We start from the raw sequence: 47806 nt of genomic DNA on the forward strand, positions 1-47806 counted from the left end.
AAGAATTTGATATCGAAGTGAAAAATCATATGAGCTCATTGACAGACGAGGAAGCAAGTATTATAACTGAATACTATGCTCCTAGTAATGATGAAAATAATGAAGAGGTAGTAGATACAAATGAGGAAACTAGGGAAATAGAAGATGATAATGAAGATTTAGATGTAATCTCAATACCAACTAATGTAACTGTAAAAGATTTGGCAGAGAGACTTGGTAAGCAATCATCTGATATTGTAAAATCTCTTATGTTAAAAGGGATTATGGCTACTGCTAATCAAGAAATTGATTATGAGACAGCAAGTTCAGTTGCACTAGAATTCGATTTCCTTACACAAGAAGAAGAAGAAAAAGATATAGTTGACGAATTTTTTGCTGAAGAACCAGACGATGAAGAGGATTTAGTTACTAGATCTCCTATTGTTGTAGTTATGGGTCATGTTGACCATGGTAAAACATCTCTATTGGATGCTATACGTGAAAGTAATGTTACATCCAGAGAAGCTGGAGGAATAACTCAACATATTGGTGCATCAGTAGTAACTATAAATGACAATGACATTACATTTTTGGATACACCTGGTCATGAAGCTTTTACAGCAATGCGTCTAAGAGGTGCTATGGCTACAGATATAGCAATACTAGTTGTTGCCGCTGATGATGGAGTTATGCCTCAGACAGTTGAGGCTATAAACCATGCAAAAGCTGCTAATGTACAAATAATTGTAGCTATCAATAAAATTGACAAACCAGGTGCTAATCAAGATAGAGTTAAACAAGAATTAGTAGAATATGGTTTAGTAGCAGAAGACTGGGGTGGAGATACTATTTGTGTACCAGTCTCAGCAATAGAAAAAACAGGTCTTGACCAATTACTTGAAATGATTCTTTTAGTGTCTGAAATGGAAGAATTAAAAGCTAATCCTAATAAAAAAGCTAGTGGTACAATTGTAGAAGCTCAGCTTGATAAAGGAAGAGGTCCAGTAGCAACTGTTCTTATTCAAAATGGTACCCTTAAAGTTGGAGATGCCATTATTGCAGGTACATCATATGGTAAGATAAGAGCCATGATTGATGACAAAGGACGTAGAGTTAAACAGGCAGGTCCTTCTACACCAGTAGAGATTTTGGGATTATCTGAAGTTCCTGTAGCTGGAGATGCATTCTATACTGCTAAGAATGAAAGAGAAGCTAGACATGTAGCTGATAAAGTAATTAGAAGAGATAGAGAGAAACTTATTCAGAATACACCTCAAAAAGTTACCCTTGATGACCTATTTAGTCAAATACAAGCTGGTAATATGAAAGAACTTAATATTGTTGTTAAGGCAGATGTACAAGGTTCTGTCGAAGCAGTAAAACAAAGTCTTGTAAAATTATCTAACGAAGAGGTTATGATTAAGGTTATACATGGTGGAGTAGGTGCAATTAATGAATCTGATGTAATGCTTGCATCTGCATCAAACGCTATTATTATAGGATTTAATGTTCGTCCTGAAACCAGTGCAAAAACTGTGGCTGAAAGTGAACAAATTGATATACGTTTGTATAGAGTAATATATAATGCCATTGAGGATATTGAAGCAGCTATGAAAGGTATGCTTGACCCAGAATACAGAGAAAAAGTTATAGGTCATGCAGAAGTTAGACAGACGTTCAAAGTTTCAAGTGTAGGAACGATTGCAGGTTCATATGTACAAGATGGTAAATTCACAAGAAATGCAAAAGTCAGACTTGTTCGTGACGGTATAGTTATATACGAAGGAGAACTTGAATCACTTAAGAGATTTAAGGATGACGTTAAAGAAGTTAACTCTGGATATGAATGTGGTATCATGCTTAGCAAATTCAATGACCTAAAAGAAGGAGATATTGTTGAAGCATATATCATGGAAGAGATACCAAGATAGTCAAGAAAAGAGACTACGGCTCGCTATAAGATAAAAACTTTATAACAACTATGATATAGTTATATATTAAAATATGTATTACTCATAATATAAGAAGGTGAGTAGAAATGAAAAAAAGAAGTAATAGAATTATAAAAATTAATGAAGAAATCAGAAGAGAAGTAAGTAGTATTTTAAACAGAGGGTTAAAAGATCCTAGAGTTAATCATATGACAAGTGTAGTAAGTGTTGATACTACTCCAGATTTAAAATATTGTAAGATATATGTTAGTGTACTTGGTGACGAGACATCTCAAAGCGATACTTTAGAAGGATTAAAACGTTCTACTGGATTTATTAGAAATGAACTAGCTAGAAGAATAAATCTAAGAAATACCCCAGAAATAACGTTTGTAGTAGATCAATCCATTGAATATGGGATAAATATGTCAAAATTAATTGATGAAGTTAACAAACCAAAAGGTGAATAATATGAATCTACAAGAAATAATTAATATATGTGAGGGCTACAAAAATATCATAATATCAGGACATATACATCCAGATGGAGATTGTGTTGGTGCTTGTTATGCATTAGCATTAATTCTCCATAAAAAAGGAATAAATGCCGCTATTGCTTTAGATGATGTACCTGATACATATGATTATCTAAAAGGTAGCAATTATTTACTAAAAGCAATCAAGAAGGATAACTACGTTTTTATCTCTCTTGATTGTGGTGATAAAGAAAGACTGGGAGCTAATTCAGAGATTTTTGACAAGGCTTCTGTAACTATTAATATTGATCATCATATCAGTAACACAAAATTTGCAGATTATAACTATGTTTCAGATGTTAGTTCTACTTGTGAAATAATATATGAGATTCTTGAACGTTCTAGTGAAACTAAGTTATTAGATAAAGATATATGCGAAGCACTGTATACAGGACTTATCTATGATACTGGAGCATTCAAACATAGTAATACTACAAAAAGGACTCATGAAATAGCTGGTGAGTTAATTAAGCATGGAATAGATTTTACTGATATTACTAACAGGCTTTTTTATTACAGATCCTACAAATCCTTAAAGATTCTAGGAACAGCTATTAAAAATGCTGGATTTAATACAGATAATAAAGTAATATTTACACATTTGACAATAGATGAACTTAAGGAATACGATTGTGATAAAAAGGATACAGAAAGTATAGTTCAAATATTAAACGAAGTCATAGAAAGTGAATGTGCTATATTCATTATACAAAATGGCTACAATACTTATAAAGTGAGCTTAAGATCACGTAATGATATAGATGTATGCAAAATAGCTAAGAAATTTGGTGGCGGTGGACATACAAAAGCTTCAGGTTGTACCATGTCTGGTAATATCACAGAAATAAAAGATAAATTATTTAGTGCAGTAGAAGAACAAATAAAGGATATCATATGAATGGAATAATTAATGTTTATAAAGAAAAAGGTTATACATCATTTGATGTAGTAGCAATACTTAGAAAAAAATTAAAAATAAAAAAAATAGGGCATACAGGTACACTGGATCCAGAAGCTGAAGGTGTACTTCCTGTATGTGTAGGAAAAGCTACAAAAGTAGCTGATTACATTACAGATACAACTAAGACATATCTTGCTACTATGACTCTAGGAATAGAAACAGATACAGAGGACCATACTGGCAATATTATTAGCGAAAAAGAAGTGACATGTTCTAAAGAACAAATAGAAGAAGCTGTTAATTCTTTTATTGGTGATTACAGTCAGATACCACCTATGTACTCTGCTCTTAAGGTAAATGGTAAAAGATTATACCAGCTAGCAAGAGAAGGAAAGACTATTGAACGTAAAGCTAGGAATATATATATTTATAATATAGATATCCTAAATATCTACGGTACCAATGTTGAAATGGAAGTAAAGTGTTCAAAAGGTACTTATATAAGAACATTGTGTGCCGATATAGGAACTAAACTTGGTTGTGGAGCTCACATGAGTAAACTCATAAGAACTCAGTCAAGTCTATTCAGTATTGACTCTAGTATAAAACTAGATGAAATTGATAATTATATCATGAATGATAGAGCAAGTGATATAGTTACTAGCATTGATAAAGTTTTTCTAGAGTTTAATAAATTGGTTGTTAGTTCAGAATATGATAAATTCCTTTATAATGGTAACAAATTAAAGGTAGAATTTACAAAAGACAGCGAAAAAGTAACAGAACATATGCAGTATAGAATATATGATGAAAAAAACAATTTTATCGGCATATACCAATCTATATTAAAAGATGAAAATATGATACTAAAGCCTATTAAATTGTTCTTGTAAGGAGATTGTTAGATGGAATACATTAAAGATACAAAAGAATTTACATCTCCTCCTTCTGTTGTAGTCCTAGGCAATTTTGATGGAATACATATCGGTCATAGAAAACTCATATGTAAGGCCTCTAAGCTATCTAGAGAACTTGGTCTGAAATCATTAGTTCTTACTTTTGATCCACATCCGAGTTTTGTATTAGCAAATAAAGAACCTGTTGACCTTATATATCTAAGCTGTGAAAAGGAACGACTTTTGAGTAATATAGATATATTTGTTGAATATCCTTATGACCTTGTTACAGCAAAGATGACCCCAGAGAATTTTATTAAAAAAGTTATCTGCAAACAACTAAATGCTAAATTTATTGTAGTTGGAAATGATTACAGATTTGGGCACGAGAGAAAAGGAGATATTAATTTATTAAAAAAATTATCTTCTAAATATGGATATGAACTAATTTCAATTCCCAAAATTGCATATAACAATAATATTGTAAGTAGTACTTGGATCAGGAAAGAAATAAAACAAGGTAACATTAAGCTTGCAAATAAATTATTGGGTGAGAATTTTAGCATAACAGGAAAGGTTGTAGAAGGTAAGAAAAATGGAAGAAAGTTCGGATTTCCTACAGCAAATATAATACCCCATAGATATAAAATATTACCACCTAATGGTGTTTATTATTCTAATATATCCGTAAATGGTAAAAAGTATGACAGTATTACCAATGTAGGGGTTAATCCAACATTAAATGGACAAAAAAAAGTTGTGGAAACACATATCTTAGGTTTTGACGAAGATATATATGGACAAGTTGTAGTTGTAGAGTTTATTCAATTTATTAGAAAAGAAAAAAAATTCAATTCTATTGAGGAATTAAAAAAAGAAGTTTCTAGCAATATAGAATATGTTACAAGTTTAATAAATGAATAATGCTTAAAAAATGTTGAAGAAATAATATAGAAATTGTATTTTTTATAATAAAAATGTTAAAAATATACTAAGTATAGAAGAAATAACATAAATTGATTTCGTAATATTAAATTATGCAAAATTAATAACTAGATATCATATAAAATAATTTGTTTACAAAAATATCTATTTATGATAAAATTTATTGATGGAAGCCATTGCTCAGAAACTTGGGAGACTCCGACCCTTTCTTAGCAATCGGTGATTATCTAAAATCATGGAGGTAAAGAAAAATGGAAAAAACTAAACAAGAAATAATTACAGAATTTGGAAGAAATGCTAATGACACTGGTTCACCAGAAGTTCAAATCGCATTACTTACTGCAAGAATCAATCACTTAACAGAGCATTTAAAGATGCACAAAAAAGACCATCACTCAAGAAGAGGATTACTTATGATGGTTGGTCAAAGAAGAGGTTTATTACAATATCTTAAAAATAAGGATATTGAAGGATATCGTAGCTTAATCAAAAAATTAGGATTAAGAAGATAGTTATAATCTTATTTGATTGAAACCTAAAAATTATATTTTTAGGTTATTGAAGAGCGGAGAAATCCGCTCTATAATTTTAAATTTAAAGAATTAATCAAGTTTTTATGTCTTTAGTACTAGCATAGTTAACCTTTAGTCATTAGTTTTTGTTTTTTAATATTTATAGAAATAGAAGATGAAAACTAACGACTAAGGATCTAGACTAAAGACAACCAAAATTTATTATTCGGAAGGAGATTGTTAAATGTCTAGAGTATATTCATTAGAATTAGCAGGTAGAACTCTATCTGTTGAAATTGGAAAAGTTGCAGAGCAAGCTAATGGAGCTGCATTAGTAAGATATGGAGATACAGTTGTATTATCTACTGCAACAGCATCAGAGAAACCACGTGAAGGAATTGATTTCTTCCCATTAAGCGTTGATTATGAGGAACGTTTATATTCAGTTGGAAAAATTCCAGGTGGATTTATAAAAAGAGAAGGAAAACCTACAGAAAATGCGGTACTTACTTCAAGGGTTATTGATAGACCTATCAGACCTTTGTTCCCAAAAGATTATAGAAATGACTGTGCAGTTGTAAATACAGTTCTTTCTGTAGATCAAGACTGTCAACCAGAACTAGTTGCTATGATTGGTTCATCTATAGCTTTATCAATATCTGATATTCCTTTCCAAGGTCCAACAAGTTCACTTATGTTAGGATATGTTGATGGAGAAATCGTTGTTAATCCTACAGCAGAACAAAGAGAGAAGACAAGAATGTCATTAACTGTTGCATCTACTAGTGAAAAAGTTGTTATGATTGAAGCTGGTGCAGATGAGATACCAGAGGAAACTATGGTACAAGCAATTTTTAAAGCACATGAAGAAAATCAGAAAATAGTAGAATGGATAAATGGTATTGTAGAAAAAGAAGGTAAAGAAAAGCATGGTTACGAAGAGTCAGTAGTGCCTAGTGAAGTATATGAAGCGGTAGTTAACTTCATTGGTGATGAAAGAATGGAAGCTGCAGTGTTTACTGATGTTAAACAAGTTAGACAGCAAAGAATCAGCGAGATCACTGAAGAACTCACTGCAAAATTTGAAGAAGAAAATGAAGATTGGGTTTCCCATATAGGTGAAGCCGTATATAAATATCAAAAACAAACTGTAAGAAGAATGATTTTAAGAGATCATAAAAGACCAGATGGACGTGCTCTTGATGAAATAAGAAAATTAAGTTCAGAGGTAGATATTTTACCTAACACTCATGGTTCAGCATTATTCAGCCGTGGACAAACACAAGTTCTTACAATTACAACATTAGGACCTCTAGGAGAAGTTCAGATGTTAGATGGATTAGATGAACTTGAAACATCTAAGAGATATATACATCATTATAATTTTCCATCATATTCAGTTGGGGAAACAAGACCATCTAGAGGACCTGGACGTAGAGAAATTGGACATGGTGCATTAGCTGAAAAAGCACTATTACCAGTTATTCCATCAGAAGAGGATTTCCCATATGCAATAAGACTTGTATCTGAGGTACTTAGTTCTAATGGTTCTACTTCTCAAGGAAGTATATGTGCAAGTACTTTATCACTTATGGCATCTGGAGTACCAATAAAAGCCCCAGTAGCAGGAATATCAGTTGGACTTGTTACAGGTGAAACTGATGATGATTATGTTATGCTTACTGATATCCAAGGTCTTGAAGATTTCTTTGGAGATATGGACTTCAAAGTAGCAGGTACTCATAAAGGTATCACAGCAATCCAAATGGATATTAAAATACATGGACTTACTAATGAAATTATTGAAAAAGCTATTTACCAAACTAGAAGAGCTAGATTATTCATACTAGATGAAGTTATGCTAAAAGCTATTGATGAACCAAGAACTGAATTATCCAAGATGGCTCCAAAAATTCTTCAAACTAAGATTGACCCAGAAAAAATCAGTGAGGTTATTGGACCACGTGGAAAAACTATTAACAAAATCATTGACGAAACTGGAGTTAAGATTGATATTGAAGATGATGGAAGAATCTTTATCTGTGGCGTAGAAAGTGAAGCTACTAATAAAGCCTTAAAGATAATTGAATCCATAGCAAAAGATATAGAGGTCGGCGCAATCTATACTGGAAAAGTAGCTAGAATAACTAAGTTTGGTGCATTCGTAGAAATAGCTCCAGGTAAAGACGGATTAGTGCATATATCAAAATTAGCTCATGAAAGAGTTGGAAAAGTTGAAGATGTAGTTAGTATCGGTGATGAAATCCTAGTTAAGGTTACAGAGATAGATAATCAAGGTAGAATCAATCTTTCAAGAAAAGATGCATTACCAAAAGAATAATAATTTATAATTAAGATATATGAATTAGGAAGAGGGATTCCCTCAAAGCGACTGTAACACTTTATTTTCAAGGAAGCGTCATAGTCGCTTTTCTTGATTTATTATTTAACTAAATGCACATACTGTATTTAGAATTAATTATTTATTTGATTTTCCCTTCCATTAATATGAGTGCATTAAAGGTGGGAAAGTTGAGTTATTTAATATACAATTGTAGATAAAGCAATTTTTGGAGGATAGAATATGGTTAAAATGAAGACTATGGATAATGGATTATGTGTAGTTGGTGAAGAAAATTCATTTGTAAGATCCGTTGCACTGGGTATATGGATTAAAAATGGGTCAATAGATGAAAATAAAAATAACAATGGTATATCCCATTTTATAGAACATATGATGTTTAAAGGAACCAAAAACAGAACAGCAAAAGATATTGCTGATGAAATGTCAGAGGTAGGAGGGAGAATTAATGCATTTACTGGTAAGGAGTATATGTGTTATTACGCTCATACTCTTGATAACCATATAGATGTAGCTCTTGATGTTTTATCTGATATGATACTTAATTCGGGTATGAAAGATGAAGACATGAAAAAAGAAAAAGGTGTCATAATAGAAGAAATTAATATGTATGAAGATTCACCAGAAGAGATTGTTCATGATCTAATTCAAGAAGAATCTTGGAGCGGTTCAACTCTTGGTTACAACATTCTTGGAACAAAGGAATTAGTTAACAATTTTACTAAAAAAGACATTGAAGAATATATGTCAAAACACTATATACCTGAAAATATTGTGATTTCAGTTGTTGGTAAATTTGATTTTGATGAGATGTTTGAGAAAATAAGTAAAAAGTTTTCTGTTCTCAAGAAAAAAAATAGAGTTGAAAGAGTTAAAAAATTAAACTACAAAAAGTGCTTTGTAACAAAAGATAAAGATATAGAACAAATTCATTTATGTATGTCTTTTCCAAGTATACCTTATAATTCAGATAAGATTTATATTTTATCCATATTGAATACTATTCTTGGTGGAGGTATTAATTCCAGATTATTCCAATCTATTAGAGAGGAAAAAGGATTAGCATATTCAATCTATTCTTATGTAGAAACATATAATATTGCAGGAATGATTAATATATATGCGGCTACCAATCCAACTCAAATAGAGCCAGTTATACTAGGTGTCATGGAAGAAATTAATCTATTGTTAGAAAAAGGAATAGATGAAAAACAACTGAATCAAACCAAAGAACAGTTAAAAAGCAATCTTATAATAGGTTTTGAAAATATGAACTCCAGAATGTCTAGTTATGGGAAAACAAAACTCATGATAGATAGAATAAAATCACAGGACGAAATGATAGAAGGTATCAATGCTGTTAACTTAAATAGTTTTATGAATTTTGCTAAAAAAACATTCAACTACAATGATATGAGTACAGCTTTAGTTGGAAGACATAAAGATATTGATATTGAAAGGATTAAGAATCTATGCACAAGGTAAAAGTCTATGTAGAGCAAACTGACAGTGGAAAGATATTACCTCTACCAAAGTATATGAGTAAAGATGCAGCGGGTATGGATCTATATGCTTGCTTAGAGGATGATGTAGTATTAGAAAAGGGTAAAATCAAATTAATACCTACTGGTCTTAAGATAGCGTTGCCTTCAGGATATGAAGCTCAGATTAGACCTAGAAGTGGTCTTGCGCTCAAACATGGTATTAGTTTAGTCAACACTCCAGGAACTATAGACGCAGACTATAGAGGAGAAATAAAAGTTATAATGATTAACTTTGGTGAAGAGGATTTTACTATTAAACATGGTGAAAGAATTGCTCAAATGGTTATTAATAAGATTGAGCAAGTAGAACTTGAAGTCACAGATGGCTTAGAGAATACTGAAAGAGGTTCTGGTGGCTTTGGTCATACAGGAAAATAGAATGTTAATAAATTTGCCTTATGAAAATTCATAAGGCTTTAATATTATATTGATTAATGCTATACTAAAACATAGTATGAAGGTTCTAGCAAGAGATTTATAGAACTTACATATTTAAAATATTTTTAACGAGGTGGTATAATGCAATATAAGTTATTTGGAAAGACTAATGAAAAGGTTTCAAGACTTGGTTTTGGCTGTATGAGATTTCACACTAACAATGACGATAATAAAGACATCAAGGAAGAATTGGCTATTAAACAAATTTGTCATGCAATTGATAATGGCGTCAACTATATTGATACAGCATATAATTATCATGGTGGAGAAAGTGAAAAGTTAGTAGCAAAAGCACTGAATGATGGATACAGAGAAAAAGTTAAGATAGCAACTAAATTACCATCTTGGTTAATAAAAACAAGACAAGATATGGACAAATATCTAAATGAACAGTTAGAAAAATTGCAGACTGATCATATTGATTTTTATCTTTTACATACATTAAAGAAAAAATTATGGAAGAACTTAGTAGAGAATGATGTATTTGAATTTTTAAATAGTATTGTTGCTGATGGAAGGGTTAAACATGTTGGTTTTTCTTTCCATGACGATATTGATTTGTTTAAAGAGATTGTAGATTCTTATGACTGGGACTTTTGTCAAATACAATATAATTTTTTAGATGAAAATTATCAAGCGGGCAAAGAAGGATTAAAATATGCTAAAGAGCGTGGACTTGGTGTAGTTATCATGGAACCACTAAGAGGTGGAAGTCTTGCAAATAGTATTCCAGATGATATAGCAGCCATTTGGAATAAGGCTGATAAAAAAAGGACTCCTGCTGAGTGGGCATTCAAATTTATACTTAATCATCCAGAAGTTGATGTGGTATTGAGTGGAATGAACGAGATGGAACACATCAATGAGAATATTAAAGTCGCTACAGAGACAACACCTGATTCATTGACAAATAAGGAAAAAGAATTGATTGATGAAGTCAAATCAGTATATGATAGTAAAATTAAAGTTAGATGTACTAATTGTGCGTATTGTATGCCGTGTCCAAAAGGTGTTGATATTCCAGCCTGTTTCGCATTGTATAATAAATCATCTATGTTTGATTTTAATACTGCTAAAAAAAAGTATACCGAGTATCTAAAGAACGAAAATAAAGCTAGTATGTGTATTGAATGCGGACAATGTGAAGAAAAATGTCCACAATACTTGGATATAAGAGAAAAATTAAAAGAAGTGGTAGAGACTTTTGAAAGTTAAGGATGCCTTAGGCATCTTTTTTTTATCCTAAAATCTAATTTTAGCTAGAAGAAGTATAGAAGTTCATATAGAATATTTAATTTTACTAATTAATAGTTGACATGTATTAATTTCCTGCTATAATAACTCAGCTTAGAGAAGCAATGATATTTGATTAACTGAATAGTTAATCGAAATAAAGAAGGAGGAAAGTTAATACAATGAATATCTATGTTTTTAAGGCTAATGTGTACAAATATTTTATTACATTGTATCGTGCCTATCCAAGAAGTTTTTTTATATCAAGCATATTAACTATAACCTATACTCTATTATACTCGTATATTCTGTATGAATATATCTTCGAGGGAGAAGTTAATAGCTCTTTTATAGGTGAAACAGGAACTAGTAATTATATGGGATATATTTTAGTGGGGGTATTGGTATATTCTTTTACAGTTAGCACTTTACTCAATGTCAGTAGGAGTCTTATTACTGAGAAAAGAATAGGTACATTGGAAAGCGTAATGTTGGCACCATATAATAGAGGTCTATATTTTTTGGCTTATATGGTAGCACAAACAATACATACTTTTGGAGAATTAGTTTTTGCCATACCAATATTGATAGTGTTTAAAGTGAAATTTGCGTATTTTGATTTGCTTTCATTCATATTAGTTTTATCAATATCTTTGCTAGCATTTCTTGGGCTTTCGCTATTATTGGCAAATCTTATGCTATATACAAGAGATACGTATATATCACAGAATACATTGTTTACAGTTATGTTTCTTATATGTGGAATCAATTTTCCTATTACTTATTTACCAAGTTTTGTATCAAAAATATCATATCTTATACCTTTAACACATTCTATAAAACTATTTAGAGGGATATTACTAAAAGGAGAAAGCCTAATGATACAAATGGATTCTGTTGTAGCTTTAATTCTTCAAGGTATTATTTATAGCATGATAGGATTTTTGACTCTTAAGAAAGTAGAAAAGATAGCTCTAGAAAAAATTGGTGGATGATTTATAGATAATTAACGAAAGGAATGAGATATATGATAGAAGTTAGAGGACTATGCAAGACATATGTAACAAAAGAAAGTAAAGGTTTTTTTAAGACCAATAAAAATTACTTGAAAGCAGTTGATAATCTAAGTATTAATATAAAAAAAGGTGAGATAACAGGTCTATTGGGTATTAATGGTGCTGGAAAAACTACAACGGTCAAGATGCTTTCTACACTACTTGAACCAACAAGAGGAGATATTATATATGATGGAATGGATATCAAGAAAAATGAAAAAATAATCAAAAGTAAAGTAAATATGATAGCAGGTGGAGAGAGGATGATATATTGGCGCCTTACTGCTAAAGAGAATCTTAAATATTTTGGCAGTATGTATGGGTTACATGGAAAATATCTAAATGAAAGAATAGATTATCTATTAGAACTTGTAGGATTACAAGATAAGAAAAATATACCAGTGGAGAAATTTTCAAAAGGTATGAAACAACGATTACAGATAGCAAGAGGACTGATTAATGATCCAGACTACATTTTCTTGGATGAGCCTACCTTAGGACTTGATATTCAAATAGCAAAAGAAATGAGAGAGTTCTTTCTAGAATTGGTTAAGAAACAGGACAAAGGAATATTATTAACAACTCATTACATGAAGGAAGTAGAAGAATTATGTAGATATATATACATATTAAATGAAGGAAAACTTCTCAAAGAAGGTTCAGTCGAGGATATAACTAAGATGTCAACAACTGAAGATGGTAACCTGGAGGATGTTCTACTTATGATGGCAAAAGAGGTTTCCATAGAAAATAAGGAAGTGATATGATGAATTTTGTTAGATTGGTATGGGCTAATATTATTGCTCAACATAAAAATTATTTTTTTAATAAAAGTATATACTTATCTTTGTTTATATGGCCGGTTATTGGATTTATTAATATCTATTATTCTTACAAACCATTTAATAATACTGTATTACTTAGGAAAATAGGTCTTCAACATGATGGAGAAATATATTTGTATCTATTGATTGGATTTGTTGCCATGAGGTTTTTTTATACTCTTATACAATCTGCGTGGCAATCCAGTTATCTGCTCAGAATGTCAGGTGCATTGGAATTAATATATATGTCTCCGTCTAATAGGATGGGAATGTTAATTGGTAATAGCATAGCTTCATTATTTGGAAGTGTGTGGATGTTTATTATTTTCTCGGTAGGTATGATTGCCTTTTACAGAGACTTTCTTGATGTAAATATAGTATCTGCTATTTTTAGTATCATATTACTATGTATACTAGCAGTAATATGGGGAGTATTTTTGAATAGTTTATTTTTATTATCCAGAGATAGCGGGTTTCTATTCACAATATTCCAGGAACCCACAGAGATGTTCACTGGAGCTAAGTTACCATTTATGCATATGCCCATGTGGGCAAAAGCTATTGGATATTTATTTCCATTGACATATGTAATTATAGTTTTAAGAAAATCATTTATGTATAATACTGGTATAAGTAACTTATTGCAAGAATATGTTATATGTATATTAATTGGAGTAATCTTAATGATAGTTTCTTATCTGATGATGAGGGCTGGAGAAAAGAATGCAATAAAAAATGGCACAGCTACGTTATTTTAAAAATATGAATGTAAAACCATGCTCCTTAGCTATATTGACATGGGTATATAAGAAAAGTATAATAAGTATGAATATAATGGACTCTAAATAGTAGCAAAGGAGCAAATAGATGTATGATATAGTCATAGTAGGAGCTGGACCGGCTGGGGCAACTCTAGCTAGAATGTTAGATAATAGATATAAGATTTTATTAATTGATAAGAGAAACCTTAATGAAGATATAGAATATAAGAGAGAAAAATGCTGCGGAGGTTTAATTGCTCCCGATGCACAGAAAATGTTAGCACATCTTGGACTAGGTATTCCCAAAGTTGTATTGACTGGAAGAATTTGAAAGCTTTTATAATGTATAATAAGTTTTTACGTAAAGTAATTATGAAATCGAGAGTATTGAGTATGGATATAAAAGATATTGATCAAGAAAATAAATAAGTACTAGGTGAGGTGTGAATATGAAGGGGTTCAATAAAATTTTTATATTAATAGGGATGACATTATTAGCATTTAGTTATAGCAATATGACTATTAATGCAATAAATGTTGAAGAAAAGAATGATTATGGACAATATATTGAAATAGCTATTAAAGAGTATTGTGATTTTGCTTTTACTTATAGCCATATTATTGTAATAAAGGATAACGAAAAATCTAAATCTTGGTTATATAGTCATGATCCAGTAACAGTAGAATGGGTTAATCCTGATGGAATAGTTGGTCCAGAAAGAGATTTTATAAAAATATACAGGGGTTGAAATTACTTGCCCTTGGTGCTGGTTCAGGGACCTTTGCAGAGTCTATGTTATTTTTAATTTTACAATAAATCAGAAGAACATAAATGAAAAGGAGGAATTATAATTTATGTACTTAACATATTTTGATAGAGAAAATGATATTAATATCTATTTTTTGTATTCTCCTTTTCATGAGTTATTAGGTAGCCTTCATGTTTTATCAAAACATGAGCATCATATGCCTAGACAAATTTGGGCAGAAGAAATGCTTAAAAAATTGCCTACAGACATAAAAGATAAAATATTGTTTTATGCTAATGTGACTAGTAATTTTTTAGGTGTCATCGGTTTTTTAGAGAATAAAAAATTATGGGATATTAGTATTTCTGAATGTATTGGTGAAATAGCTAATATTAGTGAAGTGGATTTCTTTTACACTATATTTAATGGTGAAATAGATAAACAATCAATTATTAATGGTATAAACAGTAATTATTATAATAGCAGTATTCCTAATAAATATGTAGAATGTCTAAAAGGACATAAGGAGTATAAAAAACAATTTATAATATTTCTAAAAGAATATTATTATAATTATTTTGTGAATGATTTAAGTTTCACTGAACCAATATTAATTAGGAAGCTAAAAAGAGAATTTGAAAGGTGTAAAGAAATATCAGTTTATGATTATATACATTCTCTTCACCCTAGAATAGAGGTAACAGATAATAAAATCAATTTCCATAAATATAAACTGTTTGAAGTAAATAAAGAAAATATAAATGAAGTTATATTCAAAGTAGACAGCTATATAATTCCTCATTTATTATTAGGTATGAATGAAGCCCAGAAACTAATAAGTTTAATAATACCAACTTATATTACTTCATATGATGATGATAAATTACCAAAAGATACATTGAATATTTTTAAGGCTATTGCTGATGAAACAAGAATGAAAATTATTCGCAATCTATATAGACAGCCTATGTCTACTCAAAAGTTAGCAGATAGATTGAATTTTACTGAAGCATGTATTTCCAAGCATTTAAAAATTCTATATAATACAGATATAGTGACTAAGACTAGAGATGGTAATTATATTAATTACTACCTTAATCAAAGAATTATTGATAGTTTGGTATTGTATATTTATGAATATATAAATCAGTAACTTATTGTTTTTTTTACAAACTAGCGTTGCTTTATCAAAGGAATACTTTAACTAAAGTTAGAATATATAGTAAATAGGAATATTAATTTACTTATAATAGAAAAAGATTAATGGGGGGCATAATTATTAGACCACAAAATTTGAAAATTGAAGATATGATTGGTGTTATTGCACCTGGCAGCCCTACTACATTAAATAACGTAAATATGGCAAAAAAACGTCTACAGGAACTTGGGTTTAGAGTGAAGATGGGTGATAGCTGTTATAGTAAGAATGGATATTTAGCGGGTGTAGATAAATTAAGAGCTGAAGATGTCAATAATATGTTTTTAGATGATAATATAAAAGGAATTATATGTTTGAGAGGTGGCTATGGGACTAATAGAATACTTAATTTAATCAATTACAAATGGGTAAAAGAACATCCTAAAGTATTTGTGGGTTATAGTGATATAACAGCTCTGCATATAGCGTTCAATCAATTATGCAATATGGTTACTTATCATGGTCCTATGGCAGGTGTGGAAATGTTGGATGGAATGGACGAATTCACTAAAAAAAGCTTTTTATCATGTATAGGAAGCAAGAATAAAATTAATATTGTGAATCCCCCTAAGATTGCTATGAAATGTATATGTTCTGGTACAGCAAAAGGTAAGCTTATAGGTGGTAATTTATCATTGATTGTGTCAACTCTAGGTACACCATACGAAATTGATACAAGAAGTAAGATACTATTTATTGAAGAAGTTGGAGAAAGACCTTATGCAATAGATCGTTCACTTACACAATTGAAAAATGCAGGAAAATTAAGAGATGCAGAGGGGATTGTATTGGGCGACTTCAAAGATTGTGTACCATTTAAAGATGAAGTGAGTCAGAGTCTGGAGGAAGTATTTAATGATATCATAAAACCTTTTAACAAACCTACCATCTACAACTTAAAAGCAGGACATTGTATTCCTATGATAACACTGCCCTTGGGATTAGATACATACTTGGATGCTGATAAGTGTCAACTGATTGTTGATAATAATTGATGTTAATATATAAAAGAAATAATTAATATGGGGGAATTAGTTGAAAATATTAGATATAAAAACTAATAGGGTCTCAATAGGCTTAAAAAAACCTTTTATAACTGCTCTTAGAACTTTATATAATATAGAAACTATTGTTGTAGAGATTATTACTGAACAGGCTAGAGGTTATGGTGCAGCATCACCCACTGCTGTAATAACAGGAGATACGAATAGTTCAATAATAGGTGCAATCCATTATATTAGACCACTAATTATAGGAAAAGAGGTAAGTAATTTTGAAGAAATAATAACAACACTTAATAAGTGTATAGTGGGTAATACCAGTGCAAAAGCTGCTATAGATATTGCATTATATGATTTGTATGGGAAACTATATAATGCACCAGTATACAGATTATTAGGTGGTTATAGAGATAAATTAAAAACTGATATTACTATTAGTCTGAATACACCTGATGAAATGGCAGCTGATAGTTTGAAAGCTGTCAATGAGGGATTTGATAATCTAAAGGTAAAAGTTGGTAAGGATTCTGACTTAGATATTAGAAGGATGCAAGCAATCAGAAAGGCTGTAGGAGATAAAGTTAATATTAAAGTTGATGCTAATCAAGGCTATGAGCCAAAGGAAGCAATTTACGTTATAAAAAGAATGGAACAAAAGGATATTAATATATATCTTATGGAACAGCCGGTTCATGGAAAAGATATAGATGGACTAAAGTTTGTCACTGATAAAGTGAATATACCTATATTAGCTGATGAAAGTGTATTTTCACCTACCGACGCTATAAATATAATTAATAAAAGAGCGGCAGATATAATTAATATTAAGCTAATGAAAACAGGGGGTATCTATAATGCTCAGAAGATTATATCATTAGCTGAAATAGCTGGAATGAAATGTATGATTGGTTCAATGATGGAAAGTAATATAGGAGTTACAGCTGCAGCTCATCTAGGAGCGGCTAAAAAAAATATAATAGAGGTAGATTTGGATGTACCACTTTTATGTAATGAAAGCCAGTTAGTAGGTGGTATATCATATCATAAAAATAACATATTATTTAACCAAGAATCTGGTTTCGGCTTTGGTAAGATAGACTTTATTGTATAGATAAATAAAGCCTATCTTTTTTTATAGGAAAGTCTATCCTAATATTATTGAGTACAAGTTCTGTTTACTGCTCTCATGATATACATATCTTGATTCTTCTTCTCTATAAAAGAATTTATCTTATATCCACATTTAATATATGTTTCAACAGCTGGTCTATTGCTACAATTAACTTTTAGATAAGAATATCTGCAACCTAGTTTACTAAATATGATTTTTTGTATAAGATTCATTACTTTTATACCATAGCCTTGTTTCTTAGCAGAGGATTCGCCAATAACATAACCACCTAGTTCTACAGTGTTTTCATCTATTACACGAAGTATCACAGTGCCAATAGGAATACAATAAATATTTTTCTCTTCTATAATATATATTAGTAGGTCGTAATCATTTTTGTAATATTTATACCATTTTCTTGGACTTATCCTTTTAATAGACTTATTGGATAATGATTCTGCTTCACTATTTTTATACCATTTCTTTATTAAATTGTAATCATTACGCTTTATCTCACGAAATTTAAATTGTTGGGTTTCTAATATTGGATATTTTTTCATGAAATTCACCTGACCAGTTGTTTTAGACATTATATAGGATTCCATTTTATAAAATACTTATTACAATATATGTGAATTAGGTTGGGTAGGTACATTGTCTAAGTAATGATTATATTTATGTAGTACATGCAAATTTAGTATTGAGGGGTCACATATAGCCTGTAAAAAACATATTTTGTTATTATAGTACTAAGTAAGTGATGATAATATATGAAAAACAAAATAGCAGTAATTGGTGGAGATTTAAGACAGATTTATCTAGCAAATATATTTTCTAATAATAATCAAGTTTTTATTTTTGGTAACGAGCATAAAGAGCTATTTAGTAATGTGAAGCAAGCAGCATCTATAGAAGAAGCAGTAAAAGATGCAAGTTTTATAATTTGTCCTATACCTTTTTCTAAGGATAATGAACATATCTTTGCTGCCAATTCTAAACAAAAAATAATATACAAAGACTTATTCAATCTAATTACATCAGAGCAATATATTTTTTCAGGTCCATATACTGAAGAGGTGTTTGAGTGTGCAAAAGAAAATAATATTCACTTATTTGATATTGTAGCTGAAGATGAGTTTGCAATACTTAATTCAATACCAACAGCAGAAGGTGTACTTAGTATGATGATAGAGAATGTAGGAATTACTCTTGCGAATAATAAATGTCTAATTTTAGGTTATGGAAGATGTGGTATGGCAATAGGGGATCTGGCAAAGAAACTGAATATGGATGTATATATAGCTTCTACTAATAATGAAGAATTAATAATGGCTACAATTAATAAATTAAAAACAGCTAAGATACAGGATAGCAAATTGTTAAGAGTAGACTATTTAACCAGAGATTTTTTGGATGACAGTAATTTCATTATTAATCTAGAGAAATTCAACTATATAATTAATACAATTCCTGTAGCACTTATTGATATTAATTTATCAAAAAAACTTGATGATTATATTTTTATAGATATAGCGAATGTCTATGAAGATAACACAAATAGATTTATAAATGCTCGTGGAATACCAGGAAAATATTCTCCCAAAACAGCAGCTGAAATTATTAGTGATGTTATCGAAAAAGAGATATATGGAAGGAACAATAAGTCAGGAAAGGAGTAGGTAATTTGAAAGAATTAGAAGGTAAAAAAATTGGTTTTGCTTTATGTGGCTCATTTTGTACGTTGGCAAGAGTTTTTGATCCTATAAAACAATTAATAGATAATGGTGCTGAGATTTTTCCAATAATGTCTAGTAATGCTTATTCTATTGATACTAGATTCGGTAATGCAAAAGATTTTGTAAAGAAACTAGAGGATTTAACTGGACATAAGGTTCAAACAAAGATAGAAGAAACTGAGCCAATAGGACCTAAGAAGCTTTATGATATGCTAGTTGTTGCACCTTGTACTGGTAATACATTAGGTAAACTGGCTAATGCCATTACTGATACAGGAGTATTGATGGCTATAAAAGCAACTCTAAGGAATTGCCAGCCTGTTGTTATTGCCATAGCTACCAATGATGGATTAGCTCTTAATTTTAAGAATTTTGGTACCCTTATGAATACAAGGAATGTTTATTTTGTTCCATTTGGCCAGGATAATCATGTAACTAAGAAAAATTCATTAGTGGCTAAGATGGATTTAATCTATGATACAGTTATTCAGGCATTTGAAGGAAGGCAAAAACAACCTGTACTTATACAGTATTAGTAGACAAAAACCTTTTCAAAATTGTGAGTATATGGTATATTTAGTTAAAGATAGAGAAGAAAAATAATTTCAAGGATACTTTATTCTATATAGGAGTCCTTGAAATATTAATGTAGGGGTGAGTATATGAATATATTAATTCAAAAATTTGGCGGTACATCTATGGCAACAGAAGAAACAAGGAAAAATGTTGCTAATAAGATAGTGGAAGCTAAAAAAAAATACGATAATGTTGTAGTAGTAGTTTCGGCTATTGGTAGATTAGGTGCACCATATGCTACTGATTCACTACTACATTTAGTTAATTATAAAGATACAAAATTATCTTCAAAAGAAATAGATTTACTTATGTCAGTAGGTGAAATAATATCTTCACTTGTATTAACTAATACTTTACTTGAAAGTGAGATAGATGCTTGTGCATTGACTGGTGGCGGTGCTGGAATAATTACTGATGATAATTATAATAGTGCTGATGTAATTAACATTAATACAGAACCTTTGATGAAACTACTCAATGAAGGTAAGATTCCTGTTGTAGCTGGATTTCAAGGTGTGACTATAGATAATGATGTAACAACTCTTGGAAGAGGTGGCAGTGATACAACAGCATCACTACTTGGAGAAGCCTTAAATGCTAGTGCAATAGAGATATATACAGATGTTGATGGTATAATGACCGCTGATCCTAGAATATGTAAGAGTGCCAAAATAATTGATGAGATAAGTTATAATGAAGTTTTCCAAATGGCTGGAAGTGGAGCGAAAGTTATACATCCACGAGCTGTTGAAGTAGCTAGAAGAGCAGGTATACCATTAATTATTAAAAATACGTTCAACAATTCAAGAGGAACAAGTATAAAAAGACATATTGGTGTTGAGAGAAAGAAAACTATAGAAGATAAATTGATAACTAGTATTGCTCACAAAACCAATATAACACAGGTTTCTATAAAAGGAGATATTGACGATGAGAGTTTCTTTACAGATCTCGCAAGAGAAAATGTGAGTATTGATATTATTAATATTTTTCCTGAAAGGAAAGTATTTACAATAGATGATATCTGTAAGGAAAAAGTTATTAGATTAATTGAAAAATATGAAGCACCTTATACTTTTATTGATGAGTGTTGTAAAGTTACAGTTATTGGAGAAAAGATAACTGGTGTTCCTGGAGTAATGGCTAAGATTATTTGTTGTTTAAGTAAATCATCTGTTGAGATATTACAGACAGCCGATTCTTTATCAACAATAGCATGCCTGATAAAAGAAAAAGATTTGGTAACAGCGACGGAAGCTCTTCATAAAGAATTTATGCTTGGATAAAATAAGTTGACTGTTTTAATTGATATATTGAACTTAATGATAATTATAATTATACGTTAAGTTCAATATATAAATTCGCCTCTTTAAATAGAATGAATGAAATTTTAGATTTATTCGTATAATATATGTACAAATATAAAAATATTGAAGGGCGAAATATAATGGATAAAAATATAAAGACTAATGAGCAAAATAGAAATGATGAAAAAGCCGATCCTCAAGAAATTAAAGAATATGGACAAGTTACAATTGACAAGGAAGATGACAGAATACATTGTTTAACTATCATTGGGCAAGTGGAAGGACATGTTTGCTTACCACAGCAAAATAAAACTACTAAATATGAACATGTATTGCCTCAGCTAGCGTCTATAGAAGAAAGTGACAATATTGATGGTTTATTATTACTTCTTAATACAGTTGGAGGAGATGTAGAAGCTGGACTGGCTATAGCAGAGATGATATCTTCACTTAGCAAGCCTACTGTTTCTATAGTACTTGGTGGAGGTCATTCTATTGGTGTACCACTTGCTGTATCAACCAAGTATTCTTTTATAGTACCAAGTTCAACAATGACAATACATCCTGTAAGAATGAGCGGAACAGTAATTGGAGTTCCTCAGACTTTTGAATATTTTGATAAGATGCAGGATAGAATAGTAGATTTTATCACTAGAAATTCCAAAATAAATAGAGATAGATTAAAACAGCTTATGTTAGATACTGGAAAACTAGCTAAAGATGTAGGAACAATAATTGTGGGAGAAGAAGCTGTAGAAGAAGGGATTATTGATGAATTAGGTGGTATAGATAAAGCTATAAAAAAACTATATGAAATGATTGAAGAGCATAAAAGAGAAGGTGAAGAGTCCTAATGTATTATTCTATAATACCCTATGAGGAGTTATTTCCTACTACTGAAGATGATTTCAAATATGAAGAAGTGACATATGAAGGGAATACGGTTCAAGTATATAAAAAAGATGATAAATATATTATAAAAAGAGTCATATCTACTGATTTAAAAGTATATCTTAATAGAGAACTAAGTCCTGGAAGTGAATTAAAAATGTAGCTATGCTTTATTCTTGGGTTGAAATAATGTGGTAAAAGGGTTAAAATATAACATGCATAGGTATGAGGGGGATTTTTATGTCATTTTTTGAGGCAATTCTTATGGGAATTGTTCAAGGGTTAACTGAGTTTTTACCTATCAGCAGCTCTGGTCATTTGGCTATATCAAGACATATATTAGGTTTGCAACTGGATAACATTCTATTTGAAGTTTTACTACATATAGGAACACTTGTAGCAATCATTGCTGTTTATTATAAAGATGTCATAGATTTAATAGTTAGCGGTTTTGGATTAATAGGTCGTCTATTCAAATACATAATTATAAGTTTTAAAAATTTGATTTACAAGAATAATAAGAAGGCTCCACAGATTATTGATAATGATAAGAAGAAATTCGTGATGCTTATCATTGTTGCTAGTATTCCTACAGCAATTATTGGATTAATATTAGAAGAGAAAATCATTGAATCTTTTGATATATTATTAGTTCCAGGGATTTGTTTGATTGTTACTGGATTTTTACTATATTCAACTATAAAACTAAAATCAGGTACTAAGCAGGAAGGTAAGACTTCATATAAAGACGCTATAATAATAGGTACTTTTCAAGGATTTGCTGGACTTCCAGGTATATCACGTTCTGGCTCAACAATTGTTGCTTCGCTTCTTAGAGGGTTAAATAGAGAATTTGCTGTGAAATTTTCTTTTTTGATGTCTTTACCAGCAGTAATTGGAGCAATGATATTGCAAATAAGAGATTTACAGTGGGATACACTTTCTACTATTATAACAGCACCTTATGTGGTAGGAATGGCTGTATCTGCTTTTGTTGGATACATATGTATCAAATTTTTGATTAAGTTGATTAAACAGAATAAATTACATTATTTCGCATATTATTGTTTTGTAATTGGTATAATCATAATAATTTCCCATTTTGTCTTATAGATAATAAGAGAACTGGTAATGATTTAAAAAGATACTTAAGAATTAGAGTACAAATAAACATAAAGAAGAGGGGGTAGTGATATGGCACCTAAGAAGGAAACATCTACTAAATCACCTAAGAAAAAAACATCTACCAAAAAAACAACAACAAAGAAAAAAGATGAAGATTTAATATCCAATGATATAAAATACGAAATAATAGCTTTAACATTTTTTGCTTTTTCATTACTCATGTTTGTTAGTGTTTATTTTGATAAAGCAGGAGCATTAGGAAGAGTTATCAATAATCTGTTCTTTGGATTATTCGGAGTAAGTGCGTACTTAATACCAATAATAATATTTTTAGCTTCATTTTTTAAAATATTTAATAAAGGAAATAAATTACTGAATAATCGAATCTATCTAGGTTGTATTTTATTATTGACCGTATCTATATTTTCACATGTTACACATATTAAAGGAGTACAGATTCTAAAAGTAATTGGCTTAAAAGGTTTTTTACCAACGTTGGCTAATTATTACAAATTATCTACAACTAGAATTGCTGGTGGATATATAGGTGGATTATTTGGTGATTTACTTATTTTATTTATTGGAAAGATAGGAACTTATATAGTGCTTGTATTACTACTAATAATTAATAGTATCCTATTAACTCAAAAATCATTGTTTAAGTTAATTAAGAATATTGGTCAAAAAGTAAAAGATAGTAGTAAAAATGCTATTGAAAAAACTAGAGAAGCTAGAGAAAATATGATTGAAGAATATTCTAATTATGATGACGAAGATGAGAAAGAAGATACAGATGAAAAGGTTAGTTTCCTTAGTAAGGTATCACTTAGCATTGATGATGAGCCAATAGAGAATTTTCTAGAAGAAGAAAAAGAAGTAGTACATAGACCTATTGAAGAAAAATATGTACCACAAAAAGAAGAGAATAAACAGGCTAAGGCAATACAAGCTAAAGAACCTACTGAATCAATAAAATCAACAGATAAGACTATCAAAAAAGAAATTCAAAAAGATAAACCAGAAAATGTAGAATATAAATTTCCATCCATTGACTTATTAAAGAAAAATCCTTTGGGTGGTAACAAAGGTTCCAAAAGTGCAATTCTTAAAAATGCTGATAAGTTAGAGAAGACTCTAGAGAGTTTTGGTGTTAGAGCTAAAGTGCTAAATGTTAGTTGCGGTCCTACAGTAACCAGATATGAATTACAACCTGAACAAGGTGTAAAAGTTAGTAAAATAGTATCTCTGGCAGATGATATTGCACTTAATCTTGCGGCATCAGGTATAAGGATTGAAGCTCCAATTCCTGGCAAATCAGCAGTAGGTATAGAAGTTCCTAATAAAGAAGTTAGTTCAGTGTATTTACGAGAGGTTATAGATACAGAAGATTTCAAGCAATTTCCGTCAAACGTTGCATTTGCTCTTGGTAAAGATATAGCTGGCAAAGTAATTGTTGCAGATATTGGACGTATGCCTCATATGTTGATTGCTGGTGCTACTGGTTCTGGTAAAAGTGTATGTATAAATACTTTGATTACAAGTATTATTTACAAATCAACTCCGGAACAGGTTAAGTTAGTAATGATTGACCCAAAAGTAGTTGAGCTTAGTGTTTATAATGGCATTCCACATCTGTTAATACCTGTTGTAACTGATCCTAAAAAAGCAGCAGGTGCACTTAATTGGGCAGTGAGTGAAATGTCAGATAGATATAAATTATTTGCTGCATCGAATGTAAGAGATGTAAAAGGTTATAATAAACTTGTAGCCAAAACTGGCGAAGGTTCCTCGTTACCACATATCATAATTATAGTTGATGAATTAGCCGACTTGATGATGGTTGCTCCAAATGATGTTGAAGATGCAATTTGTAGATTAGCGCAAATGGCAAGAGCCGCTGGTATACATCTGATCATTGCTACTCAAAGACCTTCTGTAGATGTAATTACAGGACTGATCAAAGCAAATATACCATCAAGAATAGCATTTTCAGTGTCTTCAGGTACTGATTCAAGAACTATTATTGATATGAATGGTGCAGAAAAACTTCTTGGTAAAGGTGATATGTTATTTTATCCAGTAGGAGTTCAGAAACCGTTAAGAGTACAAGGAGCATTTATATCAGATAAAGAAGTTGAACATATTGTAGAATTTTTAAAAGGTAGCAGGAAAACTATTTATAATGATAAAATTATAAGTCAGATTTCAGCTGACAAAGCTGTTCTTGGAAAACAAGCCGGCAAAGATGACTATTATAATGAAGCATTGGAATTAGTTATTGAAAAGCAGAAAGCTTCTGCATCTATGATACAAAGACGATTCAGAGTTGGTTATAACAGAGCAGCTAGAATTGTTGATCAACTACATGAATCAGGTATTGTAGGTGGTGAGGAAGGAAGTAAGCCTAGAAAAGTTTTAATAACAAAAGAAGAATATGAAGAAATGAAAAATCAAGTATCAGCAACATCGGAAGACGGGTAGTAACTAAACGTTATAAATATTTACTTTAATAATGACTAATTTTTATTAGAAGGAGAAATGAAAATGAAAACAGATATTCAAATAGCTAATGAAGCTAAAATGGAACCAATTAGTGTAATAGCTGGAAAATTAGGTATGACAGAAGATGATATTGAATTTTACGGTAAATATAAGGCTAAAGTAACTGATGAGTTGTATAAGAAAGTAGAAAGTAATGAAGATGGAAAACTAATACTTGTAACAGCTATCAATCCTACTCCAGCTGGTGAAGGTAAAACAACTACAACGGTAGGTCTTGGTCAGGCAATGGGAGAGTTGGGAAAGAATGCTATCATTGCACTTAGAGAACCTTCATTAGGTCCTTGTATGGGGATAAAAGGTGGTGCAGCTGGTGGTGGTTATGCACAAGTTGTACCTATGGAAGATATTAATTTACATTTTACTGGTGATATTCACGCAGTTAGTATTGCCCATAATCTATTATCAGCGATGCTTGATAATCATTTACAGCAAGGTAATACCTTGGGGATTGATCCAAGACAGATAGTATGGAAAAGAGTAGTTGATATGAATGATAGAGCTCTTAGAAGTATTGTTGTTGGTCTAGGTGGTAAGATGCAAGGAGTTCCAAGAGAAGATGGATTTATGATTACTGTTGCATCAGAAGTAATGGCTATATTATGTCTGGCTAGTGACTTAGAAGATCTTAAGAATAGATTAAGTAGAATCATAGTTGCCTATACATATAATGGTAATCCAGTAACTGCTGGTGACTTGAATGCACAAGGGGCTATGACAGCATTATTGAAAGATGCAATAAAACCTAATCTTGTTCAGACACTAGAAAATACACCTGCTCTTATGCACGGTGGACCTTTTGCAAATATTGCTCATGGTTGTAATAGTATAAGAGCTACAAAACTTGCATTGAAGCTTAGTGATATTGTTATTACAGAAGCTGGATTTGGCGCTGATCTTGGAGCTGAAAAGTTTTTAGATATCAAATGTAGAAAAGGTAATCTTAAACCAGATGCTATTGTTATTGTAGCAACTATAAGAGCGTTAAAGTATAATGGTGGAATAAGTAAACAAGAGCTTGGGGCTGCTAATGTTTTGGCAGTAGAAAAAGGTTTTGTTAATCTAGAAAAACATATAGAGAATCTTCAACAGTATAATGTACCTATTGTTGTTACTCTTAATTCATTTGTAACTGATTCTGATGAAGAAATATCTCTAGTAAAAGAGAAATGCGAAGGAATGGGATGTGAATTTGCTATTTCAGAAGTTTGGGAAAAAGGTGGTAAAGGCGGTATAGAATTAGCCCAGAAAGTACTTGAAACACTAGAAACAAAACAAAGCAATTTTTCACCTTTATATGATGAGAATGATAGTATAGAAGATAAAATCATGTGTGTAGCTACTAGGATATATGGAGCAAGTAATGTTAATTATACACCAAAAGCAAAGAAATCTATTAAGAAGATAATTGATATGGGACTTGATAAATTACCTGTTTGTATAGCTAAAACACAATATTCATTTTCAGATAATGCAAAGTTATTAGGTAGACCAGAAGGCTTTGATATCACTGTTAGAGAAGTTAACATATCAGCTGGAGCAGGTTTTATTGTAGCTATAACTGGAAATGTTATGACTATGCCAGGACTACCAAAAAAACCAGCAGCAGAAAATATTGATGTAGATGAGACTGGAAAGATAAGTGGATTATTCTAAAAAATAAAAGGGGCTGTGCCTCGTCATACGTAGGACTTTCCAATAAGATAAATAAGGAGGAATCACTAATGAATACTATCATAATTGATGGAAAGAAAACATCTAAAGATATTAAGGATGAGCTTATTATAAAAGTAGAACAATTAAAGAATAAGGGTGTAGAGCCTACTCTTGCAGTTGTTTTGGTTGGTAAAGACCCTGCTTCACAAGTTTATGTAAAGCATAAGAAGAAAGCTTGTGAGTACGTTGGGATGAGATCTCTAGCTTATGAGCTAGATGAAAAAACTACTGAAGAATCACTACTTGAGTTAATTAATGAATTAAATAATAGAGATGATGTACATGGAATCCTAGTTCAGTTACCATTACCTAAACATATTGATGAAGAGAAGATTCTATTGGCTATAGACTCATCTAAAGATGTAGATGGTTTTCATCCATATAGTGTAGGAAACCTTAGTATAGGTAGAGATGGTTTTGTTTCATGTACTCCAGCAGGTATTATAGAGCTGATTAAGAGGTATAATATAGAGATAGAAGGAAAAAATTGTGTAGTTATAGGAAGAAGCAATATTGTTGGTAAACCAGTATCTATGTTATTATTAAAAGAAAATGGTACTGTGACAATATGTCATTCTAGAACTAAAAACATTAAAGAGATATGTAAAAATGCTGATATTCTAGTTGTTGCAATAGGTAGAGCTAATTTTGTTACAAAAGATTTTGTAAAAGAAGGTGCTACAGTTATTGATGTAGGAATGAATAGACTCGATAATGGTAAATTATGTGGAGATGTTAAATATGACGAATGCTCTGTAATAGCAGGGGCAATAACTCCTGTACCAGGTGGTGTTGGTCCTATGACAATAGCGATGCTTATGAGCAATTGCGTAAAGTCAGCAAATAATATGTTAAAATAGAGTTATATTTTAGACACAGATTAAATAACTTGAAGAAAAAGGAGTGTTCTTATTGAGCATAAAAATTTCATTTATTTCACTTGGTTGTGATAAGAATCTTGTGGATAGTGAAGTCATGTTAGGATTATTAAGAGATAAAGGATATACATTAATAAATGATGAAACTAAAGCAGATGTTATAGTTGTAAATACATGTGGATTTATCCAAGATGCAAAAGAAGAGAGTATTGGTACAATTATTGAGATGGGGCAATATAAAGAAAATGGAAAATGTAAAGCTTTGATTGTAACAGGTTGCCTTGCCCAGAGATATCAAGATGAACTTATTAAGGAAATGCCTGAGATAGATGCTATTTTAGGAGTTTCTAATTATGACAAAGTGATAGAAGCAGTTGAATCAGTACTTGATAACAAGAAATATATTTCTTTTGAAGTCAATGATCATGTTCCTGAAGAATATATTAACAGAGTAATTAGTTCAGCAGGTTATTCTGCATATCTAAAAATTGCTGAAGGATGTGATAATCATTGTACTTACTGTATTATTCCTAAGATCAGAGGAATGATAAAAAGCAGAACAATAGAAAGTCTTATAGAAGAGACTAAGTATTTGGCCCAAAATGGTGTGAAAGAGTTAATACTAGTTGCTCAAGATACAACCAAATATGGTATTGACATTTATGGAGAAAAAAAATTACCAGCTTTACTTAGAGAGTTATGTAGAGTGGATGGTATAGAATGGATAAGATTATTATACTGTTATCCAGAAGAAATAACAGACGAATTAATTACAGTAATAAGAGATGAAGAAAAAGTAATCAATTATTTAGATATGCCTATTCAACATGCTAATAATGATATATTAAGAAGAATGGCAAGAAAAAGTACAAAAGAAATGATCAAAGACTCAATATCAAAACTTAGAAAAGAAATACCCGATATTTGCATTAGAACTACACTTATCACAGGCTTTCCTGGAGAGACAAGAGAACAATTTGAAGATATGAAAGAATTTGTACAAGATGTTAGATTTGATAGATTAGGAGTTTTTTCATATTCACCAGAAGAAGGTACACCTGCTGCATTATTTGAAGATCAGATAGATCATGATATAAAAGAAGCTAGAAAAGATGAAATAATGGCACTACAGCAAGGGATATCCAAGTCTATTAACGAAGAGTTAGTAGGTAAAACCTATTCTGTCATTATTGAAGGATATATCTCTGAGGATAGAGTGTACTGTGGAAGAACTTATCGTGATGCTCCTGATGTAGATGGCATGATATTTGTAAGTTGTCCTTATGAATTAATGTCGGGAGATATAATTAATGTTAGAGTTAGTTCATCTAATGAATATGATTTAATAGGAGAGATTATCAATGAATATAGCGAATAAGTTAACTTTGTTTCGTGTTATATTAATTCCATTTTTTTTATTGTCACTATATATAATTGAAGCACCGTATGGTAATATCATAGGTGTCATAATATTTATAATAGCTAGTTTAACAGATTTTCTTGATGGACATTTAGCTAGATCAAGAAACCTAGTAACAGATTTTGGGAAGTTTATGGACCCCCTTGCTGATAAGTTATTAGTGGCATCAGCACTTATTTATCTAGTAGAAGCTAAGGAATTGGCTGCATGGATTGTTATAATAATTATCAGTAGAGAATTCATTATCAGTGGATTTCGCCTTGTTGCTGCCAATAAAGGTATTGTTATTGCTGCAGGATGGTGGGGAAAGATAAAAACCATGACTACAATGATTATGATTATAGTTATTCTATTTAATTTTGATTTTGAAGGTATAGTTGTTATTGAACAAATACTTATATATGCATCTTTATTATTTACAGTAATATCTGCCCTTGATTATATAACAAAGAATATTAATATATTTAGGGAATAAGATTATTACTTAATGGAATTTTGAAAGGATGATACCATATGACTGCTGAAATAATAGCTATTGGAACAGAATTACTACTGGGAGATATTTTAAACACTAACGCAAGGTACCTATCAAGACAATTGGCAGATATGGGGATTTCTGTTTACTACCAATCAGTTGTAGGTGATAATGTTGATAGATTACAAGAAACAATAAAAAATGCTATGAATAGGACTAGCATCATTATCACAACTGGGGGGTTGGGGCCTACAACTGATGATTTATCTAAAGAAACTATTGCAAAAGTGTTAGGATTACCTCTTATTGAACATGAAGTGTCTAAAAAAAGGATAATTGATATCTTCAAACAACGTGATATATGCATGGCAGAAAATAATTTAAAGCAGGCATATATACCAGAAGGGGCTATTGTCCTCGAAAACCATAATGGAACGGCTCCAGGTTTTATCGTAAAAACGAAAAAAAATATAATTATTGTTTTACCTGGACCACCAAGTGAGATGATACCTATGTTTGAAAATGGAGTCAAAAAACAATTGAAGAAGTTAAATGAAGGTGTCATTTTCTCAAGAACTTTAAAATTGTGTGGTATAGGAGAAAGTACCGTTGCAAAGATATTGCAGGATATTATAGATAAACAAACTAATCCTACCATTGCACCTTATGCAAAAGATGGAGAGGTTCATCTTAGGATAACAGCTAAGACCAATGAAGAATCCGAAGCTATCAAATTAATTGATAATATGGAACAAAAAGTGGCTGATTATGTTGGAGAATATATATATACTACTGATGAAAAGACTCTTGAAGAAACCATAGTTGATATATTGAAGAATCAGAATCTGACTCTATCTGTAGCTGAATCATGTACTGGTGGATTACTAAGTGGTAGAATTATTAATTGTTCTGGAGTTTCTGATGTATACAAGGAAGGTTTTATTACTTACTCTAATGAAGCGAAAATGAAATATCTTGGAGTGAAAAAAGATACCCTTCAAGAATATGGTGCAGTTAGTGAAGAAACCGCAAGAGAAATGGCAGAAGGACTTATTGATAAATGTAATACATCTGCCTCTATATCTATTACAGGTATTGCAGGACCTACTGGAGGTACAGAAGAAAAGCCTATAGGACTTGTTTGCATAGGAGTATCTTATGAAGGTGTTACTACAGTAAAAAAATGTAATTTTTACGGTAATAGACAAAAAATCAGAACAAGAGCTGTAGTAGAAAGCCTTATTATGTTATGGAACAAAATTAAATAATATATCTAAATTAAGTCTATGATTAACATAGGCTTAATTTAAACTATAATAACATAAATCGTATTATTGAAATATTTACTTGAATTGAAATATTTGTAAAAAATATATTGACGTAATTAAAAATATATATTATAATTATAAACGAACATAAGTTCGGTTTTTTAATTTGAAAGGGGGAACCTAGTTAATAGGGACTATATGAAAGATGATAAAAAAAGAGCGTTAGAAGCAGCAATATCCAATATTGAGAAACAATATGGTAAAGGTTCCATAATGAAGTTAGGTGAATCCAGAGAGAATATGAACATTGAAACTATTCCTACAGGGTCGCTTAGTTTAGATATTGCACTTGGTGCTGGAGGTATACCAAAAGGAAGAATTATTGAAGTTTATGGCCCAGAATCAAGTGGTAAAACAACTGTAGCACTACATATGGTGGCAGAAGCACAAAAAAAAGGTGGAATAGCTGGTTTTGTAGATGCTGAACATGCATTAGATCCTGAGTATGCAAAAAAGATAGGTGTAGATGTAGATAATTTATATATATCACAGCCAGACAACGGAGAACAAGCTCTTGAGATTACAGAAACAATGGTTCGTTCTGGTGCAATTGATATTGTTATAGTGGACTCTGTTGCAGCCCTTGTACCAAGAGCAGAAATCGAAGGAGAAATGGGAGATTCTCATGTAGGGCTTCAAGCAAGACTTATGTCTCAAGCATTAAGAAAACTGACAGCAGTAATAAACAGATCAAAATGTGTTGTTATATTCATTAATCAGTTACGTGAAAAAGTTGGAGTAATGTTCGGTAATCCAGAAACTACAACTGGTGGTAGAGCACTTAAGTTTTATTCATCAGTTAGACTTGATGTTAGAAGAATAGAAACACTAAAACAAAGTACTGATTTTATTGGAAATAGAGTTAGAGTAAAAGTAGTTAAGAATAAAATAGCTCCACCATTTAAAACAGCTGAATTTGATATAATGTTTGGAAAAGGTATATCAAAAGTAGGAGATATATTAGATCTTGCAACTCAACAGAATATTGTTAATAAAAGCGGCGCTTGGTATTCTTATAATGAGACGAGATTAGGGCAAGGTAGAGAAAATGCAAAACAATATTTAAGTGATAATCCCGAATTATTGAAGGAAATAGATAATTTGGTAAGAAAGCATTTTGATATACCAGTAGATGGAGAACAAGATTCTAATAATAAGAATAAGGAGTCTAAAAAGGAAAAAGAAACAAATGACACAAAAAAAGCTAAAAAGTAAGTAGTTGTATTTTATTTAATATATATGATTGAATTATAATGGTAGATGATAAGGGGCTTCTCATAATCCATTTTTACATCAGTATAGGTGAAGGTAATATCCTACAACATATTGATAGCATGAAAATAGATTATTAGATAGCCTCTTTTTAAAATAGATATATTATACTAATATATCCTATGGAAAGGATATTTATGATTATTACAAATATTATTCAGAATAGAAGATTTAAAAATTATTATGACATATATATAGATGACGAATATATGTTTTTTGTTACCTATAAGGAACTAAAGTTCTTAAAATTAAAAGAAAATGATTTGTTATCAGAAGAAATATTACACAAAATATATAGAGATTATGTATATCCTAGGGCTAAAAATAGGGCTTTTAGACTATTACAAAGAAGAGATATGCCTAAGAAAGAAATTATAAAAAAACTAAAAGAGACAGGCTATAATCAACATACAGCTAATAAAGTTATTAAGTTTTTGGAAGAATATAACTTTGTTGATGATAGAAAATATACAGAAAAATACATATATTACAACAAACTAAAGAAAAGCATGAAACAAATCAACATAGAACTTATAAAAAAAGGTATATCAAAAGATATAGTCGATGAATTAATGGAATATACAGAAATATCTGAAGAAGATGTAGCATATAATTTGATTAATAAAAAATATAAAAATCTAGATACAATAGATAATAAAATCAAAAGAAGAATGATAGGTTATTTAATGAGAAAAGGTTATAATTATGGTTTAATTAGTAAAGTAATTAATCAATTTATACAAAATAATAATTTAACGAATGCATAATAGGTATATAAAAAACGTTATGGAATATGTATATTATTTAAAAGAGTTTTTATTAAAACTTGACATAATATCTAAAACGTTATAAAATTTATATGTTATGGAAAATAACATCATGCACAATGAAAAATAAATAATGAGGAGGTGTTACCATTTGAACGTTACTATAAATATAATATTACTAGTATTATTAATACTTGTCGTTGCAGTTATAGCTGGAGTAATAACTTTTAAGCTTGGTGTTTCTTATAGAAAGAAAGTAGCGGAATCACAATACGGATCAGCTGAACAAAAAGCTAGGAAAATTGTTGATGATGCTATAAAAGAAGCAGAATCTATTAAACGGGAGAGTCGTTTAGAGATTAAAGAAGAAACTTATAAAATCAAAAGTGATTTAGATAAAGAAGTTAAAGAGCGAAGAAATGAATTACAACGCCTTGAGCGACGACTTCTTCAAAAAGAAGAATCTTTAGATAAAAAAGCTGAAAGCTTTGAAAGAAAAGAAAATCAGTTAACATCTAGAGAAGAACAATTAGCAAAAATAAAAGCAGAAGTATCTGAATTACAAAAAAAACATGTCAAAGAATTAGAAAAAATTTCTGGCCTCACCTCCAATCAAGCAAAAGAATACCTTTTAAAATCTGTTGAAAATGAAGTTAAACATGAAACAGCAATTTTAATTAAAGAATTGGAAGTAAAAGCAAAAGAAGAGGTTAACAAAAAATCTAGAGAAATATTGGCAAATGTAATACAAAAATGTGCAGTTGACCATGTTGCCGAAACTACTGTATCAGTAGTACCTCTTCCAAGTGATGAAATGAAAGGAAGAATAATAGGTCGAGAAGGAAGAAACATTAGAACTTTGGAGACTTTAACAGGAATAGATCTTATCATTGATGATACGCCTGAAGCAGTTATACTTTCTGGATTTGATCCAATAAGAAGAGAAGTTGCAAGAATTGCACTTGAAAAATTAATTGTTGATGGAAGAATCCATCCTGCAAGAATTGAAGAAATGGTTGAAAAAGCTAGAAAAGAAGTCGAGAATATTATTCGTGAAGAAGGTGAAATGGCCACTTTCGACACAGGTGTTCATGGCTTACACCATGAATTAACGAGATTATTAGGTAAGATGAAGTTTAGAACAAGTTATGGACAGAGTGTTTTAAAACATTCAATTGAGGTATCTCATTTAAGTGGATTAATTGCCGGTGAAATCGGAGTTGATGTAAGAGTAGCTAAACGTGCTGGTTTATTACATGATATTGGTAAATCAGTTGATCATGAAATGGAAGGTTCACATGTTTCCATAGGTGCAGACTTATGTAGGAAATATAAAGAATCAGATGTGATTGTTAATGCTGTTGAAGCACATCACGGTGATGTAGAACCTACTAGTCTAGTTGCTGTCATTGTACAAGCGGCTGATGCTATATCTGCTGCAAGACCAGGTGCACGACGTGAAACATTAGAGACATATATTAAAAGACTTCAACGTCTTGAAGAGATTGCTGTTGAATTTAAAGGTGTCGATAAATCTTTTGCTATTCAAGCAGGTAGAGAAATTAGAATAATGGTTATTCCAGATCAAACAAGTGATGAAGAAATGGTATTACTTGCAAGAGAAATTTCTAAGAAAATAGAGGATGAATTGGAATACCCAGGACAAATTAAAGTTAATGTTATAAGAGAAACAAGAGCAGTTGAATATGCTAAATAATAAAAAGCGTGAGAAATCACGCTTTTTTGTGTTTTAGTTAACTATTTTGTAGAAATTTCGTATTTGATATTAATTGAAAAAAATAAAAATTAATATTGTCCATAAAAATTGATTGAAAAAAAGGAAAACAGAATTTCTTATTGAATTATTAACTATAACCAAAAAAAGGGGGTCTTTTAGAGTGGAAGTTTTAAAAGTTGCTGCAAAATCTAATCCCAATTCGGTAGCTGGTGCACTTGCTAATACTATCCGTGAACAAGGCGGTGCTGAATTACAAGCGATTGGTGCAGGTGCATTAAATCAAGCAATAAAAGCAATAATAATTGCAAGAGGATACGTGGCACCATCGGGTATCGATTTGGTTTGTATTCCAGCTTTCACTGATATTGATATTAACGGAGAAGAAAGAACAGCGATTAAATTGATCGTTCAATCAAAAAATTAGTTTAAAAAGTGTGCATGGCACACTTTTCTTTTTTATTTCTTTTTGGGGATATAATTTAGATAATTAATCCTGTCATATAATATTCTATTAATTATATAAAGTTAATGCTTAATTCCTTGATTTTATAATTTTTTAATGGTTTAATAGATTCTAATGAAGTGAAGCCTTCCAACTTTACTATAATAATACAATGTTATTCTTTACTACTTCATAGCGATAAATTACCATTAATCATTAACACATTACAAAACATTGAATTTTTTTTCAAAAATAATGTATATAAATTAATACTAAAACAAAAAATAACTGTAGCTACGATTATCAAATGAAGATATTTATGCTTGATATTGCAAAAATAATTAATAAACGTTAATTTATATAAAAGAAAACATTAAAAACGAATAAATTTAAATCAGAACTTGCAAAATTGCATAAAATATATTACAATATGGTTAATTGGAAAAAGTAATAATAATAAAAGGGTGGTGTTTGTACATGATGTTATCAAGTAAAGGTCTAGATATAAAACCTTCATCAACATTAGAAATAACAGCAAAAGCCAAGCAGATGAAAGCTGATGGGATAGATGTGGTAGGATTTGGTGCAGGTGAACCAGATTTTGATACACCAGATCATATAAAGCAAGCTGCTATAGAGGCAATCAATGAAGGATTCACTAAATATACACCTGCTTCAGGTATACTTCCATTGAAAAATGCTATATGCAAGAAGTTAGAAGTAGATAACAAGGTTTCATATAAACCAAGCCAAATTGTAGTAAGTAATGGAGCAAAGCATTCCTTAACTAACACATTTATGGCGATTTTAAATCCTGGTGATGAAGTTATTATACCAGCTCCATTCTGGTTGAGCTACGTTCAAATGGTTAAGATAGCTGATGGAGTACCAGTAGTAGTAAAAACAAGTAAAGAGAATAATTATAAAGCAACTATAGAAGATCTGAAAAATGCACTAACTGATAAAACAAAAGCTATTTTAATTAATAGTCCAAGTAATCCAACAGGTATGGTGTATTCAGAGGAAGAGCTTAAAAAAGTTGCTGAATTTGCAGTAGAAAATGATTTATTCGTTATATCTGATGAAATATATGAAAAACTAATTTATGGTGATGAGAAGCATATAAGTATCGCTTCATTTAATGAAGATATTTATAGTAGAACAATAATTATAAATGGTGTTTCTAAAAGTTATGCTATGACTGGTTGGAGAATTGGTTATGCAGCTGCTCCAGAACAAATAGCCAAAATCATGTCTAATATTCAAAGCCATGCTTCATCTAATCCTAACTCAATTGCTCAAAAAGCTGCTTTAGCTGCAATTAGTGGTTCACAAGAATGTGTGGATAAAATGAAAACTCAATTTGATAAAAGAAGAGAATATATGTATGATAGGATATCCAAAATGCCATATGTTTCTGCAATCAAACCTCAAGGTGCATTTTATGTATTTGTTGATTTGGACAGTGCACTAGGAAAGAAATACAAAGGTGAAGTTATTGAAAATGCCAATATCTTTGCAAAGTTGTTGTTGGATAATGAAAAGGTTGCTGTAGTACCATGTACTGATTTTGGTTATGATACTCATTTTAGACTATCTTATGCTATAGCTATGGAAAATATAGAAAAAGGTCTAGATAGAATAGAAAGTTTCCTTAATAATTTACAATAAGATAAGATTTATAAAGAGGGCAGTTTCAAATTTTGAAACCGCTCTTTTGTTTTGGTTACTTTTTGTGGTAAACCAAACTTTTTACTTGCCTAAATTATATTTTTATTTTATGATATAATAGGTTATGGATAATATATTGAACTTATTGAAATAGATTTATTTTACTTTAGTTAATTAATTATATTAATAATATTGAAAGGATGATATAGTTGTATAATGTTTATGAAACCCCATTAGGAGCTAGATATGCTAGTAAAGAAATGTTATATCTCTTTTCTCCAGACAAAAAATTCAAAACATGGAGAAAGCTATGGATAGCACTTGCAGAAGCTGAAAAAGAGTTAGGTATTGATATTAGCGATGAGCAAATAAATGAGTTAAAGAAGTTTGAAGATGATATTAATTATGAAGTAGCAAAAGAAAGAGAAAAAATCGTTCGTCATGACGTTATGTCACATGTTTATGCCTATGGATGCCAAGCACGGGTAGCTAAACCGATAATTCATTTAGGAGCCACAAGCTGTTATGTAGGAGATAATACAGATATAATAATTATGACAGAAGCCTTAAAACTAATAAAAGATAAATTAGTTAATGTTATAGATAAATTATCGAAATTCGCATTAGAATATAAAGATATGCCCACACTAGGATTTACGCATTATCAACCAGCTCAGTTAACTACTGTTGGCAAAAGAGCATGCTTATGGATAGAAGATTTGCTAATGGATTATGAAGATGTTGAATATCAATTGAATAAAGCTAAGCTAAGAGGGGTAAAAGGTACTACAGGTACTCAAGCAAGTTTCCTTAACCTTTTTGAAGGTAATCACGAAAAAGTTAAAGAATTAGATAAACTAGTTGCATCAAAATTAGGATATGACGATACATTCCCTGTAACAGGACAAACTTATCCAAGAAAACTTGACTCACAAATGTTGAATGTATTAAGTACTATTGCACAATCAGCATATAAATTCAGCAATGATATTAGATTATTACAGAATTTAAAAGAAATAGAAGAACCATTTGAAAAAAGTCAAATAGGATCATCTGCTATGGCTTACAAAAGAAATCCTATGAGAAGTGAAAGAATATCATCTTTAGCTAGACATATCATATGTAATGCACTTAATCCAGCTATTACGGCTTCAACACAATGGTTTGAGAGAACTCTTGATGATAGTGCTAATAAAAGATTATCTGTACCACAAGCATTCTTGGCTACAGATGCAGTTTTAGAGATATTTATGAATGTAGTTGATGGTCTTGTAGTATATGATAAAGTAATTCATCAAAGAATCATGAGTGAGTTACCTTTTATGGCTACTGAAACTATTCTCATGGAAGGTGTAAAACGTGGTGGAGATAGACAAGAATTACATGAGAAGATAAGAGTATTATCTATGGAAGCTGGTAAACAAGTTAAGATGGAAGGTAAGAAAAATGACCTGATTGAACGTATTTTAGCTGATGGAACATTTGGAATGAGTGAAGAGGAAATATTATCAATCTTAAGACCAGAAAATTTCATTGGAAGATCTCCACAGCAAGTTGAAGATTTTATTGCTAACTATGTTAAAGCTATATTAGATCAAAACAAAGATATATTAGGAAAAACTGCTGAATTAAGTGTTTAATGAACTTATTAAAATGGACATATGAATGTTTTAGTTCAATTATATATAATAGAAATAAATGTTAATAGTGTATGGAAAAGAGGATAGGTATGGGTAAAGTAGGATTTATTGGTACCGGAAATATGGGCTATGCTATGATGAAAGGAATTGTAGATAGTCTAAAGAATATAGAATTATTATATACAGATGTTAATAAAAAAAGATTAGAAGAAATTAAGTCAGATATTGGATTTAATTATGTGAATAGTAATAAGGAATGTGTGAAAGAATCAAAGTATGTTATATTAGCTGTCAAACCACAGTATTATACGCAAGTACTTGATGAAATTAAAGAAGTTATTACTAATCAACATATAATTATATCTATAGCACCTGGTATTAAGATTGATGATCTGAAAGATAAACTTGGTAATGAAACAAAAATCGTTAGAGCTATGCCTAATACACCAGCTTTGGTAGGAGAAGGCATGAGTGCCGTAAGCTTTTCAGGTGATGATTATGAAGCTTATGAAAAAGACATGGTAACTAGTATTTTTAAGTCTTTTGGTGATATGGTAGAACTGCCAGAACATCTTATGAATGCAGTAGTAGCAGTGTCAGGAAGTTCACCAGCATATGTATATATGTTTATTGAAGCCATGGCTGATGCAGGAGTTTTATTTGGATTACCTAGAGACACATCTTACCAGTTAGCGGCTGGAGCTGTTCTTGGTTCAGCTAAGATGGTTTTAGAAACAGGTAAACATCCTGGAGAATTAAAAGATGCTGTATGTTCACCAGGTGGAACAACTATAGAAGCTGTATCAGAACTTGAAAAAAATGGTTTTAGAAGTGCTGTAATCGAGGCTATGAAGTCATGTTATAATAAAACCATGTCATTTTAGATTATGTAGAGATTGAGAGATGAAACAAATGGATAAAAAAATCAAACGATTAGATAGAAAAGAAGTATTTAACGGAAAAAGAGTAAGGTTAGTAATAGATAAACTAAAAATGCCTAATGATAAAGAAGTTAATTGGGAACTTATTACTCATCCTGGTGCAGCAGCAGTAATACCTATTGATAATGATGGTAATATAATCATGGTTAGACAATATAGAAACGCTGCCGATGATTATGTACTTGAAATTCCAGCTGGTGGAGTAGAAGAAGGCGAAGATCCTAGTTTATGTGCTAAGAGAGAGTTAGAAGAAGAAACGGGTTATAAATCTGATAATATCCAGTATCTATTAAAATTCTATTCAAGTATTGGTATAACAGATGAAATGATAACTATCTATGTAGCAACAGATTTGCAGGAATCACAACAGAATCTTGATGATGATGAATACGTAACTATTGAAAAATATAAGCTTGATGAATTAGTTGATATGATTTATTCAGGTCAGATAACTGATGGTAAAACCATTTCAGGATTGTTAGCTTATAAATGTAAATTAAATAATATGAAATAATAATATCAGATAAGCCTGAAAAGTCTTAGATTAATATGAATTATAATAATATTAATCTAAGACTTTTTTACTATATTAACCGTTTAAATTAAATTTTATTTTCTAAGTACAAGCACTCATATAATTAATTTTTTGCTCATATATTAGTTTATATACAGAATGATTATTCAATAAAAAGTAAGACTGAAGATATCAATAAGTTATATAAATTAAGGAGAGATTTGAGTGACTAATGTATTAAGAAGATATAGAAAAAAAATAAGTGTTTTTAAAATACAGTTTATACTATTTTTAATAGCTATTGCAGTAGGGTCATTATTTGCCAATAATCTAAATGGTAATCGAATTGAAGAATACAAGTTATTGTCAGGTTATTTTATAACTAAATTTCCATCTAGCGATTATCTTAATATTGAATTATTCAAATTCATCATATGGAAGAGAATTAAGTTAATTCTTGGTATTTGGATACTTGGATTTACATTTTTCGAGATTATAATAAATTATATTATAGTCATATATTTTGGTTTCAGCATTGGTTTTATATTTTCTATAGGACTTATGACTAATGGATTCAAAGGTTATTTGATGTATATAATACTTTTATTACCTCAATACATATTTTATATTCCAGTAATGATATATCTCATAGTTAAAAGTACTAATTTCTGTTCTAATTTGTACAGTCATAGAAGTAGAACAAGAGGTTTTAATATAAATAAACAAATGTTTATAGAATATTTTTTTGTACTTATAATATGCATAATATTCACTATTGTAGGGGGTATCATGGAAACTTACGTAAACCCTCAATTAGTAAAATGGTACATTTCTGCCATAAATTTGTAAAAAATATTCGACTTTTGGAGTAAAATATATTATAATCAAATGTATATGAAGTACTGCAAAGGAAGAAAATAATGAGAGAAACAGTATCTAAGTTCTTAGACTATTTAAAAACTGAAAAGGGTTCATCCCAAAATACTATAGCATCCTATGAAAGGGATGTTAATAATTTAATTAACTACCTAGAGTCCAATTCTTTGACCATTGGTAAAATAACTAATACTAATCTTAATTCTTATTTAATTAATTTAGAGAAGATGGGTAGAGCGCCATCAACAATATCTAGAAATGTTGCTTCAATCCATAGCTATTTTAGATATCTATATAAAAATGATATGATAAAACAAGATCCTTCTAGTAATTTGCTGTCTCCTAAGATAGAAAAGAAATTACCGCAAGTATTAACTATGGAAGAAGTAGATATTTTATTAAGTCAGCCAAGCGATAATGACTGCAAAGGTATACGAGACAAGGCAATGTTGGAAGTTTTGTATGCAACGGGTATACGTGTATCTGAATTAATTAATTTAAAAAAAGACGATATTAATATTAACTTAGGTTATATTAAATGCAATGATAAGAAAAAAGAACGTATTATACCTATGGGACAAGTATCCAAAGATGCTCTTTCCAATTATTTGGATCATGCAAGAGAGATAATGATAAAAGATCCAGGTGAGAATATCTTATTCGTTAGCTGCTTAGGTCATAAAATGAGCAGACAGGGATTTTGGAAGATAGTTAAATCATATGCAAATAAAGCTGGTATATACAAAAAGATTACACCCCATATACTTAGGCATTCTTTTGCTACACACCTTGTTGAAAACGGAGCTGATCTTCGTTCAGTACAAGAAATGTTAGGTCACTCTGATATATCTACTACTCAGATATACGCTAAGATGTCTAATAATAGATTAAAAGAAGTGTATTCAAAAGCTCATCCTAGAGCTTAGATATATGATTATAGATTCTACATATGACTGCCAGAAGGCAGTCTTTTATTATTTTCCTAACAAATGAACTTTCCTTATACTTGATAATAATCTATATATTTGATATGCTAATAAAGTAACTGGGAGCTTTGATTAATTAGAAAAGAGGAACTATTATGTATAAGTTAGTTATACTTGATGCTGACGGAACGCTGTTTAACTATGAAAAGGCGGAAAAATATGCATTGAGTGAGTCTTTCAAACTATTTTCTTTTGAAGGAGATATTCTAGACATAAGTAATTACTATAAAGAGATTAATTTGAACCTATGGTTAGAATTAGAAAAAGGTAATATAACTAAAGAAGAGTTGAGATACGAGAGATTCAGTAGAGTATTTAAACAATATAAGCTTGATTATGATGTTAATAAATTCAGTGACCAATATTTGATAAAATTAGGAGAAAGTAATTTTTTAATAGACGAAGCTGAAGAAATATGTAAATATCTTAAGAATAAAGGCTATAAAATAATAGTATTAACAAATGGAATAAAAAAAGTACAAGTATCAAGGCTAGAGAAATCTAATATAAAAAAATACATAGATAAGATGATAGTCTCAGAAGAGGTAGGAGTAAATAAACCAGACCCAGTTATTTTTGACTATACATTCAATTTAATTGGACATAATGATAAAAATAATGCAATTATGATAGGAGATTCTCTTACTGCTGATATCCAGGGAGGAATCAATCATGGAATTGATACATGCTGGGTCAACTTGAATAACATAAAAAACACAACAAATATAATTCCAAAGTACGAAATACATACTTTAGGAGAATTAACAACCATATTATAATCTTAAGTTTAGTTTCGATGTATTATTTAATCTTTAATTATAAATAACTGAGTTTATGAATAGATATAAGGCTAAATGCAAATATTTTTATAATAGAGATTAATATAAGGAGCTAAATGATGAATAAAGATATTTTAAAGAGAGTACCAAAACATATAGGAATTATACCAGATGGAAATAGAAGATGGGCTGTTGGCCATAATATGGACAAAAAAGATGGATATTTTTATGGCATAGACCCAGGATTTAAGTTATATGAAACAATGCTTGAGTATGGTGTTAAGGAAGCTACATTTTATGGTTTTACTAGGGATAATACAAAAAGACCATCTAATCAAAAAGCAGCATTCATAGAGGCTTGTGTTAGTGCTGTTAATAACCTAGCCAATAGAGATGCCAATTTATTAATAGTGGGTAACAGTAAATCAGATGTATTTCCAAAAGAACTATTGAAATATGCTAATAAAAGAGTGAAATTCGGTAAAGGTCTTATTAACATCAATTTCCTTGTTAATTACGACTGGAAATGGGATCTTAATAATGGTATTAATAATATTGCTTCTTCAGATATATCAAGAATAGACCTAATTATCAGATGGGGAGGCAGAAGACGCTTAAGTGGTTTTCTGCCTGTACAATCAGTATATTCTGATATATATGTCATTGATGAGTATTGGCCTGATTTCAAGAAAGATCATTTCAAGGAAGCTCTTAGATGGTATCAAACAACAGATATTACATTAGGCGGTTAAAGGGAGAGAGAAATGGAATTCTATTATGATTCTAGAAAGATTGAATATACCATCAAATATAGTAAACGTAAGACGATTGCAATTCATATTGAACCATCAAATAATATCATTGTAAAAGCTCCAATAGGTATGGATGCGAACAAGCTCAAGGAATTAGTGGAGAGCAAGGGTAAATGGATTTCTAACAAATTGAAAGAATCCAATGATTATAAGATACGAAAGAGGACATATAAAAAAGGTGAATTATTTTTATTTCTAGGTAAAGAATATCCATTAGATCTGATGATAGATGAAACAGCTAATGTTATGAGCGTAGAGGTTATAAATAGTTCACTTAGAATTATTGCTAATACAGAAGATAAAGACAGTATAAAAAATCTCTTAGAAGAGTTTTATAAAAAGCAAACTAGAATAATTATTCAAGATAGAATAAAATATTACCAAAAATATTTTATTGTTAGACCTAATAATATTAGAATTAAGAAGCAAAAAACAAGATGGGGAAGTTGTAGTTCATTGAAAAACCTGAATTTCAATCTGAAATTATCAATGGCTAAACTCTCTGTTATTGATTACATAGTAGTTCATGAGATGAGTCATTTGATACATCTTAATCATTCAAAAGACTTTTGGAACTTAGTAAAAAGTGTTTTACCTAATTATAAGGATGAGAAAGATTGGTTAAAACATAATGGTAGAAGATTAACGTTAGATTAAATTTAATATAACTTCATCAAATTAAAGGTGGGAAAAGTTGAGTTAATGACAATAGAAAAAGGGAGTAACAGATATGATTAAAAAAAGAGGTTTAAGGATTATTATTACTATTTTATTAGTTACGTGCTTAATCCCAGTAAGCATTTCTTCTAATGCAAAGGGTTTGTCTGGGTCAATAGAAGAATTTATTGAAACATATACCATATCTAATGAAGATGAAGATAAATGCGAAGAGATACCTAGCATTGAATATGATAATAAATTATTTTTACCAATTCAGGATATAGCACGTATGTTAGGTAAAAAAATAATAACTAAGGATAAAGCAATTAAAATGTACAATGAAAACAATAAAAAAGACTTTAAATTGAAAGAGGGATTTTTGCTCCATGGTTTCTATGCCTTGAATTCATATAATCAGTTTGAGGAATTACACAGAGGTAAGACACTTTCAAATTTTGATTCTCTATCTTTTGGATGGAGTAGGATAGATCAAGTTGGTGATGGGGTAGAATTAACTTTTGAGGGTAGAGATTTTCGTATTCCAAATGCTTATGATGATACACTTCATAAGGTAAATGATATACCAAAGCAGCTAATGATATTTGCTGATGATAGTAACAATAGAAACGATTATTTTAAAGCTATTTTCAAGGATATGGATAATATAATTAATCAAATAGCTGATACAGTTAATAGCAAAAATACTGTATATAAAAAATTAGCATTTGATGGTGTGACAATTGATTTTGAAACTGTTAACAAAGAAGATCAAGATTCATTTATCACTTTCCTGAAAAAATTAAGAACCAAACTTGGCAAGGATAAAACAATTTATGTAGCCATACCATCGGTTAAATACTATAGTTATTACAAGTACAAAGAAATCTTGGAAATAGTTGATTATGTAATACTTATGGAACATGATTTTGATATGAAAGTTAGACAAAGTACCTATAGTAATATAGCTAAAAGTGCTCTAAGTCCAATTGCTCTTATAGAACAAGATATAAAGACATTGGTAGAAAAAGTTGGAGATGACTATAAAGATAAAATAGTATTACAGATCAGTTTCGGTAGTTCCCAATGGATTAGCAATAAAGATAATGCATATAGAAGGGTAATGTCATCACCATCCTACAATCTAATTTATGACCGTATTTGTAAGGAGTTAGATAATAAGGTTAAAAAAGAAGATTTGCTATTTTATAATAAATTATATGAAAATCCGTATTTGATATACATCAATGATAAAAAAGAGAATAATTACATTTGGTACGAAAACTGGGATAGTGTATTAGCCAAGATAAAATTAGCAAGTGAATATAACCTAGGAGGAATTTCTTTATGGAGATTAGGAACTGTTCCTAATTATTACAGTAAATATGGTAAAGAAGCAGGATTAGACATTTGGTATAGATTAAGTAATTTATTTGACAAGTAAATATTATTGTAAAAGAGATAACCTCTTAAGTAGATATTAATACTTAAGAGGTTTATTATTATTGTAATCATATAAATAATTATAACAAGGATAAAGAAGATTTGGATAAATATTTAGTAAAATATATTTATCAGTAAAATATTGAAGATAAAAACACAGTTTTGGTTGATAGTCCAAACGTATCATATATGATATCAGTAACCTGCCCCCCTGGGGTTGTCCATTCTTCATAATAATATTACAGGGGGAATTATAATGGAAATTAAGTTAACAGTATTATTTAAAGACTCTTTTTGGATAGGTATCTTTGAAGAAAAATCTGATGATAACTATTCAATATGCAAATATTTATTTGGAAGTGAACCAAAGGATTATGAAATCTATGATATTGTATCGAGAGAGTTTTATAACTTGAATTTTTCTAGGAATATGAAAGATACCAAAAAATCATCTAATGCAAGTAAAAAAATAAGTCCTAAAAGGTTACAAAGATTAATAAAAAATGAAATATGATAAAAAACAACTTAAAAGAAACGGAAAAAAAGAGGACATTAAACAAACAGAGGCAAATGATTATTATTCATTTGCCTAATGCGATAAGCGTATAGCCAATGACAAGGGTGTCCTTGGTGACAAGGAATCTGAAGGTAACTACTCGGAAATAGTAACTGTATATATGGCAGATATATGGAGAGGAGATTGTGCTCTTGCCTGGGGAGGTCTTACTGACATAACATAAACGATATAACATTCGAAGTTATGGTTGAAATAAGATTTACAGTAAGAAGTCAACAGAAGTCATAGTACTTTAGCACTTGCAAATGTTAAAGGAAGGACGGAACTTTAGGAGAGATGAGTAAATGAAAGTATATGTTATCATATGTATATAACTCCTTTCGGGTTTTGGTAGACTTGCTTCTTGTCAATTCAATTTTACCATAAAATTGGTGAGGGTTATATTATTTTCCCATATTTATACGGGTTATGGCGTTTCGCAAACGCCTAATAATATTGAATAAAGAAAGGAAGAGCTAATTATGGGACAAACAAAATACAATTTGAATACCTTATCTGAAAAAGAAATTGACATAATAGAAATAACCAAAAGAGTAGACTATATTTTTGATAGATTCAAAATGATTAAGAATTCTATTGACATTGATATTACTAGAAGAGATAATATAAATGATCAATTTAATACATTGACAAGTGATATTCAAAATATTATTGAAAGTACTTACAATACAAGTCAAATTATTAATAAAGCAGTAATTGAATAT

Annotated in this window: 47 protein-coding genes (1 of these 47 only partly in view); 46 read left to right on the forward strand and 1 reads right to left on the reverse strand. The window is 30.2% G+C overall.

All coding sequences use genetic code 11. From position 1 onward, the window contains the following. The 18 genes from infB to N4A55_RS09040 form a co-directional block, all read left to right on the forward strand. Positions 1–1910, forward strand: the 3' portion of a protein-coding gene (infB, locus tag N4A55_RS08955) for a translation initiation factor IF-2 (RefSeq protein WP_293755267.1). 73 nt of this gene lie to the left of the window's left edge; only the last 1910 of its 1983 coding nucleotides appear in the window; the start codon falls outside the window, past its left edge; the stop codon is at positions 1908–1910. A gap of 107 nt (positions 1911–2017) precedes the next feature. Then, complete coding sequence (gene rbfA, locus N4A55_RS08960) at positions 2018–2380, forward strand: 30S ribosome-binding factor RbfA (protein ID WP_212691779.1); 363 nt, start codon at positions 2018–2020, stop codon at positions 2378–2380. 1 nt (position 2381) lies between these two features. Further along, positions 2382–3344 carry a DHH family phosphoesterase gene (locus N4A55_RS08965; protein ID WP_293755272.1) on the forward strand — a complete coding sequence of 321 codons (963 nt, stop codon included), beginning with the start codon at positions 2382–2384 and terminating at the stop codon, positions 3342–3344. Then, a complete protein-coding gene (gene truB, locus N4A55_RS08970; RefSeq protein WP_293755274.1) occupies positions 3341–4240 on the forward strand; it encodes a tRNA pseudouridine(55) synthase TruB in 900 nt (299 codons plus the stop codon). The genes N4A55_RS08965 and truB overlap by 4 nt, the downstream gene beginning before the upstream one ends. A 12-nt stretch (positions 4241–4252) precedes the next feature. Further along, positions 4253–5167 carry a bifunctional riboflavin kinase/FAD synthetase gene (locus tag N4A55_RS08975; protein WP_293755276.1) on the forward strand — a complete coding sequence of 305 codons (915 nt, stop codon included), beginning with the start codon at positions 4253–4255 and terminating at the stop codon, positions 5165–5167. A gap of 272 nt (positions 5168–5439) precedes the next feature. Further along, positions 5440–5700 (forward strand): 30S ribosomal protein S15, encoded by a 261-nt coding sequence (rpsO, locus tag N4A55_RS08980; RefSeq protein ID WP_293755278.1) that lies wholly within the window; start codon positions 5440–5442, stop codon positions 5698–5700. 244 nt (positions 5701–5944) lie between these two features. Further along, complete coding sequence (locus N4A55_RS08985; RefSeq protein ID WP_273322962.1) at positions 5945–8041, forward strand: polyribonucleotide nucleotidyltransferase; 2097 nt, start codon at positions 5945–5947, stop codon at positions 8039–8041. 243 nt (positions 8042–8284) lie between these two features. Further along, positions 8285–9547: a M16 family metallopeptidase gene (locus N4A55_RS08990; protein WP_293755281.1), complete on the forward strand. Its 1263-nt coding sequence runs from the start codon at positions 8285–8287 to the stop codon at positions 9545–9547. Further along, entirely contained in the window at positions 9535–9984 is a 450-nt protein-coding gene (gene dut, locus N4A55_RS08995) for a dUTP diphosphatase (protein WP_293755283.1), read from the forward strand. Before N4A55_RS08990 ends, dut begins: the two co-directional genes overlap by 13 nt. Before the next feature lie 141 nt (positions 9985–10125). After that, positions 10126–11259, forward strand: coding sequence for an aldo/keto reductase (locus tag N4A55_RS09000; RefSeq protein ID WP_293755285.1), 1134 nt, complete (start codon positions 10126–10128; stop codon positions 11257–11259). A 200-nt stretch (positions 11260–11459) separates the two neighbouring features. Continuing rightward, positions 11460–12272: an ABC transporter permease gene (locus N4A55_RS09005; protein ID WP_293755287.1), complete on the forward strand. Its 813-nt coding sequence runs from the start codon at positions 11460–11462 to the stop codon at positions 12270–12272. Positions 12273–12304: 32 nt separating this feature from the next. Next, the gene (locus tag N4A55_RS09010; protein ID WP_113674809.1) at positions 12305–13099 is read left to right on the forward strand and encodes an ABC transporter ATP-binding protein; all 795 of its coding nucleotides are present in this window, start codon (positions 12305–12307) and stop codon (positions 13097–13099) included. Next, complete coding sequence (locus tag N4A55_RS09015; protein WP_293755290.1) at positions 13099–13914, forward strand: ABC transporter permease; 816 nt, start codon at positions 13099–13101, stop codon at positions 13912–13914. Before N4A55_RS09010 ends, N4A55_RS09015 begins: the two co-directional genes overlap by 1 nt. A 109-nt stretch (positions 13915–14023) precedes the next feature. Continuing rightward, positions 14024–14248, forward strand: a complete 225-nt coding sequence (locus N4A55_RS09020) for an NAD(P)-binding protein (RefSeq protein WP_293755292.1) — start codon at positions 14024–14026, stop codon at positions 14246–14248. A 118-nt stretch (positions 14249–14366) separates the two neighbouring features. Further along, positions 14367–14666 (forward strand): hypothetical protein, encoded by a 300-nt coding sequence (locus N4A55_RS09025; protein WP_293755294.1) that lies wholly within the window; start codon positions 14367–14369, stop codon positions 14664–14666. 106 nt (positions 14667–14772) lie between these two features. Then, positions 14773–15819 (forward strand): ArsR/SmtB family transcription factor, encoded by a 1047-nt coding sequence (locus N4A55_RS09030; protein ID WP_293755296.1) that lies wholly within the window; start codon positions 14773–14775, stop codon positions 15817–15819. Positions 15820–15929: 110 nt separating this feature from the next. Further along, the gene (locus tag N4A55_RS09035) at positions 15930–16859 is read left to right on the forward strand and encodes a S66 peptidase family protein (protein ID WP_293755298.1); all 930 of its coding nucleotides are present in this window, start codon (positions 15930–15932) and stop codon (positions 16857–16859) included. A gap of 40 nt (positions 16860–16899) precedes the next feature. Continuing rightward, positions 16900–17976 carry a dipeptide epimerase gene (locus N4A55_RS09040; RefSeq protein ID WP_293755300.1) on the forward strand — a complete coding sequence of 359 codons (1077 nt, stop codon included), beginning with the start codon at positions 16900–16902 and terminating at the stop codon, positions 17974–17976. Positions 17977–18020: 44 nt separating this feature from the next. Here the strand turns inward: N4A55_RS09040 and N4A55_RS09045 are convergent, their stop codons facing one another. Continuing rightward, entirely contained in the window at positions 18021–18536 is a 516-nt protein-coding gene (locus tag N4A55_RS09045) for a GNAT family N-acetyltransferase (protein WP_293755302.1), read from the reverse strand. 210 nt (positions 18537–18746) lie between these two features. Between N4A55_RS09045 and N4A55_RS09050 the strand changes: the two genes are divergently transcribed. From N4A55_RS09050 to N4A55_RS09185, 28 genes are all read left to right on the forward strand, one after another. After that, positions 18747–19655: a dipicolinate synthase subunit DpsA gene (locus N4A55_RS09050; protein WP_293755304.1), complete on the forward strand. Its 909-nt coding sequence runs from the start codon at positions 18747–18749 to the stop codon at positions 19653–19655. A 5-nt stretch (positions 19656–19660) separates the two neighbouring features. Next, positions 19661–20248: a dipicolinate synthase subunit B gene (locus N4A55_RS09055; RefSeq protein WP_293755306.1), complete on the forward strand. Its 588-nt coding sequence runs from the start codon at positions 19661–19663 to the stop codon at positions 20246–20248. Between the two features lie 126 nt (positions 20249–20374). Then, positions 20375–21574, forward strand: a complete 1200-nt coding sequence (dapG, locus tag N4A55_RS09060; protein ID WP_293755308.1) for an aspartate kinase — start codon at positions 20375–20377, stop codon at positions 21572–21574. A 161-nt stretch (positions 21575–21735) separates the two neighbouring features. Further along, complete coding sequence (locus N4A55_RS09065; RefSeq protein ID WP_293755310.1) at positions 21736–22449, forward strand: ClpP family protease; 714 nt, start codon at positions 21736–21738, stop codon at positions 22447–22449. Next, positions 22449–22649: a YlzJ-like family protein gene (locus tag N4A55_RS09070; protein ID WP_293755312.1), complete on the forward strand. Its 201-nt coding sequence runs from the start codon at positions 22449–22451 to the stop codon at positions 22647–22649. The genes N4A55_RS09065 and N4A55_RS09070 overlap by 1 nt, the downstream gene beginning before the upstream one ends. Positions 22650–22726: 77 nt before the next feature. Next, positions 22727–23599 carry an undecaprenyl-diphosphate phosphatase gene (locus N4A55_RS09075; RefSeq protein WP_293755314.1) on the forward strand — a complete coding sequence of 291 codons (873 nt, stop codon included), beginning with the start codon at positions 22727–22729 and terminating at the stop codon, positions 23597–23599. 81 nt (positions 23600–23680) lie between these two features. After that, a complete protein-coding gene (locus N4A55_RS09080; RefSeq protein ID WP_293755316.1) occupies positions 23681–26092 on the forward strand; it encodes an FtsK/SpoIIIE family DNA translocase in 2412 nt (803 codons plus the stop codon). A 63-nt stretch (positions 26093–26155) separates the two neighbouring features. Then, complete coding sequence (locus N4A55_RS09085) at positions 26156–27826, forward strand: formate--tetrahydrofolate ligase (protein ID WP_293755318.1); 1671 nt, start codon at positions 26156–26158, stop codon at positions 27824–27826. Between the two features lie 68 nt (positions 27827–27894). After that, complete coding sequence (folD, locus tag N4A55_RS09090) at positions 27895–28746, forward strand: bifunctional methylenetetrahydrofolate dehydrogenase/methenyltetrahydrofolate cyclohydrolase FolD (protein WP_293755320.1); 852 nt, start codon at positions 27895–27897, stop codon at positions 28744–28746. A gap of 58 nt (positions 28747–28804) precedes the next feature. Further along, positions 28805–30142, forward strand: coding sequence for a 30S ribosomal protein S12 methylthiotransferase RimO (rimO, locus tag N4A55_RS09095; RefSeq protein ID WP_293755363.1), 1338 nt, complete (start codon positions 28805–28807; stop codon positions 30140–30142). Beyond that, positions 30126–30659, forward strand: a complete 534-nt coding sequence (pgsA, locus tag N4A55_RS09100) for a CDP-diacylglycerol--glycerol-3-phosphate 3-phosphatidyltransferase (RefSeq protein ID WP_293755322.1) — start codon at positions 30126–30128, stop codon at positions 30657–30659. The genes rimO and pgsA overlap by 17 nt, the downstream gene beginning before the upstream one ends. 38 nt (positions 30660–30697) lie before the next feature. Continuing rightward, entirely contained in the window at positions 30698–31927 is a 1230-nt protein-coding gene (locus tag N4A55_RS09105; RefSeq protein WP_293755324.1) for a competence/damage-inducible protein A, read from the forward strand. A 198-nt stretch (positions 31928–32125) separates the two neighbouring features. Next, positions 32126–33202 (forward strand): recombinase RecA, encoded by a 1077-nt coding sequence (gene recA, locus N4A55_RS09110; RefSeq protein ID WP_293755326.1) that lies wholly within the window; start codon positions 32126–32128, stop codon positions 33200–33202. A gap of 194 nt (positions 33203–33396) precedes the next feature. Further along, complete coding sequence (locus N4A55_RS09115) at positions 33397–34026, forward strand: regulatory protein RecX (RefSeq protein WP_293755328.1); 630 nt, start codon at positions 33397–33399, stop codon at positions 34024–34026. 190 nt (positions 34027–34216) lie between these two features. Then, entirely contained in the window at positions 34217–35743 is a 1527-nt protein-coding gene (rny, locus tag N4A55_RS09120) for a ribonuclease Y (protein WP_443083828.1), read from the forward strand. A 181-nt stretch (positions 35744–35924) separates the two neighbouring features. After that, the gene (locus tag N4A55_RS09125; protein WP_113674834.1) at positions 35925–36188 is read left to right on the forward strand and encodes a stage V sporulation protein S; all 264 of its coding nucleotides are present in this window, start codon (positions 35925–35927) and stop codon (positions 36186–36188) included. A 495-nt stretch (positions 36189–36683) separates the two neighbouring features. Then, complete coding sequence (locus N4A55_RS09130; protein WP_293755333.1) at positions 36684–37877, forward strand: pyridoxal phosphate-dependent aminotransferase; 1194 nt, start codon at positions 36684–36686, stop codon at positions 37875–37877. A gap of 209 nt (positions 37878–38086) precedes the next feature. Next, positions 38087–39517 (forward strand): adenylosuccinate lyase, encoded by a 1431-nt coding sequence (gene purB, locus N4A55_RS09135; RefSeq protein ID WP_293755335.1) that lies wholly within the window; start codon positions 38087–38089, stop codon positions 39515–39517. Positions 39518–39606: 89 nt separating this feature from the next. Then, positions 39607–40401, forward strand: a complete 795-nt coding sequence (gene proC, locus N4A55_RS09140) for a pyrroline-5-carboxylate reductase (protein ID WP_293755337.1) — start codon at positions 39607–39609, stop codon at positions 40399–40401. A gap of 28 nt (positions 40402–40429) precedes the next feature. After that, on the forward strand, positions 40430–40972 hold the full coding sequence (locus tag N4A55_RS09145) for an NUDIX hydrolase (protein ID WP_293755339.1): 543 nt from the start codon (positions 40430–40432) through the stop codon (positions 40970–40972). Positions 40973–41197: 225 nt separating this feature from the next. Further along, positions 41198–41821, forward strand: coding sequence for a stage II sporulation protein M (locus N4A55_RS09150; protein ID WP_293755341.1), 624 nt, complete (start codon positions 41198–41200; stop codon positions 41819–41821). 71 nt (positions 41822–41892) lie between these two features. Next, positions 41893–42774: a site-specific tyrosine recombinase XerD gene (gene xerD, locus N4A55_RS09155; RefSeq protein ID WP_293755343.1), complete on the forward strand. Its 882-nt coding sequence runs from the start codon at positions 41893–41895 to the stop codon at positions 42772–42774. A 155-nt stretch (positions 42775–42929) separates the two neighbouring features. After that, a complete protein-coding gene (locus tag N4A55_RS09160) occupies positions 42930–43613 on the forward strand; it encodes a YjjG family noncanonical pyrimidine nucleotidase (RefSeq protein WP_293755345.1) in 684 nt (227 codons plus the stop codon). 119 nt (positions 43614–43732) lie between these two features. Then, complete coding sequence (locus N4A55_RS09165) at positions 43733–44365, forward strand: undecaprenyl diphosphate synthase family protein (protein WP_330666359.1); 633 nt, start codon at positions 43733–43735, stop codon at positions 44363–44365. A 12-nt stretch (positions 44366–44377) separates the two neighbouring features. Further along, positions 44378–45082 (forward strand): M48 family metallopeptidase, encoded by a 705-nt coding sequence (locus N4A55_RS09170; RefSeq protein WP_293755349.1) that lies wholly within the window; start codon positions 44378–44380, stop codon positions 45080–45082. Positions 45083–45155: 73 nt separating this feature from the next. Beyond that, positions 45156–46526 carry a glycosyl hydrolase family 18 protein gene (locus N4A55_RS09175; RefSeq protein WP_293755351.1) on the forward strand — a complete coding sequence of 457 codons (1371 nt, stop codon included), beginning with the start codon at positions 45156–45158 and terminating at the stop codon, positions 46524–46526. A 255-nt stretch (positions 46527–46781) separates the two neighbouring features. Next, a complete protein-coding gene (locus tag N4A55_RS09180) occupies positions 46782–47039 on the forward strand; it encodes a YjdF family protein (RefSeq protein ID WP_293755353.1) in 258 nt (85 codons plus the stop codon). A 524-nt stretch (positions 47040–47563) separates the two neighbouring features. Continuing rightward, positions 47564–47806, forward strand: a 243-nt coding sequence (locus N4A55_RS09185) for a hypothetical protein (protein ID WP_293755355.1), incomplete at its 3' end; no start/stop codon positions are given.

Source organism: Vallitalea sp. (assembly GCF_025211055.1).
Classification (GTDB): Bacteria; Bacillota; Clostridia; order Lachnospirales; family Vallitaleaceae; genus Vallitalea.

What these genes read in the sequence shown, in the direction of transcription:
- rbfA (WP_212691779.1), top strand. Translation starts at nt 2,018, where the DNA reads ATGAAAAAAAGAAGTAATAGAATTATAAAAATTAATGAAGAAATCAGA.
- N4A55_RS08965 (WP_293755272.1), top strand. Translation starts at nt 2,382, where the DNA reads ATGAATCTACAAGAAATAATTAATATATGTGAGGGCTACAAAAATATC.
- truB (WP_293755274.1), top strand. Translation starts at nt 3,341, where the DNA reads ATGAATGGAATAATTAATGTTTATAAAGAAAAAGGTTATACATCATTT.
- N4A55_RS08975 (WP_293755276.1), top strand. Translation starts at nt 4,253, where the DNA reads ATGGAATACATTAAAGATACAAAAGAATTTACATCTCCTCCTTCTGTT.
- rpsO (WP_293755278.1), top strand. Translation starts at nt 5,440, where the DNA reads ATGGAAAAAACTAAACAAGAAATAATTACAGAATTTGGAAGAAATGCT.
- N4A55_RS08985 (WP_273322962.1), top strand. Translation starts at nt 5,945, where the DNA reads ATGTCTAGAGTATATTCATTAGAATTAGCAGGTAGAACTCTATCTGTT.
- N4A55_RS08990 (WP_293755281.1), top strand. Translation starts at nt 8,285, where the DNA reads ATGGTTAAAATGAAGACTATGGATAATGGATTATGTGTAGTTGGTGAA.
- dut (WP_293755283.1), top strand. Translation starts at nt 9,535, where the DNA reads ATGCACAAGGTAAAAGTCTATGTAGAGCAAACTGACAGTGGAAAGATA.
- N4A55_RS09000 (WP_293755285.1), top strand. Translation starts at nt 10,126, where the DNA reads ATGCAATATAAGTTATTTGGAAAGACTAATGAAAAGGTTTCAAGACTT.
- N4A55_RS09005 (WP_293755287.1), top strand. Translation starts at nt 11,460, where the DNA reads ATGAATATCTATGTTTTTAAGGCTAATGTGTACAAATATTTTATTACA.
- N4A55_RS09010 (WP_113674809.1), top strand. Translation starts at nt 12,305, where the DNA reads ATGATAGAAGTTAGAGGACTATGCAAGACATATGTAACAAAAGAAAGT.
- N4A55_RS09015 (WP_293755290.1), top strand. Translation starts at nt 13,099, where the DNA reads ATGAATTTTGTTAGATTGGTATGGGCTAATATTATTGCTCAACATAAA.
- N4A55_RS09020 (WP_293755292.1), top strand. Translation starts at nt 14,024, where the DNA reads ATGTATGATATAGTCATAGTAGGAGCTGGACCGGCTGGGGCAACTCTA.
- N4A55_RS09025 (WP_293755294.1), top strand. Translation starts at nt 14,367, where the DNA reads ATGAAGGGGTTCAATAAAATTTTTATATTAATAGGGATGACATTATTA.
- N4A55_RS09030 (WP_293755296.1), top strand. Translation starts at nt 14,773, where the DNA reads ATGTACTTAACATATTTTGATAGAGAAAATGATATTAATATCTATTTT.
- N4A55_RS09035 (WP_293755298.1), top strand. Translation starts at nt 15,930, where the DNA reads ATGGGGGGCATAATTATTAGACCACAAAATTTGAAAATTGAAGATATG.
- N4A55_RS09045 (WP_293755302.1), bottom strand. Translation starts at nt 18,536, where the DNA reads ATGAAAAAATATCCAATATTAGAAACCCAACAATTTAAATTTCGTGAG.
- N4A55_RS09050 (WP_293755304.1), top strand. Translation starts at nt 18,747, where the DNA reads ATGAAAAACAAAATAGCAGTAATTGGTGGAGATTTAAGACAGATTTAT.
- dapG (WP_293755308.1), top strand. Translation starts at nt 20,375, where the DNA reads ATGAATATATTAATTCAAAAATTTGGCGGTACATCTATGGCAACAGAA.
- N4A55_RS09065 (WP_293755310.1), top strand. Translation starts at nt 21,736, where the DNA reads ATGGATAAAAATATAAAGACTAATGAGCAAAATAGAAATGATGAAAAA.
- N4A55_RS09070 (WP_293755312.1), top strand. Translation starts at nt 22,449, where the DNA reads ATGTATTATTCTATAATACCCTATGAGGAGTTATTTCCTACTACTGAA.
- N4A55_RS09075 (WP_293755314.1), top strand. Translation starts at nt 22,727, where the DNA reads ATGTCATTTTTTGAGGCAATTCTTATGGGAATTGTTCAAGGGTTAACT.
- N4A55_RS09080 (WP_293755316.1), top strand. Translation starts at nt 23,681, where the DNA reads ATGGCACCTAAGAAGGAAACATCTACTAAATCACCTAAGAAAAAAACA.
- N4A55_RS09085 (WP_293755318.1), top strand. Translation starts at nt 26,156, where the DNA reads ATGAAAACAGATATTCAAATAGCTAATGAAGCTAAAATGGAACCAATT.
- folD (WP_293755320.1), top strand. Translation starts at nt 27,895, where the DNA reads ATGAATACTATCATAATTGATGGAAAGAAAACATCTAAAGATATTAAG.
- pgsA (WP_293755322.1), top strand. Translation starts at nt 30,126, where the DNA reads ATGAATATAGCGAATAAGTTAACTTTGTTTCGTGTTATATTAATTCCA.
- N4A55_RS09105 (WP_293755324.1), top strand. Translation starts at nt 30,698, where the DNA reads ATGACTGCTGAAATAATAGCTATTGGAACAGAATTACTACTGGGAGAT.
- recA (WP_293755326.1), top strand. Translation starts at nt 32,126, where the DNA reads ATGAAAGATGATAAAAAAAGAGCGTTAGAAGCAGCAATATCCAATATT.
- N4A55_RS09115 (WP_293755328.1), top strand. Translation starts at nt 33,397, where the DNA reads ATGATTATTACAAATATTATTCAGAATAGAAGATTTAAAAATTATTAT.
- N4A55_RS09130 (WP_293755333.1), top strand. Translation starts at nt 36,684, where the DNA reads ATGATGTTATCAAGTAAAGGTCTAGATATAAAACCTTCATCAACATTA.
- proC (WP_293755337.1), top strand. Translation starts at nt 39,607, where the DNA reads ATGGGTAAAGTAGGATTTATTGGTACCGGAAATATGGGCTATGCTATG.
- N4A55_RS09145 (WP_293755339.1), top strand. Translation starts at nt 40,430, where the DNA reads ATGGATAAAAAAATCAAACGATTAGATAGAAAAGAAGTATTTAACGGA.
- xerD (WP_293755343.1), top strand. Translation starts at nt 41,893, where the DNA reads ATGAGAGAAACAGTATCTAAGTTCTTAGACTATTTAAAAACTGAAAAG.
- N4A55_RS09160 (WP_293755345.1), top strand. Translation starts at nt 42,930, where the DNA reads ATGTATAAGTTAGTTATACTTGATGCTGACGGAACGCTGTTTAACTAT.
- N4A55_RS09165 (WP_330666359.1), top strand. Translation starts at nt 43,733, where the DNA reads ATGAATAAAGATATTTTAAAGAGAGTACCAAAACATATAGGAATTATA.
- N4A55_RS09170 (WP_293755349.1), top strand. Translation starts at nt 44,378, where the DNA reads ATGGAATTCTATTATGATTCTAGAAAGATTGAATATACCATCAAATAT.
- N4A55_RS09175 (WP_293755351.1), top strand. Translation starts at nt 45,156, where the DNA reads ATGATTAAAAAAAGAGGTTTAAGGATTATTATTACTATTTTATTAGTT.
- N4A55_RS09180 (WP_293755353.1), top strand. Translation starts at nt 46,782, where the DNA reads ATGGAAATTAAGTTAACAGTATTATTTAAAGACTCTTTTTGGATAGGT.